General features: G+C 72.2%; 53 protein-coding genes (2 of these 53 running past the window's edge). 21 read left to right on the forward strand and 32 right to left on the reverse strand.

Annotated elements, in window-relative coordinates; genetic code table 11:
- The 4 genes from J4709_RS18725 to J4709_RS18740 all read right to left on the reverse strand — a co-directional run.
- Positions 1-184: the beginning of a TerD family protein gene (locus tag J4709_RS18725; RefSeq protein ID WP_208242450.1), read on the reverse strand. Its footprint begins 395 nt before the window's first position; 184 of the gene's 579 nt are visible here — the first part of the coding sequence; its start codon is at positions 182-184; the stop codon falls past the left edge of the window.
- A gap of 79 nt (positions 185-263) precedes the next feature.
- Positions 264-1376, reverse strand: a complete 1113-nt coding sequence (locus tag J4709_RS18730) for a DUF475 domain-containing protein (protein WP_208242451.1) — start codon at positions 1374-1376, stop codon at positions 264-266.
- Positions 1377-1440: 64 nt separating this feature from the next.
- Positions 1441-2019 carry a TerD family protein gene (locus J4709_RS18735; protein WP_173099780.1) on the reverse strand — a complete coding sequence of 193 codons (579 nt, stop codon included), beginning with the start codon at positions 2017-2019 and terminating at the stop codon, positions 1441-1443.
- Positions 2020-2053: 34 nt separating this feature from the next.
- Positions 2054-2629, reverse strand: a complete 576-nt coding sequence (locus tag J4709_RS18740; protein ID WP_173099779.1) for a TerD family protein — start codon at positions 2627-2629, stop codon at positions 2054-2056.
- A gap of 155 nt (positions 2630-2784) precedes the next feature.
- Between J4709_RS18740 and J4709_RS18745 the strand changes: the two genes are divergently transcribed.
- Entirely contained in the window at positions 2785-4035 is a 1251-nt protein-coding gene (locus J4709_RS18745) for a molecular chaperone DnaJ (protein ID WP_208242452.1), read from the forward strand.
- A 54-nt stretch (positions 4036-4089) separates the two neighbouring features.
- Here J4709_RS18745 and efeB read toward each other — a convergent pair whose 3' ends face one another.
- The 5 genes from efeB to dnaG all read right to left on the reverse strand — a co-directional run bounded on the left by efeB (position 4090) and on the right by dnaG (position 10370).
- The gene (gene efeB / locus J4709_RS18750; RefSeq protein WP_208242453.1) at positions 4090-5325 is read right to left on the reverse strand and encodes an iron uptake transporter deferrochelatase/peroxidase subunit; all 1236 of its coding nucleotides are present in this window, start codon (positions 5323-5325) and stop codon (positions 4090-4092) included.
- Positions 5322-6449, reverse strand: coding sequence for an iron uptake system protein EfeO (gene efeO, locus J4709_RS18755; RefSeq protein ID WP_208242454.1), 1128 nt, complete (start codon positions 6447-6449; stop codon positions 5322-5324). Before efeO ends, efeB begins: the two co-directional genes overlap by 4 nt.
- A gap of 139 nt (positions 6450-6588) precedes the next feature.
- On the reverse strand, positions 6589-7059 hold the full coding sequence (locus J4709_RS18760) for a YbjQ family protein (protein ID WP_208242456.1): 471 nt from the start codon (positions 7057-7059) through the stop codon (positions 6589-6591).
- 162 nt (positions 7060-7221) lie between these two features.
- Positions 7222-8367, reverse strand: coding sequence for an RNA polymerase sigma factor RpoD (gene rpoD, locus J4709_RS18765; protein ID WP_208242765.1), 1146 nt, complete (start codon positions 8365-8367; stop codon positions 7222-7224).
- Positions 8368-8438: 71 nt separating this feature from the next.
- Entirely contained in the window at positions 8439-10370 is a 1932-nt protein-coding gene (gene dnaG, locus J4709_RS18770; RefSeq protein ID WP_208242458.1) for a DNA primase, read from the reverse strand.
- A 334-nt stretch (positions 10371-10704) separates the two neighbouring features.
- On the opposite strand from dnaG, the gene J4709_RS18775 reads away from it, so the two are divergent.
- Complete coding sequence (locus tag J4709_RS18775) at positions 10705-11979, forward strand: ABC transporter ATP-binding protein (RefSeq protein ID WP_208242460.1); 1275 nt, start codon at positions 10705-10707, stop codon at positions 11977-11979.
- Between the two features lie 23 nt (positions 11980-12002).
- Here the strand turns inward: J4709_RS18775 and pdxR are convergent, their stop codons facing one another.
- On the reverse strand, positions 12003-13412 hold the full coding sequence (gene pdxR, locus J4709_RS18780) for a MocR-like pyridoxine biosynthesis transcription factor PdxR (RefSeq protein ID WP_208242462.1): 1410 nt from the start codon (positions 13410-13412) through the stop codon (positions 12003-12005).
- A gap of 82 nt (positions 13413-13494) precedes the next feature.
- Between pdxR and J4709_RS18785 the strand changes: the two genes are divergently transcribed.
- On the forward strand, positions 13495-14109 hold the full coding sequence (locus J4709_RS18785; protein WP_208242464.1) for a TIGR03086 family metal-binding protein: 615 nt from the start codon (positions 13495-13497) through the stop codon (positions 14107-14109).
- Complete coding sequence (locus tag J4709_RS18790; RefSeq protein WP_208242466.1) at positions 14097-14507, forward strand: hypothetical protein; 411 nt, start codon at positions 14097-14099, stop codon at positions 14505-14507. Before J4709_RS18785 ends, J4709_RS18790 begins: the two co-directional genes overlap by 13 nt.
- Here the strand turns inward: J4709_RS18790 and J4709_RS18795 are convergent.
- The 3 genes from J4709_RS18795 to J4709_RS18805 all read right to left on the reverse strand — a co-directional run bounded on the left by J4709_RS18795 (position 14471) and on the right by J4709_RS18805 (position 17936).
- Positions 14471-14848 (reverse strand): MerR family transcriptional regulator, encoded by a 378-nt coding sequence (locus J4709_RS18795; protein WP_173099768.1) that lies wholly within the window; start codon positions 14846-14848, stop codon positions 14471-14473. The two genes, J4709_RS18790 and J4709_RS18795, sit on opposite strands and share 37 nt — an antisense overlap.
- A gap of 34 nt (positions 14849-14882) precedes the next feature.
- The gene (locus tag J4709_RS18800) at positions 14883-15785 is read right to left on the reverse strand and encodes an alpha/beta fold hydrolase (RefSeq protein WP_208242468.1); all 903 of its coding nucleotides are present in this window, start codon (positions 15783-15785) and stop codon (positions 14883-14885) included.
- A gap of 936 nt (positions 15786-16721) precedes the next feature.
- Positions 16722-17936: an HNH endonuclease signature motif containing protein gene (locus J4709_RS18805; protein ID WP_208242471.1), complete on the reverse strand. Its 1215-nt coding sequence runs from the start codon at positions 17934-17936 to the stop codon at positions 16722-16724.
- A gap of 611 nt (positions 17937-18547) precedes the next feature.
- On the opposite strand from J4709_RS18805, the gene J4709_RS18810 reads away from it, so the two are divergent.
- On the forward strand, positions 18548-19147 hold the full coding sequence (locus tag J4709_RS18810; protein WP_208242473.1) for a histidine phosphatase family protein: 600 nt from the start codon (positions 18548-18550) through the stop codon (positions 19145-19147).
- A gap of 148 nt (positions 19148-19295) precedes the next feature.
- On the forward strand, positions 19296-20165 hold the full coding sequence (locus J4709_RS18815; RefSeq protein WP_208242475.1) for an LLM class F420-dependent oxidoreductase: 870 nt from the start codon (positions 19296-19298) through the stop codon (positions 20163-20165).
- A 55-nt stretch (positions 20166-20220) separates the two neighbouring features.
- Here the strand turns inward: J4709_RS18815 and J4709_RS18820 are convergent, their stop codons facing one another.
- Entirely contained in the window at positions 20221-20661 is a 441-nt protein-coding gene (locus J4709_RS18820) for a carboxymuconolactone decarboxylase family protein (RefSeq protein WP_208242477.1), read from the reverse strand.
- A gap of 128 nt (positions 20662-20789) precedes the next feature.
- On the opposite strand from J4709_RS18820, the gene J4709_RS18825 reads away from it, so the two are divergent.
- On the forward strand, positions 20790-21647 hold the full coding sequence (locus tag J4709_RS18825) for an isocitrate lyase/PEP mutase family protein (protein ID WP_232383710.1): 858 nt from the start codon (positions 20790-20792) through the stop codon (positions 21645-21647).
- A 20-nt stretch (positions 21648-21667) separates the two neighbouring features.
- On the opposite strand, the gene sigJ is transcribed toward J4709_RS18825, so the two are convergent.
- The 7 genes from sigJ to ppdK all read right to left on the reverse strand — a co-directional run bounded on the left by sigJ (position 21668) and on the right by ppdK (position 30747).
- A complete protein-coding gene (gene sigJ / locus J4709_RS18830) occupies positions 21668-22537 on the reverse strand; it encodes an RNA polymerase sigma factor SigJ (protein ID WP_208242479.1) in 870 nt (289 codons plus the stop codon).
- 1 nt (position 22538) lies between these two features.
- Complete coding sequence (locus tag J4709_RS18835) at positions 22539-22991, reverse strand: GtrA family protein (RefSeq protein WP_232383744.1); 453 nt, start codon at positions 22989-22991, stop codon at positions 22539-22541.
- A 101-nt stretch (positions 22992-23092) separates the two neighbouring features.
- Positions 23093-24292 carry an MFS transporter gene (locus J4709_RS18840; protein ID WP_208242482.1) on the reverse strand — a complete coding sequence of 400 codons (1200 nt, stop codon included), beginning with the start codon at positions 24290-24292 and terminating at the stop codon, positions 23093-23095.
- A 71-nt stretch (positions 24293-24363) separates the two neighbouring features.
- The gene (locus tag J4709_RS18845; protein WP_208242484.1) at positions 24364-25593 is read right to left on the reverse strand and encodes an NAD(P)/FAD-dependent oxidoreductase; all 1230 of its coding nucleotides are present in this window, start codon (positions 25591-25593) and stop codon (positions 24364-24366) included.
- A gap of 120 nt (positions 25594-25713) precedes the next feature.
- Positions 25714-27009, reverse strand: a complete 1296-nt coding sequence (locus J4709_RS18850) for a deoxyguanosinetriphosphate triphosphohydrolase (RefSeq protein ID WP_208242486.1) — start codon at positions 27007-27009, stop codon at positions 25714-25716.
- A 75-nt stretch (positions 27010-27084) separates the two neighbouring features.
- Entirely contained in the window at positions 27085-27900 is an 816-nt protein-coding gene (locus J4709_RS18855) for a YdcF family protein (RefSeq protein ID WP_208242488.1), read from the reverse strand.
- A gap of 150 nt (positions 27901-28050) precedes the next feature.
- Complete coding sequence (gene ppdK / locus J4709_RS18860; RefSeq protein ID WP_208242489.1) at positions 28051-30747, reverse strand: pyruvate, phosphate dikinase; 2697 nt, start codon at positions 30745-30747, stop codon at positions 28051-28053.
- A 340-nt stretch (positions 30748-31087) separates the two neighbouring features.
- Here ppdK and J4709_RS18865 point away from each other — a divergent pair, with 340 nt between their 5' ends.
- Positions 31088-32974, forward strand: a complete 1887-nt coding sequence (locus J4709_RS18865; protein ID WP_307801355.1) for a glycoside hydrolase family 15 protein — start codon at positions 31088-31090, stop codon at positions 32972-32974.
- 57 nt (positions 32975-33031) lie between these two features.
- On the opposite strand, the gene J4709_RS18870 is transcribed toward J4709_RS18865, so the two are convergent.
- Positions 33032-34789, reverse strand: coding sequence for a bifunctional metallophosphatase/5'-nucleotidase (locus tag J4709_RS18870; RefSeq protein ID WP_208242491.1), 1758 nt, complete (start codon positions 34787-34789; stop codon positions 33032-33034).
- A 170-nt stretch (positions 34790-34959) separates the two neighbouring features.
- On the opposite strand from J4709_RS18870, the gene J4709_RS18875 reads away from it, so the two are divergent.
- The 3 genes from J4709_RS18875 to J4709_RS18885 are packed head-to-tail and all read left to right on the forward strand — an operon-like array spanning position 34960 to position 37603.
- On the forward strand, positions 34960-36081 hold the full coding sequence (locus J4709_RS18875) for a septum formation family protein (RefSeq protein ID WP_208242493.1): 1122 nt from the start codon (positions 34960-34962) through the stop codon (positions 36079-36081).
- Positions 36078-36386, forward strand: coding sequence for a hypothetical protein (locus tag J4709_RS18880; RefSeq protein ID WP_208242495.1), 309 nt, complete (start codon positions 36078-36080; stop codon positions 36384-36386). The genes J4709_RS18875 and J4709_RS18880 overlap by 4 nt, the downstream gene beginning before the upstream one ends.
- A 29-nt stretch (positions 36387-36415) precedes the next feature.
- Positions 36416-37603, forward strand: coding sequence for a septum formation family protein (locus J4709_RS18885; protein WP_208242497.1), 1188 nt, complete (start codon positions 36416-36418; stop codon positions 37601-37603).
- Positions 37604-37647: 44 nt separating this feature from the next.
- Here J4709_RS18885 and secD read toward each other — a convergent pair whose 3' ends face one another.
- Both secD and J4709_RS18895 read right to left on the reverse strand, forming a co-directional pair.
- Positions 37648-39915 carry a protein translocase subunit SecD gene (secD, locus tag J4709_RS18890; protein WP_208242499.1) on the reverse strand — a complete coding sequence of 756 codons (2268 nt, stop codon included), beginning with the start codon at positions 39913-39915 and terminating at the stop codon, positions 37648-37650.
- A gap of 66 nt (positions 39916-39981) precedes the next feature.
- Entirely contained in the window at positions 39982-40365 is a 384-nt protein-coding gene (locus J4709_RS18895) for a hypothetical protein (protein WP_208242501.1), read from the reverse strand.
- Between the two features lie 294 nt (positions 40366-40659).
- Between J4709_RS18895 and J4709_RS18900 the strand changes: the two genes are divergently transcribed.
- Positions 40660-41322 carry a hypothetical protein gene (locus J4709_RS18900; RefSeq protein ID WP_208242503.1) on the forward strand — a complete coding sequence of 221 codons (663 nt, stop codon included), beginning with the start codon at positions 40660-40662 and terminating at the stop codon, positions 41320-41322.
- A gap of 126 nt (positions 41323-41448) precedes the next feature.
- Here the strand turns inward: J4709_RS18900 and J4709_RS18905 are convergent, their stop codons facing one another.
- The 3 genes from J4709_RS18905 to J4709_RS18915 form a co-directional block, all read right to left on the reverse strand.
- Positions 41449-42837: a glycine--tRNA ligase gene (locus J4709_RS18905; RefSeq protein WP_208242505.1), complete on the reverse strand. Its 1389-nt coding sequence runs from the start codon at positions 42835-42837 to the stop codon at positions 41449-41451.
- A 230-nt stretch (positions 42838-43067) separates the two neighbouring features.
- Positions 43068-44453: a glycoside hydrolase domain-containing protein gene (locus J4709_RS18910; protein WP_208242507.1), complete on the reverse strand. Its 1386-nt coding sequence runs from the start codon at positions 44451-44453 to the stop codon at positions 43068-43070.
- Between the two features lie 211 nt (positions 44454-44664).
- Positions 44665-44949, reverse strand: a complete 285-nt coding sequence (locus J4709_RS18915; RefSeq protein WP_208242509.1) for an antibiotic biosynthesis monooxygenase family protein — start codon at positions 44947-44949, stop codon at positions 44665-44667.
- Between the two features lie 28 nt (positions 44950-44977).
- Here J4709_RS18915 and J4709_RS18920 point away from each other — a divergent pair, with 28 nt between their 5' ends.
- The 7 genes from J4709_RS18920 to J4709_RS18950 all read left to right on the forward strand — a co-directional run bounded on the left by J4709_RS18920 (position 44978) and on the right by J4709_RS18950 (position 50702).
- The gene (locus tag J4709_RS18920; RefSeq protein ID WP_208242511.1) at positions 44978-45295 is read left to right on the forward strand and encodes a DUF6703 family protein; all 318 of its coding nucleotides are present in this window, start codon (positions 44978-44980) and stop codon (positions 45293-45295) included.
- A gap of 32 nt (positions 45296-45327) precedes the next feature.
- Positions 45328-46284: a metal ABC transporter solute-binding protein, Zn/Mn family gene (locus tag J4709_RS18925; RefSeq protein WP_208242513.1), complete on the forward strand. Its 957-nt coding sequence runs from the start codon at positions 45328-45330 to the stop codon at positions 46282-46284.
- Positions 46281-47045: a metal ABC transporter ATP-binding protein gene (locus J4709_RS18930; RefSeq protein ID WP_372442112.1), complete on the forward strand. Its 765-nt coding sequence runs from the start codon at positions 46281-46283 to the stop codon at positions 47043-47045. The genes J4709_RS18925 and J4709_RS18930 overlap by 4 nt, the downstream gene beginning before the upstream one ends.
- Positions 47042-47938 (forward strand): metal ABC transporter permease, encoded by an 897-nt coding sequence (locus J4709_RS18935; RefSeq protein ID WP_208242516.1) that lies wholly within the window; start codon positions 47042-47044, stop codon positions 47936-47938. Before J4709_RS18930 ends, J4709_RS18935 begins: the two co-directional genes overlap by 4 nt.
- The gene (locus J4709_RS18940; RefSeq protein ID WP_208242518.1) at positions 47935-48321 is read left to right on the forward strand and encodes a Fur family transcriptional regulator; all 387 of its coding nucleotides are present in this window, start codon (positions 47935-47937) and stop codon (positions 48319-48321) included. The genes J4709_RS18935 and J4709_RS18940 overlap by 4 nt, the downstream gene beginning before the upstream one ends.
- A gap of 252 nt (positions 48322-48573) precedes the next feature.
- Entirely contained in the window at positions 48574-50187 is a 1614-nt protein-coding gene (locus tag J4709_RS18945; protein WP_208242519.1) for a M4 family metallopeptidase, read from the forward strand.
- Between the two features lie 89 nt (positions 50188-50276).
- Positions 50277-50702 carry an OsmC family protein gene (locus J4709_RS18950; protein WP_208242521.1) on the forward strand — a complete coding sequence of 142 codons (426 nt, stop codon included), beginning with the start codon at positions 50277-50279 and terminating at the stop codon, positions 50700-50702.
- A gap of 12 nt (positions 50703-50714) precedes the next feature.
- Here J4709_RS18950 and J4709_RS18955 read toward each other — a convergent pair whose 3' ends face one another.
- Positions 50715-51515 carry an isoprenyl transferase gene (locus J4709_RS18955; protein ID WP_208242522.1) on the reverse strand — a complete coding sequence of 267 codons (801 nt, stop codon included), beginning with the start codon at positions 51513-51515 and terminating at the stop codon, positions 50715-50717.
- Entirely contained in the window at positions 51512-52303 is a 792-nt protein-coding gene (recO, locus tag J4709_RS18960; RefSeq protein WP_208242523.1) for a DNA repair protein RecO, read from the reverse strand. Before recO ends, J4709_RS18955 begins: the two co-directional genes overlap by 4 nt.
- Before the next feature lie 185 nt (positions 52304-52488).
- On the opposite strand from recO, the gene J4709_RS18965 reads away from it, so the two are divergent.
- Positions 52489-53517 (forward strand): M4 family metallopeptidase, encoded by a 1029-nt coding sequence (locus J4709_RS18965; protein WP_208242524.1) that lies wholly within the window; start codon positions 52489-52491, stop codon positions 53515-53517.
- Positions 53518-53558: 41 nt separating this feature from the next.
- A complete protein-coding gene (locus J4709_RS18970) occupies positions 53559-53840 on the forward strand; it encodes a protealysin inhibitor emfourin (protein WP_232383711.1) in 282 nt (93 codons plus the stop codon).
- Between the two features lie 110 nt (positions 53841-53950).
- Here J4709_RS18970 and J4709_RS18975 read toward each other — a convergent pair whose 3' ends face one another.
- The 3 genes in view from J4709_RS18975 to J4709_RS18985 are tightly spaced (at most 44 nt apart) and all read right to left on the reverse strand, a layout consistent with a single transcriptional unit that may run on beyond the window.
- Positions 53951-55498, reverse strand: a complete 1548-nt coding sequence (locus J4709_RS18975; RefSeq protein WP_208242526.1) for a glycoside hydrolase family 13 protein — start codon at positions 55496-55498, stop codon at positions 53951-53953.
- A gap of 44 nt (positions 55499-55542) precedes the next feature.
- Positions 55543-56421 carry a carbohydrate ABC transporter permease gene (locus J4709_RS18980; protein WP_208242528.1) on the reverse strand — a complete coding sequence of 293 codons (879 nt, stop codon included), beginning with the start codon at positions 56419-56421 and terminating at the stop codon, positions 55543-55545.
- A 3-nt stretch (positions 56422-56424) separates the two neighbouring features.
- Positions 56425-56950 carry the 3' portion of a carbohydrate ABC transporter permease gene (locus J4709_RS18985; RefSeq protein WP_208242530.1) on the reverse strand. The gene runs 404 nt beyond the window's last position, so only the last 526 of its 930 coding nucleotides appear in the window; the start codon falls outside the window, past its right edge; the stop codon is at positions 56425-56427.

Consider the following 56950-nt stretch of genomic DNA (forward strand, 5'->3'; position numbering starts at 1 on the left):
GGTTGCCGGCCGCGTCGAACAGCAGGCAGGACGCGTCCAGGTCGATCGACTGGGCCTTGCCCTTGCCGAACAGCCCCTTCTTCGCGACGGCGTCCCAGCCGAGGCCCATCCTGACCCGGGTGAGGGTGCCGCCACCGGGCTTGGCCAGGGAGACCTTCTGCCCCTTCTGCAGCGAAATCGTCATCATCGGCTCCTTCGGTCGTGATGCTCGGTCGTCGCGGGGTGCGGTCGTCACAGGGGGGTGCGGACGGCGCGCCGCCGGGTCAGACCTTGCTGGAGTGCAGCGGCTGGTCGTCGCCCGCCGCGGCGGCCGGGCCGCCGCCGGCCCGGTTCCGCACCACGGAACTGATGAACGCGGCGATGATCAGGCCCGCGCCGACCCCGCCGGTGAGCCACTCGGGGACATGCCGGCCGATGCTGACCAGCATGCACACGGCGAGCGCGCCGATCGCCCAGTGGGCGCCGTGCTCCAGGTAGATGTACTCGTGCAGGGTGCCCTTGCGGACGAGGAACACCGTCAGCGACCGGATGTACATGGCGCCGATGCCGAGGCCCAGCGCGATGATGATCGGGTCGGTGCTGATCGCGAACGCGCCGATCACGCCGTCGAAGCTGAACGAGGCGTCCAGCACCTCCAGGTAGAGGAACAGGAAGAACCCGGCCTTGCCGGTGGCCAGCGCCAGCGAGCTCGGCCCGGACCGGGCCGGGGCCCGCTCCTCGCCGTCCTCCCCGTCCTCGTCCTCGTCGTCGTCCGTCGCCTCGGAGAACAGCTCGCCGAGCCCGTTCACCAGGATGTAGGTGACCATCCCGAGCACGCCCGCGATCATGACCTTGCCCGGGTCGTCGGCGAACAGCCCCGCGGTGAACGCCAGCGCCCCGCCCGCGACGACCACCGACAGCTGGTCGAGCTTGCCGATCCGCGCCAGCGGCGCCTCGAGCCACGGCAACCATTTGTCGGCCCGCTCCTCGAACACGAAGTCCAGGAACAGCATCAAAAGGAACATGCCGCCGAACGCCGCGATCATCGGGTACGCGTCGTTCATCAGGTGGTGGTACTTGTGCGGGTCGTTCAGCGCCAGGTCGAACGCCTCGACGGGGTTCAGCTTGGCGGTGATGCCGACGATCAGCAGCGGGAAGACCAGCCGCATGCCGAACACCGCGATCGCGATGCCGACGGTGAGGAAGATCTTCTGCCAGAACGGGCTCATCCGGTCCAGCACCTTGGCGTTGACCACGGCGTTGTCGAACGACAGCGAGATTTCCAGCACGGCGAGGACGGCCACCAGGGCGAGCCCGGTGCCCCCGTCGTACAGCGCGGCGACCAGAAGGCCGAGGACGGTGATGCCGAAGGCCCACCCGAAGGTGCGAAGAATCATGCGCGAGTTTCTCTGAGAGGGACGGCCGGCCCGGCCGGCCGTCCTGCGGGGCGGCGGTCGGCCGTCAGCCGACGTTGACGCCGAAGTCCATGGCGATGCCGGCCAGGCCCGAGGCGTAGCCCTGGCCGACCGCGCGGAACTTCCATTCGGCGCCGTGCCGGTACAGCTCACCGAAGACCATGGCGGTCTCGGTGGAGGCGTCCTCGGTCAGGTCGAAGCGGGCGAGCTCGCTGCCGTCGGTCCGGTTGACGATCCGGATGAAGGCGTTGCGGACCTGCCCGAAGTTCTGCTGGCGGTTGTCGGCGTCGTAGATCGACACCGGGAACACGACCCGGTCGCACTCCGGCGGCACGGCGGTCAGGTCGACGTTGATCGACTCGTCGTCGCCCTCGCCCTCGCCGGTCAGGTTGTCGCCGGTGTGCTCGACCGACCCGTCCGGGCTCCTCAGGTTGTTGAAGAACACGAAGTGGTGGTCGGAGATGACCTTGCCGGACGGGCCGAGCATCAGCGCGGAGGCGTCCAGGTCGAAGTCGGCGCCGGTGGTGGCGCGCACGTCCCAGCCGAGGCCGACGGTGACGGCCGTCAGATTGGGCGCGGCCTTCGTCAGCGAGACGTTGCCGCCCTTGGCGAGTGAGACTCCCATGATCGGGCCACTCCCTTCCCGGGGTAGAGGTGGTTCAGAGGTTGACGCCGAAGTCCATCGCGATGCCCGCCAGGCCGGACGCGTAGCCCTGCCCGACCGCGCGGAACTTCCAGTCCGTCCCGTTGCGGTACAGCTCGCCGAAGACCATCGCGGTCTCCATGGACGCGTCCTCGGTCAGGTCGTAGCGGGCCATCTCGGACCGGTCGCCCTGGTTGAGCACCCGGATGAAGGCGTTGCGGACCTGGCCGAAGTTCTGGCCGCGGCTGTCGGCGTCGTAGATCGACACCGCGAACGCGATGCGCTCGGCCTCCGCCGGCAGCGCGCCGAAGTTCACGTTGATCTGCTCGTCGTCGCCCTCGCCCGCGCCGGTGGTGTTGTCGCCGGTGTGCTCGACGCCGCCGTCCGGGGTGCGCAGGTTGTTGAAGAAGACGAAGTGCTGGTCGGTGAGGATCTTGCCGGAGGCGTCCAGCACCATGGCGGAGGCGTCGAGGTCGAAGTCGGTCCCGGTGGTGGTGCGCAGGTCCCAGCCCAGCCCGACCGTCACGGCCGACAGGCCCGGCGCCTGCTTGGTGAGCGAGACGTTGCCGCCCTTGCTGAGACTGACTCCCACGGCGTTCCTCCAAGATCGCATGACGTACCGGACGCCGGGCAGGCGTCTCGCTATATCGACGCAGCAGCGATGCTATCCGTTCCATCCGTTGTGGTCGCATTACGCGAGAACTCCGGGACTGCGCGAGACTGGGCAGAAGACGAAGGGAGGCGGCGTTGCGGGGACCGGGCGACCAGCGGCGGCGCGGCAGGGGCGGCCAGGCCGCCGACGCGGCGATCCAGGCGCGCGAGGCGGCCGCCACCGCCTTCTACGACATGGACCAGGCGCAGAAGTTCCTCGACGGGCGGGTGACCGTCTTCGAGGATCTGGACGCGGCCGCCGCCGCGCCCGTCCGGCGGGAGTTCGCCGGGCTCGCCGAGGCCGCCGACGCCGCGTCCGTGGCCTACATCTCGGTCCTGGACGCGCACGACCTCGATGACCGGGAGCGGTCACCCGCCGAGTACGACGCGGCGCGCCGCGCGTTCACGGCGTCCACCGAGCGGCTGCAGCAGATCACCCGGAACCTGAACGGGTTCGCCGAGCGGCTGGCGCCGCGGATGGCGCGGCTGGAGGCGGCCCTCGACCAGCTCCCGCCGCGCCTCACCGCCGCCCGCGACGCCGTCGCCGCCGCCGAGACCGCCGTGCAGGCGGCCCGGGCGTCCGGGATGGACGCCTCCGACCCCGAGGCGGAGCTGGCGCGGGCTAAGGAGGCCCTGGCGCTGCTGAGCTCCCAGGGGCTCGGCGGGCTCGGGCTGGACGGGGCGATGCGCAAGGCCGACGAGGTTCGGGTGATCGCCGAGAGCGCCCGCCTGGCGGCCGAGGAGCTGCCGAAGGCGGCGGAGAAGGTGCGCAACTCCCTCGCCTCCGTCCGCACCCGGGTGGACGTCGTGGCGAACCGCGTCGGGCCCGTCCGGGAGGCGATGAAGGTGCTGCTGCGGGCCTATTCGCAGGCGTGCTGGCAGGACCTGCGGGGCGCGCCGGAGGCGATCGAGGGCGGCGTGGAGCGGGCCCGCGAGCGGCTGAACGAGGCGATGGCGTTCTCCCGCCGCACCGAGTGGAAGCAGGCGCAGCAGGCGCTGACCGCGGCGCGCACCGAGCTGAACGCGGCCGACCGGCGCGCCGGGCAGGTCACCGGGCGGGTGACGGAGCTGGAGGCGGTGGCCGCCGATCCCGGCAAGCCGGTCGAGAGCGCCCGGTTCGCGGTGCGGGACGCGCAGCGGCTCGCCATGGCGCAGCCCGGCGGCGCCCCGCCGCACCACGCGCGCGCGCTGGACGCCCTGGTGGAGCGGCTGGACCACGCGCCGAAGCGGCTCAGCGGCGCGCACCCCGACTACTGGGCGTACCTCCAGGAACTGGAGTCCATCAAGACCGCGGCGGGCGACGTGGTGACCCGCATCCGCTCCGAACGCGCCGGAGGCGGCTCCTGAGAGCCGCCCACGGCCATCCCTGGGTCCCGCCCTACACCGGGCCCTAGCCGGGGCCTAGGCGAACAGGGTCTCGCCCCAGTAGCCGCCCTCCTTCACGCCGGGCGGGCACGCGAAGATCCCCGATCCGACGTGCTGGACGTACTCGTTCATCGCGTCCGACGCCAGCGACTCCTGGATCTTGATGAAGCCGGTGCGCGGGTCGCGCTGGAACGCGATGAAGAACAGGCCCGCCTCCAGGCGGCCCAGGCCGTCCGAGCCGTCGGTGAAGGAGTAGCCGCGGCGCAGGATACGCGCGCCCCCGTTGGCGTCCGGGTGCGCCAGCCGGACGTGCGCGTTCGGCTTCATCCGCGCCAGGACGGGCTTGTCGCGCTCCTTCTTCTCCCCCACCGGCGCGCCCTCGGACTTGGTGCGGCCGAACACGTCCTCCTGCTCGCGCAGGGACGTGCGGTCCCAGGTCTCGATGTGCATCCGGATCCGGCGCGCCACCAGGTAGGAGCCGCCCGCCATCCAGTCCGAGCCGTCGCCCCGGCCCGCCCACACGTGCCTGTCCAGCAGCGACGTGTCGTTCGTGCCGATGTTGTCCGTGCCGTCCTTGAACCCGAACAGGTTCCGCGGCGTCTGCGCGTCCCGGGTCGTCGAGGACGTCTTGCCGAACCCGAGCTGCGACCAGCGGACGCCGACGACGCCCATCCCGATCCGCGCCAGGTTCCGGATCGCGTGCACCGCCACCTGCGGGTCGTCCGCGCAGGCCTGCACGCAGATGTCGCCGCCGCTGCGGTCGGGATCGAGGTTCTCGCCGGAGAAGCGCGGCAGGTCCACCAGCGCCGCCGGGCGCCTGGCCTTGATCCCGAAGCGGTCCTTGCCGTCCTTCTCGAACAGGCCCGGGCCGAACCCGATCGTCAGCGTCAGCCGGGACGCGGGCAGCCCGAGGGCCTCGCCTGTGTCGTCCGGGGGCGCCACACCGACCTTCGGGATCGCGCCGCCGCCGATCGCCCGCCCGGCGGTCATGTCGGCGGCGGCCTGCGTCCAGTCCTTCAGCATCTGGACGAGCTTGCCCCGGTCGCCGGTGGTGACGTCGAACGCGGCGAAGTGCAGCCGGTCCTGCACCGCGGTGGCGATGCCCGCCTGGTGCGCGCCGTGGAACGGGACCGCCTCGGACGCGCCGCCCCCGCCGGTGTCGGCGGAGGCGACCCGGTCCAGGCCGGCCCCCGCGGCGGCGCCGACCACCAGGCTGGCGCCGGAGAACCCGAGCATCCGCCGCCGGGACATCCCGGCGCGCTCCTGCGTCATTTCGCCACGACCTCCGCGAGCTTGGACAGGGGCTCGCCCAGCGCGTTCACCGCGTCGGCGAGCTTCTTGCGGTCGTCCTTGCCGACCTTGTCGTAGGAGACATAGCCGTCGCCCTCCTCGTGCTTCTTCAGCAGGGCGTAGACGGCGTCGAAGTTCTCGTCCAGCTCCTTGGCGAGCTGCGCGTCCTTCTCCTGGACCACGGGCTTGAGCAGCTCGTAGGCCTTCTTCGCGCCGTCGACGTTGGCCTTGAAGTCGACGAGGTCGGTGTGGCTGTAGGTCTCCTCCTCACCGGTGACCTTGCCGGTGGCGACCTCGTCCAGCAGGCCCTTGGCGCCGGCGGCCATGTCGTTGACCGGGTCGAGGGTGAGGCCGGGCAGCCGGCCCTTCAGCGTGTCCAGGTCCGCGAGGAGCTGGTCGCCGTACTTCTCCTTGCCCTTGACGGAGCCGTCCTTGAACAGCGCCTTCTCCAGCAGGTGCCAGCCCGACCAGTCGTTCTTCTCGCCCGGCTTGAGGTCGGCCTCGCGGGTGTCGACCTTGCCGTCGATGTCGCTGAACTTCTCCGCGACGGACTCGATCGACTCCCAGCCGACGCGGGACGGCGCGTACAGCTTCTTCGCCTTCGCGACGTCGCCGGCCTTCACCGCCGCCACGAACGGCTTGGTCTGGGCGATGGTGTCGTCGAGCTGGGCGATGACGTAGGCCTTGTAGTCGGCGGCGGCCTTGGTGAGCCGCGGGTCGGCGCCGCCGCCCTGGCCGGTGACCGTGACCTCCTGGGACGGGCCCTTGCCGGTCTGCCCGGCGCTGCACAGCAGCTTGTACTTGCCCTCCGGCAGGTTCACCACGAAGTTCACGCTGGTGCCGGGGCCGATGTTCTCCCGCTCGGCGAGGATGCTGCCGTCCGGCTTGAGCACCTCGAACTCGTTGACCTCCGAGCCCTTGTTGGTCACCTTGAACGAGTTCTTGCCGGCCGTCAGCTCGGTCTTGCCGACCTCGCACTTGTCCTTGGCCGCCGTCACGGGGACGGCGCCGGCGGCGTCCGCCTTCCCGTCACCGCCGCACGCCGAGAGCAGGGACATCGACACGGCGGCCACGCCGCTGAGGGCGAGGACGGAGGCAGGACGCATGGGGGACTCCAGGACGCAATGGTTAGGCTCACCTAAATTAGCCAAGGCTGCCCTCATTACGTCAAGTCGCCCCCGCGACAGTGAGGCATCCCACGCACCGCGCCGCGCACCGTCCCGCGCGCCCCGGCCGCCGCGGACGTCAGCGCGGACGGTCGTTGATGCCCATCGTCAGGTTCCGCGCGGCCATCGGCGGGCCCGCCTGCGGGTCCCCGTACGGCGGCAGGTGCCCCTGCTGGGAGTGCTGCATGTGCTGCGGCGCCTGGTGATGGGGCGCCTGCTCGCGCGCCGCCGGCTCCGCCCACACGGCCGTCCCGTAGGCGCACACCTCCTGCCCGCCGCCCGGCAGCCCCGCGGTGTCGAACCGCATCCCGACCACCGTGTTCGCGCCCTTGCGGCGCGCCTCCTCGCCGAGCCGGTCCACCGCCTCGCGGCGCGCGGCGGCGAGCCCGAAGCCGGGCCGGTCGCCCGTCACCCGGAACGTCGCGCTGCTCCCCGCGTGCCCGGGCTGCTGCGCCCCGGCCTGATCGGTCTGGACGGCCGTCCCCAGGACCTCGCCGAGCACGCTGCGGATCTCGTACCCGGCCACGCCATCAGTCGTCACGATCAGCATGGCCATACGGTAATCCACCGTCCGCCCGAAATGCGACGTCAAGCGCGGAATCGGTGCGGCGCGGCCCGCACGGCGAGCGACCGCCCTCCGGGCCGCGCGGCCCGGAGGGCGGTCGCCCCCTGTCGCTCTCCCCCGCCCGGTCCCGGCCCGGGCGGGCCGTTCCTACTCGAGGTACTCGCGCAGCATCTGGGCGCGGGACGGGTGCCGCAGCTTGGCCAGGGTCTTGGACTCGATCTGCCGGATCCGCTCCCTGGTCACGCCGAACTCCCGGCCGACCTCCTCCAGCGTGCGCGGATGCCCGTCGGTCAGGCCGAAGCGCAGCTGGATGATGCGCTGCTCCCGTTCCGACAGCGTGCCGAGGATGTCCTCGAGCTGGTCCTGCAGCAGGATGAACGCGGCGGCCTCGATCGGCACCACCGCGTCCGCGTCCTCGATGAAGTCGCCGAGATCGGAGTCCTCCTCGCCGATCGGCGACTGCAGCGACACCGGCTCCTGCGCGATCCGCTGGATCTCCACGACCCGGACGGGCGGCAGCCCCATCTCCAGGCCGATCTCCTCGGGGGTGGGTTCGCGGCCGAAGTCCTGGTGCATCTGCCGCTGCACGCGGACCAGTTTGTTGATCGTCTCCACCATGTGCACCGGGATCCGGATGGTCCTGGCCTGGTCGGCGATCGCGCGGGTGATCGCCTGCCGGATCCACCAGGTCGCGTAGGTGGAGAACTTGAACCCCTTCGTGTAGTCGAACTTCTCGACCGCACGGATGAGTCCGAGATTTCCCTCCTGGATCAGGTCGAGGAACAGCATTCCCCGGCCCACGTACCGTTTCGCGATCGAGACCACCAGCCGCAGATTGGCCTCGATCAGCCGTTGCTTCGCCCGGACGCCGTCGCGGGAGAGCAGTTCGAGGTCGATCCGCTCGACGTGGGAGAGGACGGCCGTGTGCGCCATCTTCTCCTCGGCGAACAGCCCCGCCTCGATCGATTTCGCCAGTTCTACTTCATCTTCTGCCGTGAGAAGCGGTACGCGACCGATCTCTCTCAGATAGATCCGGACCAGGTCGCTCGTCGGCGCCCGCTTGCCGAGGTCTCCCTCATCCGCTCGCGCGACGTCCTCGGTCTCCTGCTGAGATTCGAGGACCTCTACCCCCTGCTCTGCGAGCATTCGGACGACCCGTTCGAGGGAGTCGTCCGGCAAGTCCGAGCGATCGAGCGCGGCAGCGACGTCGTCGACGGTCACACCGCCGCGCTCTCTGCCGCGTGCGACGAGGTCCGCCACCTGATCAACCGATGGCGCCTCGCTTGGCAGCACCGAAGGGCCCACGGGGACAGTCTGCGACAGATGCGGCCTAGATCACAGGACCCATTTCGCGGTAATACCGGCTACTGGGATCCAAGCCCTCGCTCCCGCATCACCCGTCTCTGCTGCTCAAGCGCGACAAGATCGCCGAAGAGCCGGTTGTACTGCTCGGGGTCCTCGACCGGATTCAGCCGCTGGAGTTTAGATTTCGCATCGGCGATCATGCGGGTGAGCTGGCGTTCCTGTATTCGGGCCAGCAATTCCACGGCATAGCGGTCGTCCGATTCCTGTGCGGACCGTACCGGCTCGACTCCGAGCATCGTGATCAGATCCCTGACCTGGTCGTTCGGCGCCCTCTCCAGCAGCATCACGGCCCATTCCGAGGCGCTGCCCGCCGCGGTCACGCCGCCCGCCTCCGCGATCACCGCGCGCACCGCGGCGTGCGGCGGCGCGATGAACGCACCCGCCGGGACCTCGTCGAACACCGGCCCGAGCATCGCCGGGCGCTGCACCGCCAGCTTCAGCAGCTCCCGCTCCCGCTGCACCTCCGGGTCGTTCGGGTCGTAGGCCGGCCGCTGCGGCGCCGCCCCGTTCCCGTTGCCGCCGTTCCCGTTGCCGCCGCTGCCGTTCGGCATCGCGCCGTTGCGGCCGTTGCCGCGCCCGCTGCGCGCCTGCGCGTGCCGCCGGTTCGCCAGCTCGCGGACCCGCCGCAGCACGAACTGCTCGTCCATGATCCCGAGCCACCGATCGAGGCTGACCGCGTACATCTGCCGCAGCGCCCGGTCCTTGATGGACGCGACGACGGGCGCCGCCGCGTCCAGCGCCGCCAGCCGCCCCTCGGCCGTGTCGAGGTCGTGCTGCTGGATCGCGCTGCGCACCGCGAACTCGAACAGCGGCAGCCGCGAGGCGACCAGGTCGCGCACCGCCGCGTCGCCGTGCCGGATCCGCAGGTCGCACGGGTCGAGGCCGTCCGGCTGGACGGCCACGAACGTCTGCGTCACGAACTTCTGCTCGTCGGCGAACGCGCGCAGCGCCGCCTTCTGGCCGGCCGAGTCGCCGTCGAAAGTGAAGATCACCTCGCCGCGGAACTCGTCCTGGTCCATCAGCAGCCGGCGAAGGATCTTGATGTGGTCGTCGCCGAACGCCGTCCCGCAGGTGGCGATCGCGGTCTGCACGCCGGACAGGTGGCAGGCCATCACGTCGGTGTAGCCCTCGACCACCACGGCCTGCCGCCGCCGCGCGATCTCCTTCTTCGCCAGGTCGGCCCCGTAGAGCACCGAGCTCTTGTGGAACAGCGGCGACTCGGGGGTGTTCAGGTACTTCGGCCCGTCGTCGTCCTCGTAGAGGCGGCGCGCGCCGAACCCGATGACGTCGCCGGACAGGTCGCGGATCGGCCACATCAGCCGGCCGCGGAACCGGTCCATGGGGCCGCGGCGCCCCTCCTTGGCCAGGCCGCCGGCGATGATGTCGCGGTCGGCGAAGCCGCGGCCGCGCAGGTGCCGGACGAGGCCCTCCCACTCGCGCGGCGCGAACCCGACGCCGAAGTGCGCCGCGTCGGCCGCCTCGAAGCCGCGCTCGGACAGGAACGTGCGGCCGATCGCGGCCTCCGGCGAGGCGAGCTGCTCGACGTAGAACTCGGCCGCCGCCTTGTGCGCCTCCAGCAGGCGCGCGCGCTGCCCGGTGTCCTGCCGGGGGCCGCGCCCGCCGCCGTCCTCGTAGCGCAGCTGGATGCCCACCTGCGCCGCGAGCCGCTCCACCGACTCGGAGAACGTCAGGTGCTCGATCTCCTGGACGAACTTGATGACGTCGCCGCCGGCCTCGCAGCCGAAGCAGAAGTACAGCCCGCGCGACGGGGTCACGTTGAACGACGGCGACTTCTCGTCGTGGAAGGGGCACAGGCCCTTGAGGTTGCCGCCGCCCGCGCTGCGCAGCTGCAGGTACTCGCCGATGACGTCGGCGATGGACGACCGCTCGCGTACGAGCGCGATGTCCTCATTGCGAATACGGCCTGCCACAGCGAAGGAGTCTACGGCGCCCCACCGACACCCAAGCCACCCCGCCGCAACCCGCCCACCCCGGCCACCGCGCGCCGCCGCGCGGGCACCGATCACGCGCCGGAGCGAGCCGAGCCCGGAACGGCGCGCACCGCGGCGCGGGCACCGATCAACGCGCGCCGGAGCCGGCCCACCCGCCGGGTCCGGTCGTGCGTGACAGGTGGGACGAGCGCGGCTCGGGTGGCCGGACCCGGCCCTTGTTAACGGTGGGTAACCCTGTGCTGGCTCTGGACAAACGGATTGCGGCGCGATGAGATGACGCACCGAGTTCCTGCCCACCCCCCAGGCGGCCCCGATGACGGATGTTGTGTTGGACGGCGTCGAGAAGGTCTATCCCGGCGGGCAGGTCGCCGTCCGCAAGGTCCGGCTGCGGATCGACGACGGCGAGCTGTTCGTGCTGCTCGGGCCGTCCGGGTGCGGCAAGTCCACCATCCTGCGGATGATCGCCGGGCTGGAGGAGATCACCTCCGGCGACCTGTGGCTGAACGGGTCGGTGGCCAACGACCTGCCGCCGCGCGACCGGAACGTGGCGATGGTGTTCCAGGAGGGCGCGCTCTACCCGCACCGCACCGTCAAGGGCAACATGATGTTCCCGCTGGAGGTGTCGGGCGACGACCGCGCGGAGGCGTCCGCGAAGGTCGTGGAGCTGGCGCGCGCGCTCGGGCTCAACACGATGATCGACCGGCTGCCGGGCACGCTGTCGGGCGGCCAGCGGCAGCGCGCCGCGATCGGCCGGGCGCTGGTCCGCGAGCCGTCGCTGTTCCTGATGGACGAGCCGCTGTCCAGCCTGGACGCGGGGCTGCGCACCGAGCTGCGGGTGGAGATCGCCGCGCTGGTGCGCTCCAGCCGCACCACCACCGTCTACGTCACGCACGACCAGATCGAGGCCATGACGATGGCCGACCGGATGGCGGTGCTGCGCGACGGCGTCCTGGAGGACGTCGGCACGCCCGAGCAGATCTACGAGGACCCGGCGACGGTGTTCGTCGCGGCGTTCCTCAGCTCGCCGCCGATCAACCTGCTGCAGGCGACGCTGTGGGCGGTCGAGGGCGAGGGGCTGCTGCTCGACCTCGGCCCGCAGCGGCTGACGATCCCGTGGGACGACCCGCGCGCGTCGTCGCTGATCAGCCAGCACGGGCAGATGGTGATCGTCGGGATCCGGCCGGACACGCTGGTCCCGATCGCGCCGGGCGTGCCCGCCCGGCAGGGGACGGTGCTGTCCGGGCAGGTCCACTCGCTGGAGTTCCACGGGCACGAGTGGCTCGCCTACGCGCAGGCCGGGATCCCGACCGTGGACGCGAACGAGTTCGGGCGGCCGCGTCCGGCGCCGGCGCCCGCGGCCGCGCAGCCGGGGCTGCGCGACCGGCTGCGGGGGATGCTCGGCCGTCCGGCGGGCCAGGCCGGGCAGGCCGAGGAGCACGAGGGCCACCACCGCCGCTCCGACCTGATCTTCCGCGCGAACCCGGGGCAGCGGCCGAACCGCGGCGACCACGTCGCGCTGACGGTGAACCTCGACCGGATCCTGCTGTTCGGCGCGGACGGCCGCCGCGTCACCCCCGTCCAGCGCTGACCCGCCGCCGGGCCCTGCGCCCGCTAGCCGAGGACGCGCCGCAACCGGTGCAGGCCCTCGCCGATCTCCGGCAGCGTGACGGCGCCGTAGCCGAACACCAGCCCCGGCGCCGCCGGCCCGTCGACCGCGAACTCCGACAGCGCGAACAGCCCGACGCCCTCCGCCAGCGCCGCGCGGACGATGGCCGCGTCGTCCGCCCCGTCCGGCAGCGTCGCGCTCAGATGCAGGCCCGCCGCCGACGGCACCACCTCCAGCCGTCCCGCGAACAGGGTGCCGAGCAGCCCCGCGACCCGCTCGTGCCGGGCCTGGTACTCGCGCCGCGACCGGCGGATGTGCCGCGCCAGCAGCCCCTCGTCGATGAACCGGGCGAGCGCCGCCTGCGTCGGCAACTCCGCGTGCCACGACGACACGTACCGCGCCAGCCGGAACGCGCGGTGCAGCGACGGCGGCGCCACCAGGAACCCGATCCGCAGCACCGGACGCATGATCTTGGAGAAGGTGCCCATGTAGAGCACGCGGCCCCCGTCGTCCAGGCTCTGCAGCGGCTCGATCGGCCGGCCCCCGTACCGGTACTCGGTGTCGTAGTCGTCCTCGACGATCACCACGTCCCGGCGCCGCGCCCACTCCAGCAGCGCGCGGCGGCGCGGCAGCGACATCGGCATCCCCAGCGGGAACTGGTGCGACGGCGTCACGTAGACGGCCCGCGCGTCCTCGGGAAGCGCGTCCACCCGCAGGCCCTCGGCGTCCACCGGCACGCCCCGCACCCGCATCCCCGCCGCGCGCAGCAGCATCCGCACCGGCGGGTAGCCGGGATCCTCGACCGCCACCACGTCGCCCGGCTCCAGCAGCACCCGGACGACCAGGTCGAGCGCCTGCTGGATCCCCGACGTCACCACCACGTCCGCCGCCGCCGCGCGCACCGACCGCGACACCCCGACGTGCCGGGCGATCGCCTCCCGCAGCTCCTTCAGCCCCGCCGGGTCCCCGGCCGCCGCCGGATCGCCGAGCGCGGACGGGCGCAGCCGCCCCGCCATGATGCGCCGCCACGACTCGTACGGGAACAGCCGCACGTCCGGCAGGCCGGCCCGGAAGTCCCAGGTGATCCCGGGCATCCTGGCCGGCCACACGCCGACCTCGTCCCACACCTTCCGCGGCCGCAGCGGCGACGCACCCGGGCGCTCCCGCTCCAGGAAACCCGCGTCCCGGACGAACGTCCCCGCCCCCACCCGGCTCTCCAGGAACCCCTCCGCCGCGAGCCGGTCGTAGGCCACCGCCACCGTGTTCCGCGAGATCGCCAGCCGCCGCGCCAGCTCCCGCGTCGGCGGCGCCGCCTCCCCCGCGCGCAGCCGCCCGTCCAGGATCGCGGCCCGCAACTGCCGGTAGATCTGGCCCGCCAGATCCTTCCGCCCGACGAGGCTCACATGCAGGTCCACGCGTCCGACCCTAGACCGGCTCAGTTGTTTTCCGCGTTTTTGGCCCTGTACCTGAGCCACTCGCCGTTCCTACGGTGGCCGTATGGACCTGCTGACCGAACTGCTCACCACCGACTTCCGGACCCTCGACCGCAACGCCGCCGACCTCTACCTCGCGGCCGTCGCCCAGGTGAAACCGGACGCGCTCGCCCTGCCGACGCCGTGCCCCGACTGGACCCTGCACGGGCTGCTCCGCCACCAGGTCAGCCAGGACCAGGGCTTCGCGGCCGCCGCCCGCGGCGACGGCGCCCGCCTGGCCAACTGGCACGGCGGCGACCTCGGCGACGACCCCCACGCCGCCGCCGCGGCGTCCCTCGACCTCGTCACCGAGGCGTTCGCCGTGACGCCCCTCGACGCCGGGTTCGTCCTCCCCGAGGTCCGCGACGGCGGCCCGTTCCCCGCCGCGCTCGCGATCAGCTTCCACTTCGTCGACCTCGTCGTCCACGCCTGGGACGTCGCCGCGACGATCGGCGCGCCCTGGGAGCCCGGCGAGGAGCTGCTCACCGCCGCCCTCAAGGTCGCCGCGATCGTCCCCACCGGGGCCGACGACCGCGGGCCCGGAACGTCGTTCGCGCCCGTCGTCCCGTCCTCTGACGGCGCGTCGGATCAGGACCGCCTCCTCACCCTCCTCGGGCGCTCCCCGTCGTGGAACCGCTGAAGAGCTGGCGGCCCGGCCCAGCCGGAGGCGGCGGACCGGTGCTGGTGAGCGTCACCGACTTCACCTGCGCCCACCCGTCCGACCTCCCGAAGGTCTACCGGGCCGGCCTGTCGCTGCGGCGGGCCTGGCCCGGCCTCCAGGGCGCCGTCGGCCTCTGGCTGTGGACGAAGCCGCTGCAACTGCGCAGCGGCTCCGTCTCCATCTGGGAGACCCCCGACGACCTGCACCGCTTCGTCGCCTGGCCCCCGCACGTCGCCATCATGCGCCGCTTCCGGAACCGCGGCGCCATCCGCGCGCACACCTGGACCGCGGACGCCTTCGACCCCGCCGAGACCTGGACGCGCGCCGTCCGCCTGCTGGCTCAGGCCGGCGAGCCCTCGCAGACCGCGCCCCGGTAGAAGCCGATCTTGAACTTGATGTGCTCCTGCTGCTCGCGCAGCCGGGCGATCTGCTCCTCCACCCGGCGGTCGTGGTCCTGCAGCAGCTCCAGGCGCTCCCGGACGGTCTCCGCCCCGCCCCGCGCGAGCTCGGAGTAGCGCAGCATCTCCGCGATCGGCATCCCCGTCTCGCGCAGGCAGCGCAGCATCCCGAGCCACTGCAGATCGTCGTCGCTGAACACGCGCCGCCCCGACGCGTTCCGCGCGATCCCGCCGAGCAGCCCGATCTTCTCGTAGTAACGCAGCGTGTCGATGCTGAAACCGCTTTTCTCGGCGGTCTCGCCCGGAGAATAGGAGCTCACGCTCCCCAGGATCCCACCTGGAGCCCACTCCAGGTCAATTCTCCGCGTCCCCCGCCTCCAGGAACCCCGCCACGGCCCCGGCGAACCACCGGGGATCGTCGAGCCACGGAAAATGCCCGGCCCCCGGCTGGACCAGCACCGTCGCGTCACGGAACAACCCCGCGATCTCCGCGGCCACCCGAGGCAACGGCCCGCCGTCCAGTTCCCCGGCCAGCACCAGGACCCGCGCCTCCAGCCGCGCGACGACGTCCCGCGCCGCCTCCGGATCGAACGCCTCCGGCGCCGCGTACAGCTCCGCCGCCTCCTCGTTCGTCTCCGCGACCTCCCGCGCCGCATGCGCCCGGGCCGCCGCGTCCCAACGCCCGTAGAAGAACGGCATGACCGCCTCCCAGTCGGCCTCGGTCGCGGTCCCCGCCCGAACCGCCTCGAACGCCTTGCGTCCCGCCTCGAACCACGGCTCGCCCTTCCGGAGCTCCGCCGCCTCCCGGCGATGCTCCACCGTGAAGTCGACCCCCAGCGCACGCCCCCGGCCCGTGACCAGAGTCAACGTGCGCACCCGCTCGGGATAGGCGACCGCATACAGAATCGCGAGATCCCCACCCGCCGAATGCGCAAGCAGATCGAGCCGCTCCAGATCGAGATGCTCCCGCAGGGCTTCCACGTCCGAGACCTGCCGATCACACCGATACGTCCCCGGATCGACCGGTCTCCCCGACCCGCCCGTCCCGCGCAGATCCAGCATGACGAGCGGACGCCGCCCGGACAGCCCGCCGAGATCCCCGAGATACGCGGAAGCACGCATCGGCCCACCCGGAATGCACACCAACGGATCCGCGGCGCCGCACGTGTTCTCGTCGTTGTCGTCCTGGACGACGCGGTAGGCGAGTTCCGTCCCGTCTTGCCCAACGATCACCGGCATCCTCACATCCAACGCCATCAGCGATCCATCCGCCCTCTTTCCAGCCATCGAGTGGTGGGGCGCTTTCCGGGGAGCTCGGGTGCTCCTCCGAGGAGGATCGGGTGTGCGGGTCTTGGGGCGAGATGGTGTTCGGGTGGTGGGGTGGCGCTGGCGTACGGGGCCGCCCCTCCAAAGTCAAGGGCGCCTTCGGCGTCGCTGCGCGATGGACTTCGTCCACCCTTGACTTTGGAGCCTCTGCGGCCCCTGAGGCAGCGTTAGGGGCAGGCTCCGCCTGCCCCGCCCCGGGTCGCGCCACCCCACCACCCCCTTCCGTAAGGAACGAGAGGTGACCAACACACCCGAACGGACGCACCGAACACGGGTGTCGGCCAGTGACAAGGCCGAGCTGAGAGGCAAGGCGGCTGACCGCCTCCGTCACCGGAGTGCGGCGGAGAGACGACTGCCGCAACGTGCGTACGCATGGCGGTCGGGTGCCGAGCTTCCTTACGTGGGTGCCGGCAGGCTGCCGCGTGATGAGGCCGTTGTGCGTGAGGTGTCGTCGGCTGCTGGCGCCGAAGGCGGATCCCAGGGGGACTGCAGCAGCGTTCATGAGTCTGCGAAGGCTCTTGAGGGCAGGCCAAGTTGCCGATGTCGGCGTTCACCGGGCGCGGCGGGGTGGGGGCTCTTGGGTGCTAGTTGCTCGCATGGGAATCGGTAAGTTGCCGCACGGTGAGGGCACATGCGCGAGGCGGGCCGGTTGGTCGCTGGCCGTCGCTGGAGATGTCGGGGTGCCGTCGCCCTTGGTGCTGGTCACGTCCATGGTGTTGGCGGGTGCGGCAGTTCCGAAGGCGTCGTGACCATCCTCGATGTGCCCGTTTAGTGCAGGCGCATCAGTGGATTGTGGGCCTGGTGGTGTGAGGGCATGCCAGCCGCCCGGCGGTCTTGCTGCCGGGCGGCTGCGCAATGGGTGGGTGGTTATGCGGCCCAGTTGAAGGTGGTGCCGGGTGGCCCGTTGCTGGTTCGGGGTCGGGCGTCGGGCGGTGGCAGCAATCGGTAGACGTAGCGCCCGTCTGGGTCTTTGGTGATGTGGATCTGGTCGGGGCTGGTGTGTTTGAACCGGTTGTGCCATCCGCAGGTGAGTGCGAGTTGATCGATGTCGGTCGGTGACCTACCGAGTGCCCATCCTCCGACATGATCCACTTCGCACAGCGTCCCCGGCGTCTCGCATTCGCGTACCGCGCAGGTCGGGTACAGCGTCTCCAGGACCTGGCGTTGGGCTGCGGAGGCGAACCGTTCCCGGTAGCCCAGGTAGAGCGGGGTGTTCCCGCGTCCCAGCAGGAGGGGTGACACTCCGGCCGCGAGAGCGATGCGGCGGGCCTGGGCGGCGGGGATCGGTGTCCCGTCGGTGAGGCGGGCCGGAGCGTTCCCGCCGGTGAGGGTCTCAAGGTCGCAGATGACGGTGACCTTGGTGGCCTTGTGCCCGCCCGACAGCACGCTCGACAGCGCCGCTGCGGTGCGCTCGCTCACGTCCCGGCGGTCGTCGGGCCCGGCCGGCTTGGCGAGCGGCGCGAGGGTGCCGTCCCAGATCGCGGCGTCCTCGGGGTTCAGCCACCCCTTGATGTACCGGCCGCCGTCCAGCGAACGCGTCGTCGTGATCCACGACTTGTCGTACCCGTGCTTGGAATCCTCGTCCGGTGCGTCCTCAGTACCGTCGCGTTCGGCGATGACGTCACGGATCCGCTGCCCGAACGCCGCGACCTTCCCAGCCGAGAACCCCTGATCGGCCATGTCCAGCAGTGTGGCCTCCGCCTGCGCGCAATCGGTGTCGTCCAGGCGAGCCACCGACTCGGCGACGGTGGTGGCGTAGCCGTAGGACAGGTCTCCGGCCGCCAGCCGCTTGGTCACCTGCGGGATCCGGTGCCGCTGGCGCGCGAGCGTCAAGCGCTCCTTGGCGCGGCTTTCTCGCATGCCCAGCTTGGAACGCAGCCATGCCCGGGTGGAGGGGTATCCCCATCTCTGCTGTTCCCCTGCCACGTCCACTCGGCCGATGAACGATGCCATGGCGCTTTCCTGCATATCGGTGGCCGTGGCAAGTATTTCGGTGAGTTCGAGGCAGGCGGCTGCTGATTCGGGGGCTTCTCTGGTGGCGAGTTCAGCGGCGATGGTTGAGAGCGCGTTCACCAGTTCCATGGTGGACGCGGCCCCCAACTCGACCGTCACTGATTGCATACGTAAAGAATACCATGCGTGACCGGGAATCGAACCTCTGAGCGGGCATTTTTCAGGGTTGGATTTCCCAACCGACTCCGCCCCAATTTGCCCGCCTCTGACTCTTTGCCCATTTCGTCCCTTGCTTGGCGGCTCCCTTAGTTCCTTACGGAAGGGGGTGGTGGGGTGGCGCGACCCGGGGCGGGGCAGGCGGAGCCTGCCCCTAACGCTGCCTCAGGGGCCGCAGAGGCTCCAAAGTCAAGGGTGGACGAAGTCCATCGCGCAGCGACGCCGAAGGCGCCCTTGACTTTGGAGGGGCGGCCCCGTACGCCAGCGCCACCCCACCACCCGAACACCATCTCGCCGGCAACGCCATCGCACGAGCGCCCCTCTCGCCCCACCCCCGAACACCATTCCGCCCCACGACCCGAACACCCAACACCGGAACACATAGCCACCACCGAACGGCGACCCCCTAGGAATCCCATCCCGAACAGACTCCCCCACTCCAAGGCCAACACCAAATCCCCCGCGACCCTCACCCCACCGCACGCATAATTCACGAAGCATCCCCAACCAAGTACCATTCACCGATGGACGGCGTCCTGGAAGTGATGTGTCTTCGGCATGCAGAGTCCGAGAACGTTGTCGGCGGCTTGTCCGGGGCATTGCCGGATGCCGCCTTGACGGCACATGGGCACAGGCAGGCGGTCGCGGCGGCGCGGGCGCTTATGCCGGTCGAGCACGTTTATGCGAGCACGGCCAAGCGCGCACTGCAGACGGCGGACGCGATCGGCCAGGTCCAAGGCGTTGAGGTCACCGCGATGGCCGGGCTGGTCGAGGTGGGGATCGGCGCCTTGGAGGGCGCGGCGGACACGGCGACCCGCTCGAGGACGGCCGAGGTGCTGCACTCATGGGTGGTGGACGGACGGCTGGACGAGCGGGTCGCCGACGGCGAGACGGGGCACACCGTCGTCCGGCGGGTCCTGGAGGCGTTCCGGACGATCGAAGCCGAGCACCCTGGCGGCGGGGCGGTCGCCGTGGTGGGGCATGTGGCGAGCCTCACGGCGGAGCTGAGCGTCATGTGCGGGCTGGGCTCGGCGGTGTGGGGCGCGCCGCTGCCGCATGCCGTTCCCTTCCGGATTCTGCTGGACGTCCAGGGCTGGCATTGCACTGCGTGGCCGGGGGCCTGACCTCGGGCTCCGGGGAGACTGGCCGGCGGCGGGGCGGGTATGCAGCGGTGGCCGGGCTTGACCTGGAGTGCACTCCAGGTCGGAGAGTCATTGGCAGGCAGCACGAACGGAACGAGAACCGACGGACGCGAAGAAGAGGAAGACCGCCATGCGCATCGGACTCCAGGTGCCCAGTTTCACCTTTCCCGGCGGGCCGGACCAGATCGGCCCGACGTTCGCCCGCATCGCCAAGGACGCCGACCAGGGCGGCCTGCACTCGCTGTGGGTGATGGACCACTTCTTCCAGATCAACATGGTGGGCCCGGCGGACGAGCCGATGCTGGAGGGCTACACCGCGCTCTCCTACGCGGCGGCGCTGACGGAGCGGATCACGCTCGGCACGCTGGTCACCGGCGTGACGTACCGCCATCCCGGCATCCTGGTGAAGACGGTGACGACGCTGGACGTCCTGTCCGGCGGGCGTGCCTGGCTCGGCATCGGCGCGGCGTGGAACGAGGAGGAGTCGCGCGGCCTCGGCGTGCGGTTCCCGCCGACGGCGGAGCGGTTCGAGCGGCTGGAGGAGACACTGCGGATCGCGCATCAGATGTGGGAGGGCGACGAGTCGCCGTTCGAGGGCGAGCACTACCGGCTGGAGCGTCCGCTGAACTCGCCGCCGTCGGTTCGCCGCCCGCATCCGCGGATCCTGATCGGCGGCACGGGCGAGAAGAAGACGCTGCGGTTCGTCGCCAAGTACGCCGACGCCTGCAACATCTTCGACGGCGAGGAGCTGCCGCGGAAGCTGGAGGTGCTGCGGGAGCACTGCGAGCGGGAGGGGCGCGACTACGACGAGATCGAGAAGACGTCGCTGACCTTCTTCACCGACACGCCGTCGGTGGGCGCGGCCGTCGACGCGGTCGGGCGGCTCGCGGAGCAGGGCGTGGACGAGGTGATCTTCTCGCAGGGCACCGGCCAGGACCTGACGGGCATCCTGGCCGAGGCGCTGGCGCAGACGGGGAAGATCGTCCCGGCGGGGCGCTGAACCACCCGTCCCGGGCCCGCCGGCCACGGCCGGCGGGCCCGGGATGTCCGGCGCGTCAGTCCCGGACCGGCGGCCTGAGGTGCAGCGGGACGCCGAAGAGGTTGAGCGCGTTGATCAGCGACACCAGGGCGGCGAGGTCGCCGAGTTCGCGGTCGTCCGGGTAGTGCTTGCGCAGTGTCTCCCACAGTTCGTCGCTCACGGGCTCGCGGCGGGTGACGGCCTCGGTGTAGGCGAGGGCGGCGCGCTCCGCCTCGCTGTAGAGCGGCGATTCGTGCCACACCGTCAGGTGGTGGACGCGCTCCTCGGGTTCGCCGAGCGCGCGGAAGTCCCGGATGTGGTGGTCGACGCAGAAGGCGCACCCGTTGAGCTGCGAGGCGCGGATCTTGATCAGTTCCTCGGTCGGCCGGGGCAGCGGCCCGCGGCGGATGAGCCCGGCGATCTTCATGAACCCCTGGTAGACCTCGGGGGTCGCCTCCTGCAGAAGCATGCGCGGCATGGTCTGTCTCCCTTCGTCACCAGGGAGACGACGCACCCCCGGTGCGTGTGACAGGACGGATCGGCTCAGTCGGAAGACCGCGGATTGGCTCTACCACCGGGCCGATTCGCCGCCCTAGGTTCGGCGGCATGATGGCGACCCGAGAAACGACGGTCAATGAGAAGGCGCGGCTGTTCCGCTCGTACCACGAGGGGCTGCTGGTGCTGCCGAACGCCTGGGACTCGTGCAGCGCGGCGATGATCGAGCGGGCGGGGGCGTCCGCGATCGGGACGTCCAGCGCGGCGGTCTCGTGGGCGCTCGGCAGGCCGGACGGCGAGCAGCTCGACCGGGAGGCGATGGCGGCGGCGGTCCACCGCATCGCCCATGCGGTGGACGTTCCGGTCACCGCGGACGTCGAGGGCGGGTACGGCGCCGCCCCGCGGGACGTGGCGGCGACGGTCGAGGCGGTGGTGGCCGCGGGGGCGGCCGGGATCAACCTGGAGGATTCGCCGGGCCCGGCGGGCAGCCCGCTGCACTCCCCCGACGCGCAGGCGGAGCGGATCGCGGCGGCACGCGCCGCCGCGGCACGTGCGGGCGCGCCCGATCTGGTGGTGAACGCGCGCACCGATGTGTTCTTCCACCAGGTCGGCGATCCGGCGGGGCGGCTGGACGAGGTGGTCGCGCGGGCGGGCCGGTACGCGGAGGCGGGCGCGGACTGCCTGTTCGTGCCGGGCCTGCTGGATCTGGACCTGCTGCGGACGCTGACGGCCGCGGTCCCGATCCCGGTCAACGCGGGGTCGTTCTTCGCGGGCGGCCCGACGGTGGCGATGCTGGCGGAGGCGGGCGTCCGGCGCGTCAGCGTGGGGACGGCGCTGGCCGGCGCGGCTTACACGGCGGCGCTGCGGGCGGCCGAAGCGTTCCTGAAGAACGGCGATCTGGACGCGACCGCCGGCAGCCTCTCGCCCCTGGATCTGGACGGCGCGATGCGCCGCCCCGCCGCCGGCTGACCCCGGAAGACCGGAGACGGCTACCAGCCGAGGGCCGAACGGGCGGCGGCGAGCTTCTCCGGGTTCAGGACGCGGCGGACCGCGACGATCCGCCCGTTCCGGACCTCGACCGTGTCGACGGCGGCGAGCCGCCCCGCCCGGTTCCGGACGAGCAGCGCGGACTCCCCGTTGACCTCGGCGGGGACGAGGGCGAACCGCTGCCGGACGGCGACCCGCAGCAGCGCGGTGACGACCCGTCCCGGGCCCGCGATGATCTTGCGGGCGGCGAAGACGTGGCCGCCGCCGTCGGTGGTGTAGGTGGCGTCCGGGTCGAGCAGCGCCAGCAGGGCGGCCTCGTCGCGGCGCTCGTAGGCGGCCCGGAACGCGCGCAGCACCCGATCCCGCTCCCCCGCGTCCGCGGGGCGGGGCGGGGTCGCGGCGGCGACCTTGCGGCGGGCCCGGGACGCGAGCTGCCGGCACGCGGCGGGCGTTTTGCCGAGCACCTCCGCGATCGCGTCGTAGGGCACCTCGAACGCCTGGTGCAGCACGAACGCGACCCGCTCGGGCGGCGACAGCTCCTCCAGGACGAGCAGCATCGCGGTGCCGGCGGTCTCGTCGACGAGCACGGGTTCGGCGGCGTCGGGGCCGGTCAGCAGCGGTTCGGGCAGCCAGGGCCCGACGTAGTCGACGCGGCGGGCGTGCGCGGAGCCGAGCAGGTCGTAGGCGCGCCGGGCGGCGACGGTGATCAGCCAGGCGCGCAGGTCGCGGACGTCGTCGAGGGGTTTGGCGGCGGCGCGCAGCCACACGTCCTGCGTGATGTCCTCGGCGTCGGTGACACTGCCGGTGATCCGGTAGGCGGCGCCGAACACGGCGGGCCGGTGCCGCGCCCACTCGTCGTCGAGCCGCCCCATCTCACGCGGCTGCCGGGGTGAAGACCCACTTCTTGTACGACCAGTAGCGGAACGCGGAGCTGAACACGACGCCCGCGAGGAGCCCGAGGTTGTAGGCGATGCCGCCGTGCAGGCCGAGCGTGTAGTAGGTGAATCCGGTGCACAGCACCTGGATGCCGAGCCCGATGCCGTTCAGCGCGAAGAAGATCGCGAACTCGCGGCCGGAGCCCTCGCTGTCGCGGTGCCGGAACGTCCAGTAGCGGTTGAGCAGGTAGGAGCTCAGCGTGGACAGGACGGTGGGGACGGCGACGCTGGTCACCGGGCTGCCGCCGAGCCAGGCGCGCATCAGGTTGGCGCCGAAGATCATGATGAGGGTGCCGACGAAGCCGACGGCTCCGAAGCTGAGCAGCTCGCGGAGGAACGCCCGGTACGCCGGTGCGGACGAGACCGTTTTCGCCGGTCTCGACCGCTGCATGGTGCTCACTCGCCCAGACCTTACCTGAACGGTACATATAACGACGTCACAACCCCGTTAAAACGGCCAGGCCCCATCCCCGGTTCCCGGGCGCGCGGCGCTCAGCGCTCGGCGGTGGCCGTGGCCGGCGCGAGCAGGACGATCAGGCCGGCGAGCGCGGCCGGGACGGCGAGCGCCCAGGCGAGCCCGACGCCCTGCGCGACGAATCCGATGACGGGCGGGCCGCCGAGCAGGCCGAGGTAGCCGACCCCGGTGACCCGGGAGATCCCGGCGGCGGGCGGGACGCCGGGGACGTTCCCGGCGGCGCTGAACGTGACGGGCGCCACGACGGCGACGCCGAGCCCGAAAAGGGTGAATCCGCACACGGCGGCGACCGGGTTCCCGAGCAGCAGCCCGAGGGCGAGCCCGGCCGCCGCGACCAGCGACCCGGTCCGCAGCACGGTGACGGGCCCGAAGCGGGCGACGACGCGGTCGCCGGCGAGCCGTCCGGCGGTCATCGCGATCGCGCAGCCGGCGTAGCCGAGCCCGGCCGCGCCGGGGCCGGTGCCGAGGCTCTCGCGCAGGTAGATGGCGCTCCAGTCGGCCATCGCGCCCTCGCCGACGAACGAGCAGAGCCCGATGACGCCGAGCATGATCAGCGGCCAGCGGGCGGCGCGGACGGCCGCCCCCCGCCGCCCCGGCGGTGCGGCCTCGGCGGCGTCGTCGGCGTCGCTCTCCGGAAGCACGTCGATGGAACGATCCAGCAGGTCGCGGCAGCCGACCGCCAGCAGCACCACCAGCACCGCCGCCGCGACCGACAGGTGCACCGCGACCGGGACGCCCGCATGCGCCGCCCCGGACCCGATCAGCGCCGCCACCAGCGTCCCGATGCTGTACGAGCCGTGCAGGCCGGACATCAGCGGGCGCCCGTACCCGCGCTCGACGGCGACGCCCTGGGCGTTCATCGCCACGTCCATCAGGCCGAGCGACCCGCCCATCAGCACCAGGGAGCAGATCAGCGACGCGAGGTTCCACGACAGCCCCAGCGGGACGAGCGACAGCGCGCCCACGGTCCCGGCGGCGACGGTGGTCGCGCGGGAGCCCCACCGGTGCACGATCCAGCCGGCGAACCGGACCGCGGCGACCACGCCCACCGGGGCGCCGAGCAGCGCGACGCCCATCGTGCCCGCGCTCAGCCCGAGATGCTCCTTGATCTGCGGGATGCGCGCCACCCACGCCGCGCCGAGCAGGCCGTGCGCCGCGAACGCCACCGTCACCGCGAGGCGCGCGCGGGCCGGCGCCGCGATCTCGTCCGTCACCACCCGGCCGACTGTACGTGCCTTACGGCCCGGCCCGGTACGGCCGGGCGGTGACAAAGATCGGGAGCGGGGTCTCAGCCGGCGAGGTCGGCGAGCGGCACCGCCGGGTCGGCGAGCCGGGCCTCCTCGACCGGGCGCCCGGACCGGATCAGCGCCTGGACGTCGCCGGTCACGTCCCACACGTTGACGTTCATCCCGCCGACGACCCGGCCCTCGTTCAGCCAGAACGCGATGAACTCGCGGGCCGCGACGTCCCCGCGGTAGACGACCCGGTCGTACTCCCCCGGCGCGGCGACGCCGGACATCTCCATCCCGAGGTCGTACTGGTCGCTGAAGAAGTACGGGACGCGGTCGTACACGACGTCCCGGCCGAGCATGGCGCGCGCGGCGGCGGGCCCGCCGTTCAGCGCGTTCGCCCAGTGCTCGACGCGGATCCGGCGGCCGAGCAGCGGGTTGTAGGCGTTGGCGACGTCGCCGGCGGCGAAGACATCGGGGTCGGAGGTGCGCAGCGACTGGTCGACGAGGATCCCGTCGGAGACCTCGAGGCCCGCCTTCTCGGCGAGCGCCGTGTTCGGCCGGACGCCGATGCCGACGACGACCACGTCGGCGGGCACCTCGGCGCCGCCGGAGGTGACGACGGCCGACACCTGCCCGGCGCCCCAGAACCCGGCGACGCCCTGGTCGAGGCGGACGTCGACGCCGTGCTCGTGGTGCAGGTCGGCGAACAGGCGGCCGAGCTCGGGGCCGAGCGCGGCGTGCAGCGGCGCGGGCTCCGGCTCGATGATCGTGACGTCGTTGCCGTACTCGCGGGCGGCGGCGGCCGCCTCCAGCCCGATCCAGCCGGCCCCGGCGACGACGACGCGCCGGCCGCCGTGCGCGAACGCCTGCTTCAGCGCGGCAGAGTCGGCCATGGTGCGCAGGTAGTGGATGCCCTGGAGCTTGGAGCCGGGGACCTCCAGGCGGCGCGGCGAAGCGCCGGTCGCAAGGAGCAGCCTGGTGTAGCCGATCGGCTCCTTGGTCGACAGCCGCACCTGGTGGGCGGTCCGGTCGATCGCCGTGACGGAGACGCCGGCGCGCAGTTCCACGTCATGCTTGTCGTACCAGTCGGCCTCGTGCACGTGCGCCTTCTCGCGCGGTTCCTTGTCGAGCAGGAACCCCTTGGACAGCGGCGGACGCTCGTACGGCCGCTCGATCTCCTCGCCGATCAGCAGCACGCGGCCCGCGAAGCCCTCCTCGCGAAGCGTCTCCGCCGCCTTGGCTCCGGCAAGTCCGGCACCGACGATGACGAACGTCTCCTCGGGCATGGCGCGACCTCCTGTAGATGACTTGTAGCTATCCCTACAGCGGCCTCCGTAACGAGACAAGGGTCATTGTTCGGCGCGTCGGGGCGGAATGCACGCACCTAGGCCCGGCCCCGGCGCGGGCTACTGCGGGCGGCCGCCGAGGAGGCGGTGGCGCGCGATCGCCGACAGGTCGGTGAGGGAGGCGATCTGGTCGACGACGGCGCGCAGCCGGGCCGCGTCGTCGCCGGCGTCGACGAACGCCTCGCGGAACCCGGGGTCCAGGGAGGCGGGCGCGCCGGCGAGCATCATCTCGGCCAGCTCGGTGATCAGGGTGCGCTGGCGTGCCCTGACCTCCTCGTGGCTGATCCACACGTAGTGCGCGGTGATGCCCTTGAGCAGCGCGTTCTCCAGCCGCTGCGGGCGCGGGACGATCAGCTCGGCGGCGTAGCGGGTGAGCGGCCGGTCGCCGTGGGCGACGCGGGTGGCGGTCTCGGCGGCCAGGCAGAACCGGCCGATCAGCGTGCTGGTGAGGTTCTTGAGCGCGGCGAGGCTGCGCGGCGTGCCGTCGTAGCGGTCGGGCCAGTACGGCTCGGCGAGCAGCGCGGCGAACCGCTCCTCCAGCTCGTCGAGGCCGGCGTCGGCGCAGTACAGCTTGGCGGCGGTGGCGGCGACGAGCCGGCGCTCGGACGGGTCGGCGAGCCGCGCGAAGTCGACGTGCCCGGCGACGAGCGCGTCCTCCAGGTCGTGGACGGAGTAGGCGACGTCGTCGCTCCAGTCCATGACCTGGGCCTCGAAGCAGGTCCGGCCGGCCGGGGCGCCCTCGCGGACCCAGCGGGCGACGTCGACGTCGTCGGCGTACACGCCGAACTTGCCGTTGACGGCGTCCTGCTGCGTCCACGGGTACTTCATCGCCGCGTCGAGGGCCGCGCGGGTGAGGTTGAGGCCGACGCTGCGGCCGTGCAGGGGCGGGCCGTCCGGCGCGAACGACTTGGGCTCCAGCCGGGTCAGGACGCGCAGGCTCTGCGCGTTGCCCTCGAAACCGCCGCAGTCGCGGGCGACGACGGCCAGGGCGGACTCGCCGTTGTGGCCGAACGGCGGGTGCCCGATGTCGTGCGACAGGCACGCCGCCTCGACCAGGTCGGGGTCGCAGCCGAGGGACTTGCCGAGCTCCCGGCCGACCTGCGCGCACTCCAGCGAGTGGGTGAGCCGGGTGCGCAGGCTCTGCACGGTGTCGGCGGCGGCGTCCGCGCCGGGCGAGGCGACCTGGGTCTTGGCGGCGAGCCGGCGGAGCGCGGCGCTGTGCAGCACGCGGGCCCGGTCGCGTTCGAACGCCGTGCGGTCGCGGCGCTTGGGGGGCTCGGGCGCCCAGCGCAGCTTGTCCCTGCCGGAGTATCCGGACCCTTCCGAGCGTCCGGTGCGTGACGGGTTGTGGGTCATGTCCTTCCAGAGTAAGCGGGCAAAGGGAGAGTAAGCAGGCCGAGCCGCCGCTGATTCGGCGGCGCCGGGCAGGGCTCAGCGGGTGGGCGCGCCGCCCGGGGTGGCGCCCGGCGTGGCACCGGGCGCGCCGGGCGACACGGTCGCGGTCGGGTCACCGTGGATGATCTTGATGGTCTCGCTCGGCGTCTTCACGCTCTTGCCGAGCAGCACGTACGACAGGTACCCGCCGGTCTCCCGGACGATGTAGTGGAACTGGGTGTCGCGGGTCTGCACGCTCGGGCCGCTGCGGGTCGGCGACGCGGCCGCCTTGATGCCGCTGTCCTCGGCCATCCGCTTGGAGCGCAGCGCGTGCGGCGGGTCGGTGACGATCACGCCGGACGTCCAGTGCCGCGCCTTGTAGACCTTCCCGACCGCCTTCATGCTCTGCAGCGTGTCGCGGCCGTCCGGCACCGCGACGACCTGGGACGCGGGCACGCCGCCCTTCTCGATCAACCACCGGCGCCCGGACTCGGCCTCGGTGTAGTGGTCGCCGGGCGCCCGGCCGCCGACGGTGACGATCGCGGGCGCGACCTTGTCGCGGTACAGGTCCAGGGCGTGCTGGAGCCGCCAGCGCAGCGTCGGGGACGGCACCCCGTTGTACTGCGCGGCGCCGAGCACGATGATCGCGTCCGAGCGGGGCCGCTCGTCCTGCCGGGCCTGGTACCAGACGCGGGCGCCGACGGTCAGCGGGGTCAGCACGACGACGGCGAGGACGCAGCACAGCACGGTGACCGGGATCGTGAACCAGAGCGGCCGCGGGCGCCGTCCGCGCCTCTTGCGGCCGCGCGGGCGCTCACCGGTCTCCTCGGGCTCGTCCGGGTCGTGGTCCGGCAACTCGACTTCCAACGTCATCGCTCTGGACACGTTAGTGAGATGGTCCGGCGGGCGCCGGAGGTTCGCAGGTCCGGCGTGTTGCGCGCCCCACATTTCCACCCGCCGGGGATCCCGCGTTGCGCGGTCCCGGGCGGTCGGCCGCGCGCCGGCCGGCCGCCCGGGCCGCGGTCAGCGGCTGTCGCTGCCTCCCGCGGCGCCCGCCTCGATCGCGGCGCGGCCGGCCTCCAGCCGCGCCACGGGTACCCGGAAGGGCGAGCAGGACACGTAGTCCAGGCCGACCTCGTGGCAGAAGTGCACCGAGTCGGGGTCACCGCCGTGCTCGCCGCAGATCCCGAGCTTGATCCCCGGACGCGCCCTGCGGCCCTCCTCGGCGGCGATCCGGACGAGCCGCCCGACGCCCTCCCGGTCCAGGGTCTCGAACGGCGACACCCCGAAGATCCCGAGTTCGAGGTAGCGGGAGAAGAACGCCGCCTCGACGTCGTCGCGGGAGAAGCCCCACGTCGTCTGGGTGAGGTCGTTGGTGCCGAAGGAGAAGAACTCGGCGGCCTCGGCGATCTGCCCGGCGGTCAGCGCCGCCCGCGGCAGCTCGATCATGGTGCCGACCAGCGCCGGGACGTCCACGCCGGTGGACTCCCGGACCGCGTCGAGGATGCCGCGCGCCTCGTCGCGGACCGCCTCCAGCTCCTGCACCGCGCCGACGAGCGGGATCATGATCTCGGGGCGCGGGTCGCCGCCCGCGGCCTTGCGGGCCGCGGCGGCCTCGGCGATCGCGCGCACCTGCATGGCGAACAGCCCCGGAATCACCAAACCCAGCCGCACGCCGCGCAGCCCCAACATAGGGTTCTGCTCGTGCAGTCGGGTGACTGCCTCGAGCAGTCTCCGGTCCTTGGGGTCGGCGCCGTCGCCGGCGAGGGCCACCCTGACCGACAGCTCGGTGATGTCGGGGAGGAACTCGTGCAGCGGCGGGTCGATGAGCCGGATCGTGACCGGCAGCCCGTCCATGGCCTCGAAGATGCCCTCGAAGTCCTGCTTCTGCAGGGGCTCCAGGGCGTCCAGCGCGGCCTGCCGCTCGTCGTCGCCCTCGGCCAGGATCAGCTGCTCGACGAGCTGCCGGCGGTCGCCGAGGAACATGTGCTCGGTGCGGCACAGGCCGATGCCGCGGGCGCCGAACCGGCGGGCCCGCGCCGCGTCCTCGGCGTTGTCGGCGTTGGCGCGGACCGCCATCGCCGCCCTGGCGTCGGCGTGCTCCATGACGCGGTTCACCGCGGTGACCAGCTCGTCGCCGTCCGCGGCGGACAGCTCGCCCTCGAAGTACCGGACGACCGGGGAGTCCTCGACCGGGACCTCGCCGAGGTAGACGTCGCCGGACGACCCGTCGATCGAGATGACGTCGCCCTCGCTCACGGTGACGCCGCCGGGCGCGGTGAACGACCCGGCCTTGACGTCGACGTCCAGCTCCTCGGCGCCGCACACGCACGTCTTGCCCATGCCGCGGGCGACGACGGCGGCGTGCGAGGTCTTGCCGCCGCGGGAGGTCAGCACGCCCTTGGCGGCGACCATGCCGGACAGGTCGTCGGGGTTGGTCTCGCGGCGGACGAGGATCACGTCCTCGCCCCGCTCGGCCAGCTCGACGGCCCGCTCGGAGGTGAACACGGCCTTGCCGACGGCGGCGCCGGGCGAGGCGTTCATCCCCTTGGTGATCTTCTTGACGCCGTCGACCCTGCTGGCGAACCGGGGGAACATCAGCTGCGCGAGCTGGCCGCCGGTGACGCGCCGGGCCGCCTCGTCGGCGTCGATGAGCCCCTGGTCGAGCAGCTGGCAGGCGATCCGGAACGCGGCGGCGGCGGTCCGCTTCCCGACCCGGGTCTGCAGCATCCACAGCTTGCCGCGCTCGATCGTGAACTCGATGTCGCACATGTCGAGGTAGTGGTTCTCGAGCGTCTCCATGATCTCGAGAAGCCGGTCGTAGGACGCCTTGTCGATCCGCTCCAGCTCCGTCAGCGGGACGGTGTTGCGGATCCCGGCGACGACGTCCTCGCCCTGCGCGTTCTGCAGGTAGTCGCCGTAGATGCCCTGGTGCCCGGACGCGGGGTCGCGGGTGAACGCCACGCCCGTCCCCGAGTCCATCCCCATGTTGCCGAAGACCATCGAGCAGATGTTGACGGCGGTGCCGAGATCGACGGGGATGCGCTCCTGGCGGCGGTACAGGATCGCGCGGTCGGCGTTCCAGGACTCGAACACCGCCTCGGTGGCCAGGTCCATCTGCTCGCGCGGGTCGGTCGGGAACTCCCGGCCGGCCTGCTCGCGGACGATCGCCTTGAACCGGTCGACGAGGTCCTTGAAGTCGTCGGCGGTGAGGTCGGCGTCGTCGTCGGTGCCGCGGGCCCGCTTGACGTCCTCGACGGCGTCCTCGAACAGGTCGCCGTCCACGTCCAGCACGGTCTTGCCGAACATCTGGATCAGCCGGCGGTAGGAGTCCCAGGCGAACCGCTCGTCGCCGGCCTGGGCGGCGAGGCCGTGCACCGACTCGTCGTTGAGACCGACGTTCAGGACGGTCTCCATCATCCCGGGCATGCTGAACTTGGCCCCCGAGCGGACGCTGACCAGCAGCGGGTCGCCGGGCTCGCCGAGCTTCTTGCCCATCGCGCCCTCCAGGGCGGCGAGGTGGGCGTTCACCTCCTCCGCCAGCCCCTCGGGCAGGGTCCCGTGCTCAAGGTAATGCCGGCAGGCCTCCGCAGTGATCGTGAACCCGGGAGGCACGGGCAGGCCGAGGTTGGTCATCTCGGCCAGGTTGGCGCCCTTGCCGCCCAGCAGATCCTTGAGGTCCTTGTTTCCCTCGGTGAAGTCGTACACGAACTTCGGCACGGGGAGCTCCTTCTCGCTCCGGTTCCACCCAGTGACAGTTCCGGACCCCCGCGCCGGAGAGCGCGCACCGTTGCGTCCCCCCAGGCGCCAGCGGGTCCGCTGCCCTGTTTGCCGGGACTGTACCCGCGGATGACCCGGTCTCCCGGCACCCCTTTGCCCGAACGGCGTTATCGCAGCTCAGAGGCCGTTTAGTGGTCTATTCCAAGTGGTCTGAACCACTGCCCGGGGGCCGCCGCCGCCCTGAGGCCGCACACCGCGCGCCCGGCGCCGGGGAAACATCCCGCGCTCCTGGCGCACCCATTGCTCTGGAGAGGTAATGATGGATCAAGGAGGTGACGCTGTGAGGCCGAAGGTCGCCGGCGGCCGGGCGGGAGACCCGTTCGCCCCGATCGCCGATTTCGGGTTCCTGTCCGACTGCGAGACGACCGCGCTGGTCGCGCCCAGCGGGAACATCGAGTGGATGTGCCTGCCGAAGATGGACTCGCCCAGCGTGTTCGGGTCGATCCTGGACCGGGACGCCGGGTACTTCCGGGTCGGCCCGGCGGGCGTGGAGGTGCCCGCCGCGCAGCGCTACATCCCCGGCACCATGGTGATGGAGACCACCTGGTGGGTGCACGGCGGCTGGCTCGTGGTCACCGACGCCCTGCTGATGGGGCCCTGGCACCACGAGACGGAGCGGTCCCACACGCACCGCCGGGCCCCCACCGACTACGACGCCGACCACGTCCTGCTGCGGATGGTGCGGTGCGTGAACGGCCAGGTCCAGGTCCGGCTCGACTGCATGCCGGTGTTCGACTACGGGCAGACGCCGGCCCGCTGGGAGCACACCGGCGCCGGCTACCACGAGGCCGTCGCGCGCGGGAACGGCGTCGGGCTGCGGCTGACCACCGACATGAACGTCGGGTTCGAGGGGTCGCTCGCCACGTCCCGGACGCTGCTGAAGCAGGGCGAGTCCCGGTTCGTCGCGCTGTCGTGGAGCGAGCACGCGGCGCCCTCGTCGTGGGAGGAGGCGCAGGAGCGGCTCGTCTGGACCGTCCACCACTGGCAGCACTGGCTGGACCGCGGCCGCTTCCCCGACCACCCGTGGCGCAGCCACCTGCAGCGCAGCGCGCTCACCCTGAAGGGGCTGACGTTCGCGCCGTCGGGCGCGGTCGCGGCCGCGGCGACGACGTCGCTGCCGGAGACGCCGGGCGGCGACCGGAACTGGGACTACCGCTACACCTGGATCCGCGACTCCACCATGGCGCTGTGGGCCTTCTACACCCTCGGGTACGACTGGGAGGCCAACGACTTCTTCTACTTCATCACCGACGTCGCCGAGGCCGCCGAGGGCAAGCTGCAGATCATGTACGGGCTGGACGGCCGGGAGGAGCTGCCCGAGTCCACCCTCGAGCACCTGACCGGCTACGACAACGCCCGCCCGGTGCGCATCGGCAACGAGGCGTACATGCAGGCCCAGCACGACGTGTGGGGCGCGATCATCGGGTCGATCTACCTGTTCGTGCGCAAGCGCGACCGGCTCGACGACCGGCTCTGGAAGATCGTCGTGAAGCAGGTGGAGGACGCGCTCGCCAACTGGCGCACCCCCGACTGCGGGATGTGGGAGGTGCGCGGCGAGCCGCAGCACTTCACCTCCTCGAAGGTGTTCTGCTGGGTCGCGGCCGAGCGCGGCGCGCGGCTGGCCCGCGTCCGCGGCGACCAGGAGCGGGCGCGCCGCTGGCAGGCCGCCGCCGACGAGATCCACGCGGACGTGCTGGCGAACGCGCTGGACGAGCGGGGCGTGTTCACCGCGCACTACGGCGCGGACGCGCTGGACGCGTCGGCGCTGCTGATCCCGCTGCTGGGGTTCCTGCCCGCCGACGACAAGCGCGTCCGGGAGACGGTCCTCGCCATCGCCGACGAGCTGTCGGAGGACGACCTCGTCCTGCGGTACCGGGCGACCGAGACCGACGACGGGTTCGAGTCGGAGGAGGGCACCTTCACGATCTGCTCGTTCTGGCTGGTCAGCACGCTGGTGATGATCGGTGAGCTGGACCGGGCGCGGGCGCTGTGCGAGAAGCTGCTGTCGTACGCGAGCCCGCTGCAGCTGTACGCCGAGGAGATCGACCCGCACACCGGGCGGCACCTCGGCAACTTCCCGCAGGCGTTCACCCACCTCGCGCTGATCAACGCGGTGATGCAGGTGATCAACGCGGAGGGCGAGCAGGAGCAGCCGCCGCTGGCCTGAGCCGGCGGGGCGCCGTGGCCGGGATCGTCCCCGGCCACGGCGCTTCTTCATGGCGGTTCAGCCCGCCGCCGGGGCGACCCGGTCGAGCGGCGCGGGCGCGATCACCGGATGCGCCCTCAGGTACGCGGCGAACGCCTCGTGGTCGGGCAGGTCGTTGCGGTAGGCGCCGGTGAACCCGTTGAACGCGGTGTGGCCGTCCGCGCCGATCAGCGTGTAGGCGAGCGCGGCCAGCCGGTACCTCCTGGACGGGTCGAGCGGCCTGCCGTCGATCGTGACCTTCGCCGGGTCGACGCGGTCGCCGGCGGGGCGGGACGCGTCGTAGCCGTAGCGGACGTTCTTCGACACCGCGAACGGCGCGAACTTCGTGCCCTGCCACTGCTGCTCCAGCGCCTGGTGGATCTGCTCGCCGGTCACCGTGACGGTGAGGACCGGGTTGCCGTACCCGTAGGCGCTCCACGCCTCGCCGAACGTCACGCGCCCGTCGGCGTCGCCGGCGGCCGTCCCCCTCGCGTACGGCAGGTCCCGCGCGACCGCGGTCGAGCCGGTCACGGGCTTGGTCGCGACGAGCGCGAGATCGGCGCGGCCCTTGCGGGACGTCCCCGCCGCCCAGTACTGGACGTCGGCGGCGAGGTCGCCCATGGTGCTCTCGCCGGCGCCGTTCTGTGCCCGGGTGAAGTCGCCGGTCTGCCGCGCGAGCGGCTGCGCGGCCAGCGCGTTCCCGCGGGCCGTCCAGTAGTCGGCGATCTTCTGGACGGCCGGGTCGGGCGCGATGTCGCGGGTCACCGGATGGTTGACGGCCCTGGTGGCGCCGCGGATCACCTCGCCGCGGGCGTCCAGCCGCAGGTCGATCTCGCTGATCAGCCGGCCGTGGTTCAGGCCCTCGACCACCGGGCGCGGGTTCCCCGCCGGGTCGGCGATCGTGCAGTTGAACCCGGCGTGCCAGTGCCCGGTGAAGATCGCGTCGATGTCCGGCGACGCCTGCTTCGCGAAGTCGACGACGGGGCCGTGCGGGTCGTGGCAGCCGTCGAAGCCCGCGCCGTCCGCCGTCCCGCCGTCGTGGACGTTCGCCACGATCGCCTTCACGCCGCGCCGCTTCAGCTCCGCGGCGTACCGGTTCGCCGTCTCCAGCAGCGGCAGCGACCGCAGGTCCGGCTGGTAGGACGTGGACCCGGCCGGGGTGTCCGGGACGGTCAGGTCGATGAACCCGACCGGGATCCTCCGGCCGCCGTCCCCGCGCACCCACTCGATGTTGTACGGCTTGAGGATCGGCTTCCCGGTCTTCGCGGCGACGATGTTGCCGGTGTAGAAGGGGAAGTCGGCGCCGCGGAACCGCTTGCCGGTGGAGTCGGTGAAGCAGCTGTCGACGTTCACCGTGCCGAAGCAGCGGCCCTTCATCATGTGGTCCTTGAGGAACCCGGCCGACACGTCCAGCTCGTGGTTGCCGACCGCGGAGAACCGGACGCCGAGCTTGTTGAGCACCTCGATCGTCGGCTCGTCGCGGAACGCGTCCACCTCGAACGGCCAGCCGCTGAAGTTGTCGCCGACCGAGAACAGGATCGAGTTCCGCTTCCCCTGCCGCAGCCGCTCCAGGTGCGCGGCATTGTAGGCGGCGCCGCCGACCTTCAGGACGGTCCCGTCCGGCAGCTTCACCTGCCCGTTCGCGGCGTCGTCGTAGGGCTGCAGGTAGCCGTGGAAGTCGGTGATGGACAGCAGCTGCACGTCGACCGGGCGGGGCTGCCCGGCGTGCGCGGCGGGCACCGTCCCCGCCGTGGCGGCGGCCAGGGCGAGCGCGCCCCCGGCCAGCCGTCGGGACATTCGAGACACCGGACACCTTCCGCCGATCGGACCGATCGGCAGAAGATCACCAGTGCCGGGTGACCGGCGGGCGAGGAGAAGATCATCGGCAGGTGAACGGCCATGATCACAACTTGGCGACGACCGCCGGAAATGCGCTTTTTGTGACCTTGATCCCGTACCTTCCCGCTGTGACAACGCCACCGGACGCTGACGACGTCCAGGACACCCCCGAAGAACCGTCCGCCGCGGCCGCCTGGACCCCGCCGGACGCGGGCACCACCGCCGCTCCCCCGCCGCCGGAGCACGCCGCCGCGCCCGCACCACCGCCCCCGCCCGGCCCGCCGCCCGCACCCGGCCCGCGCCGGACCAACCGGTTCGCGATCGTCGCCCTGCTCGCCGGGATCTTCGGCCTCGTCGTGTTCGCGATCGGCTTCGCGATCGCCACCTTCGTCCAGACGAGCCGCCGCAACGAAAAGGGCAAGGGCCTCGCCGCCGCCGGCCTCGCCGCCTCCGCCGTCTGGATCGCCGCCGCCACCCTCGTCCTCGCCATGGGGGTCCTGCACACCACCACCGGCGGCGTCGACGCCCCGGCGAGCAAGGGCGGCAAGCCGCGCGTCACGACCTTGCTCGCCGGCGACTGCTTCACCGGCCTCGAGGACGGCCTCACCAGCGTCTACGTGACCAAGACGCCGTGCACCCAGCCGCACGAGGGCGAGATCGGCGCCGTGGTCACCCTGGCCGACCTCCCGTACCCCGGCGACGGGTCACTCGTCACCGAGGCGACGAAGGAGTGCAAGGACAGGACCCGGTTCCTGATGAACAACCGCTACTCCGACGACCTTGAACTGCACATCGACCGTCCCCGCCGCGAAGCCTGGAGCAAGGGCCGCCACGACGTCACCTGTGTCCTGCGCTACACCGGCTCCGAAAAGCTCACCGCGCCCCTGACCAGCGCGGAATGGGGAGCGCGGACCTACCTCGACCTGGTCGCCGGCGACTGCGTCGACAAATGGCGGGAACGCGCGCTCCTCACCACCGTCGACTGCAAGAAGAAGCACGAACTGCAGGTCATCGCGAAATACGATATGCGCGGCCACGAGTACCCGACCAAGGACACGATCGAGGCGAAGGCGATGCTGGAGTGCGCCAAGCGCACGGTCAAAGTCTTCGCCAAGCGGCCTCTGCCCCGGCATGTCGTGCCGTGGTACCTCTACCCGTCGAAAGAGGGCTGGCAGGAGGGCGACCGCAGGATCGTCTGCATGTTCAAGGCCGACGGAGCGCCCCTGACGAGTTCGGTGCTGCCGAAGTGAGCCCGGGTGACTGCGTCAAGCCATGGGACGGCGGGGGGAACGAGGAAATCGTCAACTGCGACGAGGAACACCAGGTTCAAATTTATGCGGTCATCAAATATCACAACGCGGCCTATCCGACGGGGAAGGAAATGATGTACGGCTGCAGCGAACGCGCGGTTCATGCCTTCGGAACGCACCCGCCGGACGTCCTGGTGAGATGGACGCGCCCCCGCGACGACTTTTGGATGATGGGGCAGCGCTTCGTGTTCTGCTTTGCCGAGGCTCGGCACGGCTCACTCACGCATTCGGTGATGCCTCAATGAGCGCGCACGATGAGGGAGTTCCGTCCCCGTTGAACGAAGAATCCGCCCCCGCGCACGACAGCTTGAACCCGGTCGGCGTCGGCGAGACTCCGGCGGCGCCGCCCGAACCGGGACCGGGCTGGGCTCCGCCCGATGCGCCCGTCGCAGAGGCACCGGTCGGCGGCCCGCCAGCACCGGTGCCGCCGGCACAGGGGTTCCAGCCCGTCTACGGGATGCCCCCTGCGCCGGTTCAACGGCGGACGAACCCGTACGCGAAGGTCGCGCTCGCCGCCGGGATCATCGGCATGATCCTGTTCTCGGTCGGGTTCGCCATCGCGGCGTTCGTGCAGATCAGGCGGCGCGGCGAGAGGGGCAGGGGGCTGGCGGTCGGCGGACTGGCCGCGTCGCTGGTGTGGATCGTCGTCGGCGGGCTGATCGCCGCGACGGTGCTGCTCTCGCCGGAACGCGACGGCTCGGGGCAGATCACGGCGAGCGGCAAGACCGTCCTCTCGCGTCTCAAGACCGGCGACTGCTTCACCGGGTTCGGGGAGGAAGCGAGCCAGGTGATCGTCACCGCGCTGCCGTGCACGCGTCCGCATGACGGGGAGATCGTCGCGGACGCCGCACTGCCGGACGACAACGACTTTCCCGGCGACAAGGGCCTGGAGGCCGAGGCGAACAAGGTGTGCACGGACCGGCTGGAGTTCCTCACGAAGAGCCGCTACTACAAGGACCTCGAGATCTACGTCGCGAAGCCGGGCGAGCCCGCCTGGCGGAGCGGTGACCGGCAGGTGGTCTGCGCGATGCGGTACACGGGCGCCGGCACGCTGAGCGCGCCGCTGGCCACGAGCATCGACCCGGACATGAAGACCCTGAGAGAGGTCGAGGTCGGCGACTGCTTCACCGAATGGGAGCTCACCGCCACGGCGTCGCGCGGCGTCCCGTGCACCGAACGGCACAGGGTGCAGGTGTACGCCGCGTTCGAGTTGCCCTGGCAGGGCCTGGACCCATCAAGGAACTGGTGGGAATACCCGGGAGATAAGCTTATTGACAAGCACGCCAAGGATGGGTGCAACCGGAGAGCGGACAAGGTCTTCGCGAAGAATCCGCCGCCGGTCGAGATGGAGACCTACTACCTCGCGCCGACGAAACGGGACTGGGATTTCAGCGTGCGCAATGTGATCTGCCTTGCCTCGGTGAAGCACGGGACGCTGAAGAGGTCCGTCCTCGGGAAGTGATCGGGACGGCGTGCCGCCGGGGGTCGGCGGCACGCCGTACGGGGTCAGACGACGGCGCCGGAGTCGTCGCGGGTGCGGGTGGTGCGGGGTGCCGCGGCGCGGGGGCGCGGCGGCGGGCCCGCGAAGCGCTCCAGGACGACCGCGAGCGGCGTGGCGGTGAAGACGCTGGAGTACGTGCCGACGAGGATGCCCGCGAGGAGCGCGATCGCGAAGTCGGTCAGCGTGTCGCCGCCGAGGACGGCGAGGGCGGCCAGGATGAACAGGGCGCCCATGCCGGTGTTGACGGTGCGGGGGACGGTCTGCAGCACGCCCCGGTTCGCGACCTCCGCGAACCGGGTGCGGGGCTCGGCCGTCCACAGTTCGCGGACGCGGTCGAACACCACGACGGAGTCGTTCACCGAGTAGCCGATGACGGTGAGGAGCGCGGCGAGGAAGACGCCGTCGATCGGCTTGCCGAGCCAGGCGAACAGGCCGGTGACGATCACGACGTCGTGCAGCATCGCCAGCACGGACCCGGCCGCGAACGTCCAGCGGAACCGGAACGTCAGGTAGGCGAGCTGCACCAGCAGGGCCACGCCGAGCGCGATCAGGGCCTTGGTGCGCATCTCGCCGCCGAGGCTCGGGCCGATCAGCTCGTCGCGCTGCTTGGCCGCGCCGCCGCCCTGCTGCGCGAGCGCGTCCCGGATGCGCTTCTCCTGCGCGTCGGTGAGCTTCGCCGTGCGGACGGCGATGCCGTCCTTGCCGGACGTCTGGACGGTGGCCTGCGGGAATCCGGCGCGGGCGACGGCGGAGCGGGCGTCGCCGATGTCGACGGGGCGGCCGGTGGTGTACTCGACGGCGCGTCCGCCGGTGAACTCGACGCCGTAGTTCAGGCCCCGGGCGAAGATCCCGGTGACGGCGAGGGCGACGGCGAGGCCGGACAGCGCGAGCCAGAGCGTCCGGCGCTTCATCAGGTCGGGTGCGCGGTGTTCCAGCCATCGGCGGATCCGGCCGCCGGGGCTGAGCCCGCCGGCCTTCGAGCGGCCGGTCTTCGGCATGCGGGCGAGGGCGGCGTCGGTGAGGACGCGGCTGAGCAGCATCGCCGAGACGAGCGAGGCGAGGACGCCGATGCACAGGGTGACGCCGAAGCCCTTGACCGGCCCGGACGCGAGGAAGAACAGCAGCCCGCCGGCGAGCAGGGTGGTGGCGGCGGAGTCCGCGATCGCCGACCACGCCTTGGTGAACCCGATGGCGAGCGCGTTGCGCGGGGTCCGGCCGGGTGCGGCGGCACGTTCCTCTCGGGCGCGTTCGAACGCCAGCACGTTCGCATCGATCGCCATCCCGATCGCCAGGACGAACCCTGCGAGGCCGGGCAGGGTGAGGGTGGCGCCCGCGGCGACGAGCGCGGCGTAGGAGATCAGGGCGTAGCCGGCCAGCGCGACGGTGGCGAGCAGGCCGACGAGCCGGTAGACGGCGGCGATGAACAAGCCGGTCAGCGCGACGCCGATGACGGCGGCCCAGGCGCTGGCCTTGATCGCCTCCTCGCCGAGGGTGGGGCCGACGACCCGCTGCTCGACGATCTTCACGGGGACGGGCAGCGCGCCGCCCTGCACCAGCGCGGCGAGGTCCTTGGCCTCGTCGGCGCCGAAGTTCCCGGTGATCCGGGTGGACCCGCCGGTGATCCCGGTGCCGCAGGCGACGTCGGCGCTGACCTGCGGCGACGAGATGACCTTGCCGTCCAGGACGAACGCGACGCGGCGCTCGTCGCCGGTGGCGCAGGCGGCCTTGGCGGTGGCCTTCTCCCAGGCGGCGCCGCCGCCTCCGCGGAACTTGATGCCGACGTCCCAGCCACCGAGGCCCTCGGGGTCGAAGGACGCGGAGGCCGAGCCGATGCCGTCGCCGGTGAGCAGGGCGGGCCCGACGAGGACCGGGCGGCCGCTCTCGTCCGGGAGTTCCCGCTCGCCGGTGCCGGCCGGGCCGTCGGCGGCGCGGACGGGGTGGGCGGTGAGCTGCGCGGTCCGGCCGAGCAGCGCCGCGGCGTGCGACGGGTCCTGCACGTCGGGGAGCTCGACGATCAGCCTGCGGTCGCCGGAGCGGGTGATGGACGCCTCGGCGACGCCGAGCGCGTCGACGCGGCGGTGCAGGACCTGGCGGGCGCGGTCGGTGGCCTCGCGGCCCGCCTTGACCGACGGCGAGTCGCGGGTCTCCAGGACGATCTGGGTCCCGCCGCGCAGGTCGAGGCCCAGCCGGGCGGGTTCGGACAGGGCGAAGTACAGCGATGCGGCGAGCACGGCGAATGCCAGGACCGCCCGCACCGCGTTGGCGCGAGTCAAGGGGAAACCTCCACACGGAGCTGTGGCGCCGCCGCTTCGCAAGGGGGCGGCGCCGCTGGACGAACGTCAGATCCGTGTGGCGAGGGGCGGGGCGCGTCCCCGCGGTGCGCCCGTCGCCGCGACGACGGGTTCGGTGTGGCCGGCGGCGGGCCGGACGGTCCGGACGAGCGCCGGGCGGACGTCCGGGCCGGCGGACGCGAACGCGCCGGGCGCGGCCGGTGCGGCCGGCCCGGCGTGGTGACGCGCGGTCGCGGCGGCGGCGTGCGCCGGCCGCGGCGAGGACGCGTGTCCCGCCGCGTACTGGACGGCGGCGGCGCGGACGGAGGCGCCCGGGCCGCCGGATGCCGCGTCGAGAGCGCCCGGCGCGGGCGCGCCGGCGAGGCCGAGGAGCCCGAGCGCGAGGGCGAGCAGCCAGCGGACGGCGGCGGGCGAGCGGCGCGGGTCGCGCATGGCCCTCCTCCCCGTCCGCCACCGGCCCGGCGGCGGGTGGTCCGGCCCAATCTAGGCCACTTCGCGACCGGACGCATTGGACCGCAACAAAGCGAGAAAGCACGGAGTCGGGACTCCGTCAACCGGGGCTCGCGCCACAGGACCCTACCCGCGTCCCGCCGGTACGGCCTTACCAGCAGACACTGGCTGGTGTCCCGATCCGGCCAGGCCGGGTTCGGCCCGGAGCCATTGCCGGGCCGGGAAAGGCGAATTACTTTCGCGTTGCCCACCCCGAACCGGACAGAGGAGTTTCCGGTGGCACGAATCAGACAGACCGCGATCGTCGGGACCGCCGCGCTGGCCGTCCTCGCCGCGGGGATCGCCCCCGCCTCGGCCGCGGGCACGACCATCCGCAAGGGCTCGGCCACCGCCGCCCCCTACGCGGGCAACGTGCAGGCCTCGCTGCTCGGCAACGCGACCGTCTCCACGTCGATCGGCAGCGGCTCCTGCAGCCAGTCGACGATGACGGGCTCGATCAACTCCGACGGCAGCGGCCTCAGCATCGGCAGCGCGAACTTCAGCAGCTGCACCGGCACCGCCTCCGTCACCATCACCGCACAGGCCCTGCCGTGGACCGGCGGCACCGTCGTCTACGACTCCGGCCACAGCGGCAACCGCGACGCGGCGGTCACGATCGCCCACTTCAGCGTCAAGGCCGTCGTCGACCTGTTCGGCGGCATCACCTGCGTGTTCGGCGGCAACCTCACGGCCAACGGCTACAACCCCGACAACGCGAACCGTCCCGTCACCAGCAACAACCAGGCGCAGGTCGGCGTCAACGGCGCGACGGTGAACAAGCAGTCCGGCAGCAACTTCCTCTGCCCGTCCACCGCCACCGTCACCGCGACGTACCAGCTGCGCGGCGAGACCACCGCCGGCTCCGGCACCTACAACCAGACCCTGTACGTCACGAGCTGATCCTCCCGAGGGGTGCGCTCCCGAGCGACGTGCTCCCGCCGATTCGAATGATCGCTCCCAACGGAAGCGGGCCGCCCCCACATGAGGGGCGGCCCGCGACCGCTTCGGAGTCCGTCGTCCGGCGGGTCAGCAGCCGACGAGCTGCGCGGCCAGGAACGACTCGACCTGGCCGATCGCGATCCGCTCCTGGCTCATCGTGTCGCGCTCCCGCACGGTCACCGCGTCGTCCTCGAGGGTGTCGAAGTCGACGGTGACGCAGAACGGCGTGCCGATCTCGTCCTGCCGGCGGTAGCGGCGGCCGATCGCGCCGGCGTCGTCGAAGTCGACGTTCCAGTTGCGGCGCAGCCGCGCAGCGAGGTCACGGGCCTTCGGCGACAGGTCGGCGTTGCGCGACAGCGGCAGCACCGCGACCTTGACCGGGGCGAGCCGCCGGTCGAGCCGCATCACGGTCCGCTTCTCCAGCTTGCCCTTGGCGTTGGGCGCCTCGTCCTCGGCGTAGGCGTCCATCATGAAGGTGAGCGTGCAGCGGTCCACGCCCGCCGCCGGCTCGATCACGTACGGGGTGAACCGCTCGCCGGACTCCTGGTCGAAGAACGACAGGTCCGTGCCGGACGCCTTGGAGTGCGTCGTCAGGTCGTAGTCGGTGCGGTTGGCGATGCCCTCCAGCTCGCCCCACTCGCTGCCGACGAAGTCGAACTTGTACTCCACGTCCACGGTGCGCTTGGAGTAGTGCGACAGCTTCTCCGCCGGGTGCTCGAACAGCCGCAGGTTCTCCTTGCGGATGCCGAGGTCGACGTACCACTGCAGGCGCTCGTCGATCCAGTACTGGTGCCATTCCTCGTCGCTGCCGGGCTTGACGAAGAACTCCATCTCCATCTGCTCGAACTCGCGCGTCCGGAAGATGAAGTTGCCCGGCGTGATCTCGTTGCGGAACGACTTGCCGATCTGCCCGATGCCGAACGGCACCTTGCGGCGCGCGGACTGCTGGACGTTCAGGTAGTTGATGAAGATGCCCTGCGCCGTCTCCGGCCGCAGGTAGGCCAGGCCCGACTCGTCCTCGACGGGGCCGAGGTAGGTCTTGAGCAGGCCGTTGAACATCTTCGGCTCGGTGAACGAGCCCTTCACCCCGCAGTTGGGGCAGGTGATGTCGGCGAGCCCGTTCGCGGGCGGCCTGCCGTGCTTCTCCTCGTAGGCCTCCTCCAGGTGGTCGGCCCGGAAGCGCTTGTGGCAGGACTGGCACTCGGTGAGCGGGTCGACGAACGCCTGGACGTGGCCGCTGGCCTCCCAGACCTCGCGCGCCAGGATGACGCACGAGTCCAGGCCGACGACGTCGTCGCGGCCCTGCACCATGGACTTCCACCACTGGCGCTTGACGTTGTTCTTCAGCTCGACCCCGAGCGGCCCGTAGTCCCAGGAGGCGCGGAGCCCGCCGTAGATCTCGCTCGACGGGTAGACCAGGCCCCGCCGCTTGGCGAGGTTGACGATCGTGTCCAGCACATCGGAACGGCGTGCCATGAGTGTTCTCTCCATCCGGCTGGCGGTCGGCGGGTCAGTGCGAACGCCCCGGTCCCGCGCGGACGGCGGGACGGCGGCGATGGTGATCCCCGGTGATGGTGCGCTGTGAGCGCGGTGAGGCGCGGTCCCCCGGCGCCTCAGAGCATTTCCCAGCTTAGGGCACCGGAGAGGGTCCCCGGACGGCGCCGCGATGGGGCGTGTCGGGCCTTCCGGTCATGCGCACGCGGAGGTCAGTAGGCGCGGCCGTCGGCGAGGCTGGTGTCGATATTGAGGGTGACGCCGCCGTGCCGCTCCTTGTGGGCGCCCCTGTACTGCTTGATGCGGCGGTGCGGCGGCCACCAGCTGTCCTTCAGGAACTTGTCGCCGTACACGCGCGCCTTGCCGTTCCAGTTGGCGAACCAGATGCCTACGGGCTTGGCGATGCCCCTGGCGGCGCCCACGTCGTGGACGCCGGAGCTGGCGCTCCCGTAGAGGCACGGCTTGTAGTGCTTCTTCGACACCGTCTTGACCCAGGCGTTCACGAAGCGCAGTACGGCCGCCTTGCAGGTGGAGTTCCTGCTCTTGTACGCCTCCAGGTCGAGGTAGATGGGCTGGTCGGACGGGATGCCGAGCGCCTTGGCCCTGGCCACCGCGTCCTTCCCGGTCCGCTTGCCCTGGGACGCGGCGTTCCGCGCGGTGAACTTCTGCGGGCGCGTCCCGCACGGCGGCTGGAGGCCGACGTACGTGGGCAGGATCCGGTAGCCCATCTTGTGGACCTTCTTCACCCACGAGGCGGTGAGGTTCGGTTGCGCGCAGCCGCGCGCGGCGCCGCCGATGTAGATGTTGGTGACGCGGTACGAGGAACGCCACGCCTTCATCGTGGACAGCGACGGGGCGGTGCAGGTGTCGAACCCCTTGCCGGACGCGTAATCCAGCCGGTCCGGCGGGTCCGGCGGGTCGGCCGGGGCGCTGCGGTGGGTGGCCGGCCCCGACGGCGGCGCGGCGGGCTCCGCCGGCGGAGCCGCGGGCGCGGGCCTGGCCGGCGGCTTCTCGTGCGCGTGCGGCTTGGCGGTCACGCGGGTGCCGCGCAGGACGCGCTGGAGCGCGGCCGGGTCCGTCCCGTACACGCCGGTGATGCCGATACCGGCCTCGGGCAGCGCCAGGCTCGTCTCGTGCCCGACGTTCGGCCGGACGGTGAACGAGCCGAGCTTGTCGCCGTGCACGACCGTGCGGGACGCCGCGACGTCGTGCAGCGGCTGGACGTGGACGGCCTCGGTGCGGCCGACCACCCGGGCCGGGCAGTCCGGCTGCGGGCCGGGCCGTCCCAGGTAGACGGCGTGCCGGTCGTAGCGGACGCAGGCGGACGGGTCGTCGTCGAGGCGGACGACCGTCCAGCCGGCGGGGACGGGGACGCGCACGCCGTGGTAGCCGACCGAGCGCGGCTTCGCGGCGGCGAGCACCCCGCGCTGGGCGGCGCGGTGCGCGTCCTTGGGCGCGCCGAGGATCAGCGTGGTGGCCTGGTGGGCCGCGGACCCGGCGGGGGACGCCGCGTCGAGGGCGCCGAGGCCCGCGATGGCGGCCGTCCCGGTGGCCGTGCTGAGCAGGACGACAGCGGTCTGCGAGACGACACGGCGCATCACTTCTCCCCCGAAGTACGCCGGGCCCGTCGGCGGCGGCCGTCTCCCCCGCGGGCCGTCGGCATGATCATGACCAGGCGAAGATGACCTTGAAGGGCGGGGCCGAAACCGGGTCGGGACGCTTCTTGCCCCGGTATTGCCCGCTTCGTTGATCGCCGATCAGGAAGCCGGGGGCGCGCGGGCCGTATCGAGCGGAGCGGCAGCGGCCGTGTCAGGCGGAGCTGACGACCTCGTAGGCGCCGGGTTCGTCCACCGCGTACACGGCCAGCGGCATGAACTCCAGCCGGACCTCGTAGGCGCCGAGGGCGCGGCGGTAGTGGCCGGCGCCGTCCCATTCGGTGACCAGCGCCCACAGGCCGGGCTCGTCGACGGTCCTGGCGAGCCGCCCGGACACGAATCCGGTGCTGCGCGACAGCGCGGCGAGCACCGCGGTCATGCGCTCGGCGAAGCCGTCGCCGTCCGCGTCGGGCACGCGGTACCGGGTTATCGCGATCATCCGCCCATCCTCGCAGTACGTTGGCCCCGTGGAGACACGGAGCGGACGGGACCGGCCGGCGGGCGGCGTGCGGGCGGCGGTCGAGCGGTGGAGCGCGGCGCCGGTGGTGTTCCTGCACCGGCTGCCGCGCGGGGTGCTGCTCGTCGCGGTGTTCGCGCTGCTGGTGGTCGGTATGGCGGGGACGGGCTGGGTCGCGGCGGCCGGGCTGCTGGTGCTGGCGGCGGCGCTGGCCTGGTTCGCGTTCCTGAACTGGCCGGAGCTGGAGGCGCAGGGCCGGGTGCTGCGGATCGCCGCGCTGGCGGTGCTGGTCGGATTCGCCCTGGGGCGGGGCATTGGACGGTTTTGACAACCGTTTTCATCTTCGTCCATAATCGGGGGATGCCCCGACCCCGCACAGCGCTCCGCACCGTCCCCGCCGCGGCCCTCGCCGCCGCAGGGCTCGGCGCGGCGCTGGCGGGCTGCGGCAGCGCCGTCGCGGACGTCCCGCCGGGGAAGACGGCCGTGGTCGCGTCCTTCTACCCCGCCGCCTGGCTCGCCGAGCAGGTCGGCGGCGATGACGTGTACGTGCGGACGCTCACCAGGCCCGGCGCCGAGCCGCACGACCTGGAACTGACCGCCAAGCAGGTCGCCCAGGTCGAGAAGGCCGGCCTCGCCGTCTACGTCAAGGGCGTCCAGCCGGCCGTGGACGACGCCGTCCGCGAGCACGCCAAGGGCCGGTCGCTCGACGCGGCCGGCCTGGTGAAGACGCTGCCGCCGCCGTCCGGCGACGAGAGCGACGTCGAGGAGCACGACGGCGACCGGGGGCACGCCGACGTCGGCTACGACCCGCACGTCTGGCTGGACCCCGTCCGGATGGCCACCGTCGCGACCGCCCTCGGCGACCGGCTCGCCAGGGCCGACACCGCGCACGCCGCCGCCTACCGGCAGCGCGCCCAGGCCCTCGCCGTGCGGTTCGCCGGCCTCGACCGGCGCTTCCGCGACGGGCTGAAGGACTGCGCCCGCCGCGACATCGTCACCGCGCACGCCGCGTTCGGCTACCTCGCCGAGCGGTACGGGCTGCGGCAGGTGTCGGTCGCGGGCATCGACCCCTCGATGGAGCCGTCGCCGAAGCGGCTCGCCGCGCTGACCCGCGAGGTGCGCTCGACCGGCGCCACGACGATCTTCACCGAGAAGCTCGTCAGTTCGAAGGTCGCCGAGTCCCTCGCCCGGGAGGCGGGCGTGCGGACCGCGGTGCTCGACCCGGTGGAGGGCGTCGAGAAGGGCTCCTCCGACGACTACATGTCCATCATGGACCGGAACCTGCGGACGCTGCGTCCCGCCCTGGAGTGCTCATGACCGACCGCGAGCCCGCGGCGGACCGCGGCGAGGCCGCGCCGCCCTTCGCGATGACCGGCGGCGTCGTCCGCCGGGACGGCCGCGAGGTGCTGTCCGGCGTCGACCTGCGGGTCGCCGCGGGCGACGTGCTGGCGATCCTCGGACCGAACGGCGCGGGCAAGTCCACGCTGGTCAAGGCGCTGCTCGGGCTCGTCCCGCTGGCCGCCGGCCGGACCGAGATCTACGGCGAGCCGCCCGCCCGGTTCCGCGGCTGGCGGCGGGTCGGGTACGTCCCGCAGCGGCTGCCGATGGGCGGCGGCGTCCCGTCGACGGTCCGGGAGGTCGTGGCGTCCGGGCGGATCGCGCGGCGGTCGCGCTGGCTGCCCGCGCTGGTCACCGACCGGGCCGCCGACCGCGCCGCCGTGGACCGCGCACTGGAGGCCGTCGGCCTGACCGGCCGGGCCCGCGACTCGGCGCACCTGCTGTCCGGCGGACAGCAGCAGCGGGTGCTGATCGCCCGCGCGCTGGCCGGCGAGCCCGAGACGTTCGTGATGGACGAGCCGACCGCGGGCGTGGACGCGGCGAGCCAGGCGGCGCTCGCGGCGACGCTGCGCGGCCTGGCGGAGGCGGGCCGGACGGTGGTGCTCGTCGCGCACGAGCTCGGCCCGATGGAGCCGCTCATCACCCGCACGGTAGAGCTGGAGCACGGCCGCGTGGCGCGCGAGAGCGGGCCGCGCGTGACGGGGAGCAGGACGGGGAGCACGGCGGGGAGCGCGGCGTGACGGAGATGCTGCAGTTCGACTTCATGCGGATCGCGCTGGTGATGGCCGTGCTGATCGGCCTGACGGCCCCCGCGGTGGGGACGTTCATCGTGCAGCGGCGGCTGTCGCTGCTCGGCGACGGTGTCGGGCACATCGCGCTGACCGGCATCGGGCTCGGCCTGCTGACCGGGTCGTCGCCCGTGCTGGGCGCGCTGGTGGTGGCGGTGCTCGGCGCGGTGGCGATCGAGGTGCTGCGCGCGCGCAGCCGCAGCGGCGCGGACGTGGTGCTCGCGCTGCTGTTCTACGGCGGACTGGCGGGCGGCGTGATCCTCACCAACGTGGAGGGCGGCGGGTCGAGCCTGCAGTCGTACCTGTTCGGGTCGATCAGCAGCGTGACGGCGTCCGACCTGTACGTGGTCGCGGGCCTCGCGGTGATCGTGCTGCTGATCGTCGCGGTGTTCGGCCGGGAGCTGTTCCTGCTCTGCCAGGACGAGGACGTGGCGCGGGCGGCGGGGCTGCCCGTCCGGTTCCTCAGCGTGCTGATCGCGGTGACCGCCGCGGTGACCGTGGTGATCGCGATGCGCGCGATCGGGCTGCTGCTGGTCAGCGCGCTGATGATCGTGCCGGTCGCGGCGGCGCAGCAGCTCACCCGGGGCTTCCGGAGCACGATGCTGGTGGCGATGGGGGCCGGTGTACTGTCGGCGGTGTCGGGCCTCGCCGGCTCCTTCGAGTACGATCTTCCCCCTGGCCCCTCGATCGTGCTGCTGGCGCTGGCGCTGTTCCTGGCGGCGGCCGCCGGGGGGACCGTGGTGCGCCGCCGGCGCGCCCGCCGCGCCGGGGACGCCGTTCCCGCGCCGGCCGGGCCGGGCGGGCGGCCGCGGGTGGACGCCGAGGCGGAGGTGATCAGAGGATGACGACGGCCCGCCGCGACGCGGTGCGGCAGGTGCTGGCCGGCTGCGAGGGCTTCCGCAGCGCCCAGGACATCTACGCCGACCTCCGCGCCGACGGCTCCAAGATCGGCCTGACGACGGTGTACCGGGCGCTGCAGGCGCTCAGTGACTCCGGCGAGGTCGACGTGCTGCGCACCGACGAGGGCGAGGCGGTGTACCGCGCCTGCCGGACCGAGGAGCACCACCACCACCTGGTCTGCCGCGCGTGCGGCCGGACGGTCGAGGTCGAGGGCCCGGCCGTGGAGCGCTGGGCGGACGCGATCGCCGCCGAGCACGGCTTCGCCGAGATCACCCACACCGTCGAGGTGTTCGGGACCTGCGCGGACTGCCGGTCCGCGGCCGGCTGACCCGTCCCGGCCCGCCGCGGCGCGCGCCCGCGTTCCAGTGCGGCGCGCGCCCGCGTTCCAGTGCGGCGCGCGCTCGCGTTCCAGTGCGGCGGGCGCGGCGCAAGGCGCGTAGTTCACACGCTCCGTATCGGTCTTTCGGCTGTTTGTAACAAGTACAACTAAATCCTCGTATGTCATAAATGTCCCATTGCCAGGGCGGGCCCGACGGCGGGCCCCTCGGGGGGCCATGGCGCTCCGCACGAGAGGGCGTTCATGACAAGACGGGCGATCACCAGCCGGCGGACCGCGCTCCTGGCGTCGGCGGCCCTGCTCGCGACGGCCGGCACCGCGCTGCCGGCGTCCGCGCGCGAGGCCCCGCGTCCCCCCGATCCGCGGACCGCCGCCGCGCACGCGCTGAAGGCGCTGCCCGCGCACGGCGCGCAGACCCGCGACGGCGGCGGCCAGGCGTTCAAGGCCGTCGGGGTCACCGTGGACCGGGACGGCACGTCCCACACCCGGATGACCCGCACCTACGACGGGCTCCCGGTCCTGGGCGGCGACATCGTCGTCCACCAGTCGGCGTCCGGGACGTGGCAGGGCAGCAGCCTCACCCTCGCCAAGGCACCGGCCGACGCGAGCCCCGAGCTCCCCGCCAAGTCGGCCACCAAGAAGGCGCTGACCAAGGGCCACAAGGCCAAGGGCGCCGCGCAGCTCGTCGTCGAGGCGCGCACCGCCGACCACCGGCCACGCCTCGCCTGGCGGATCCAGACCGCAGGCAAGCAGGCCGACGGCACGCCGAGCCGCCTGCTCACCACCGTCGACGCGGCGACCGGCAAGGTCCTGCTGCGCGAGGAGACGATCCGCACCGACGCCGGCGACGGCCGCTCCCTCTACACGGGGACGGTGCCGCTGCAGACGACGAAGTCCGGCAGCACGTACCAGCTGAAGGACCCGACGCGCGGCGGCACCTACACCGGCGACGCCCAGAACCAGACCGACTTCTGCTTCCTGTCGTTCTGCCTCTACCGGGCCCCGGCGACGATCTTCACCGACGCCGACAACCACTGGGGGAACGGGACGACGTCCGACCGGGCGACCGTCGCCGTGGACGCCCAGTTCGGCACCAACGAGACCTGGGACTTCTACAAGAACGTGTTCGGCCGCCTCGGCATCAACGGCGACGGCAAGGGCTCGTTCAACCGCGTCCACTACGACAACGGCTACGCCAACGCGTTCTGGGACGACTCCTGCTTCTGCATGACCTACGGCGACGGCGACGGGACGCAGCTCGGCCCGCTCACCGCGCTGGACGTCACCGCCCACGAGATGACCCACGGCGTGACGTCCGCGACCGCGAACCTCACCTACTCCGGGGAGTCCGGCGGGCTGAACGAGGCGACGTCCGACATCATGGCCGCCGCCGTCGAGTTCTACGCGAACAACTCCGCCGACCCCGGCGACTACCTGGTCGGCGAGAAGGTCGTGCTGCCCGGCTTCGGCAAGGCCGCGCTCCGCTTCATGGACAAGCCCAGCAAGGACGGCAAGTCCGCCGACGCCTGGTCGTCCACCACCAAGAACCTCGACGTGCACTACTCGTCGGGCGTCGCCAACCACTTCTACTACCTGCTGTCCGAGGGCAGCGGCGCCAAGACGATCAACGGCGTCTCCTACGACAGCCCGACGTCCAACGGCTCCACGGTCGCCGGCATCGGACGCGACGCCGCCACGAAGATCTGGTACCGCGCCCTCACCACGTACATGACGTCCTCCACCGACTACAAGGGCGCCCGCACGGCGACCCTGAACGCGGCCAAGGACCTGTACGGCGCGGGCAGCGCCCAGTACAACGCGGTCGCCGCCGCCTGGTCGGCCGTGAACGTGAGCTGACGACCGTCCCAGCGTGACGAAGGCCCCGCACCGCCCGGCGATGCGGGGCCTTCCGGTTCGCGCCCGGCCGCATGGGACACAATCGGATCATGGCTACGACACGCACCGCCAACGCGCACTGGGAAGGGCCGCTGCTCAGCGGCCAGGGCACCGTCTCGCTGGACTCCTCCAAGGTCGGCACGTTCGACGTGACGTGGGCGTCGCGCAGCGAGGAGCCGAACGGCCGGACGAGCCCGGAGGAGCTGATCGCCGCGGCCCACTCCACCTGCTACTCGATGGCGCTCTCGCACGGCCTCGCCGGCGCCGGGAACCCGCCGGAGAAGGTGGACACCAAGGCGGAGGTGACCTTCCAGCCCGGTGAGGGGATCACCGGCATCCACCTGACCGTCCGGGCGAGCGTCCCCGGCCTGTCCGCCGACGCCTTCGAGAAGGCGGCGCAGGACGCCAAGGCGAACTGCCCGGTCAGCCAGGCCCTCACCGGAACCAAGATCACCCTGGACGCCGCGCTCGTCTGAGCCGGACCCGCGTCAGCCGGTCGCGGCGGTGGGCTCCACCGGGTTGGGGAGCGCGCCGCCGTACCGGCGGTCGCGGCTCGCGTACACCTCGCACGCGTGCCAGAAGTGCCGGCGGTCGAAGTCGGGCCACAGCGTGTCGAGGAACACCATCTCCGCGTACGCCGACTCCCACAGCAGGAAGTTGGAGGTGCGCTGCTCCCCCGACGACCGCAGGAACAGGTCGACGTCCGGGATGCCCGGCTCGTACAGGTAGCGGGCGAACACCTTCTCGGTGATCTTGTCGGGGTTGAGCCGGCCGTCCCGCACGTCCCTCGCGATCGCCGCCGCCGCGTCCGCGATCTCCGCGCGGCCGCCGTAGTTCACGCAGAACTGCAGCGTGAGCACGTCGTTGTGGCGGGTCATCTCCTCCGCCGTCTCCAGCTCCTTGATGACGCTGCGCCACAGCCTCGGGCGGCGGCCCGCCCAGCGCACCCGCACGCCCATCGAGTTCAGCTGGTCGCGGCGGCGGCGGATCACGTCCCGGTTGAAGCCCATCAGGAAGCGGACCTCGTCCGGCGAGCGCCGCCAGTTCTCGGTCGAGAACGCGTACGCCGACAGGTACGGCACGCCCAGCTCGATCGCGCCCATGATCACGTCGAAGAGCGAGTCCTCGCCGCGCTTGTGCCCCTCGGTGCGCGGCAGCCCGCGCTCCTTGGCCCAGCGGCCGTTGCCGTCCATGACGATGGCGACGTGCTTCGGCACCAGCTCCGCGGGGATCGGCGGCGGCTTCGCGCCGTCCCGATGCGGTTCCGGGGGCAGAACGGCCCTTCTCACACTCTCTCCCTGTTGGTGTCGTCGCTGCGGCCCGCGCCGTCCGGCGGCCCGCCGGCGGCCTCGCGCTCGACGTGCCGCAGCGAGCGGATCCCGTGCTCCAGATGCCACTGCAGGTAGGCGGCGACCAGGCCGCTGCTCTCCACCCGGTGGCGGGGCTCGCTGGCGTCGGCGTACTCCCAGTCGCCGCGCAGCAGCGCCAGCATCAGCGCGAACGTCGGCGGCGCCGGCGTCGCGGCGCCGGGCTGCCGGCAGTTCGCGCAGACCGCGCCGCCCGCCGCGATCGCGAACCCGCGCAGCCCGCCGCGGGTGCCGCACCGGCAGCACTCGTCCAGCGCCGGGGCCCACCCGGCGACCGACAGCGAGCGCAGCAGGTAGGCGTCCAGCACGAGCCGCGGGTCGTGGCCGCGCTCGGCGAGCGTGCGCAGCCCCCCGACCAGCAGCAGGAACTGCCGCAGCGCGGGCTCGCCTTCCTCGCCGGCCAGCTTGTCGGCGGTCTCCAGCATCGCCGTCCCCGCCGTGTAGCGGGGGTAGTCGCTGACCAGCGCCTCCCCGTACGGGCGCAGCGTCTCGGCCTGGGTGATCAGGTCGAGCGAGCGGCGCTCGTACAGCTGCAGGTCGACGTGCGTGAAAGGCTCCAGCCGCGCGCCGAAACGGGACTTGGTCTTGCGGACCCCCTTCGCCGCGGCGCGGATCCGGCCGCTGCGCCGGGTCAGCACCGTCACGATGCGGTCGGCCTCGCCCAGCTTCTGGGTGCGCAGGACGATGCCTTCGTCGCGGTAGAGGGTCACCCGTTCATTCTCGCGCACGCGCCCGGGTGCCTCGTTGCACCGCCCCGGCATCTCCGCAGGATCTTCACAAGTCCCCCGCATTCACCGATCGCCGGGGATCCGGTCACGCTTCGTGACCGGTTTCGGCCGTGCGGTGACGGCGAAAGTTGTGGCCGCCGTCACGGCGAGGTGTCAGCGTTGAAGGCATGAGATGCCACATCGTGCCGCCGCACATGCTGGAGCGCATCGCGCGCAACGCCGACGACCCGGCCCTGCGCGCCCGGGCCCGACGTACCCTGGCCCTCACCACCGCCCACGCCACCGAACGCCGCCTGACCTCCCCCTCCGCCCCCGCCCCGTCCGGCGCCGCCGCGCCGAACCGGATGATCGCCGACGCCGGGCACAAGGAGCAGCTGCCCGGAAAGACCGTCCGCACCGAGGGCGCCGGGGCCACCGGCGACCGGTCCTGCGACCAGGCCTACGACTGGCTCGGCGCGACGTTCGGCTTCTACGAGACCGCCTACGGCCGCAACTCCATCGACGGCGCCGGCCTGAAGATGATCTCGACGATCCACTACGGCGAGCACTACGACAACGCCTTCTGGAACGGCGAGCAGATGGTGTACGGCGACGGCGACGGGACGATCTTCACCGACTTCACCGGTCCCCTCGACGTCACCGGCCACGAGCTCACCCACGGCGTCACGCAGTACACCGCCAACCTCGACTACTCCGGCCAGTCCGGCGCGCTGAACGAGTCGGTCTCCGACGTCTTCGGCTCGCTGATCAAGCAGTGGCACCTCGGCCAGACCGCCGACCAGGCCGACTGGCTGATCGGGCAGGGGCTGCTCGCGGCGAGCGTGCACGGCGTGGCGCTGCGCTCGATGAAGGCCCCCGGCACCGCCTACGACGACCCGCAGCTCGGCAAGGACCCGCAGCCCGCCGACATGAGCGGCTACGTCCACACCTACGAGGACAACGGCGGCGTCCACACCAACTCGGGCATCCCGAACCACGCGTTCTACCTCGCCGCCGCCGCGATCGGCGGGCACGCCTGGGAGAAGGCCGGGCGCGTCTGGTACGAGACCCTCACCGGCGGGTCGCTGGCGAGCGCCGTCGACTTCGCGGGCTTCGCCGCGGCGACCGTGCAGACCGCGACGCGGCTCTACGGCGCCGACGCCGCGGAGACCGGCGCGGTGAGCGACGCCTGGAAAGGGGTAGGCGTCACCAAGTGAGGCGTACCGGCCGCCGGACGAGCCGCGGCCGGAGGACGGCGTTGGGCGGTGATGGTGCGGTGAAGGTGACGGTCGTCCGCAGCGGCGGGTTCGCCGGGATCCGGCGGCGGGGCGAGGCCGACAGCGCGACCGATCCGATGCTGGCGCGGCTCGCCGGCCGGGTCGATCTGTCGTCGGTGCCGCCGCCCGGGCGGATCCCCGACCAGTTCGTGTACGACATCGACATCGACGGCCGGCACGCCACCGTCGGCGAGGCCCAGCTCAGCGGGCCGCTGCGCGAACTCGTCCACCACGTGCTGGGAACCGGGCGGCCGGGCGGCTGATCCCGGGTGCGGGAACGCAGGCGTCCCCGAACGCCCGCGTTCCCGACCCCGGCCGGGGGTTCCTGGCGATCATGAACCTGGTCGCCGTGCCGCGGACGTCCGGGAACCGGTCAGCGCGTCCAGACGGCCGTGTCGGGCGGCAGCAGGCCGTCCGGCAGGGGCCCGCTCGCCAGCAGGACCTCGCCGGACGGCAGCGGGACGGGACCCGGACCGAGGTTGACCGCGCAGGTCAGCCCCGAGTCGCGGGTGAAGGCGAGCACGTCCTCCTCCGACGGCAGCCACGTCATCCCGCCGTCGCCGAGGTGCTCGCGGCGGACCCCGAGCGCCACGCGGTACAGGTTGAGCATCGAGCCGGGGTCGGGCTCCTGCGCCTCGACGGTCAGGTCCTTCCAGTCGGCGGGCTGCGGCAGCCACGGGTCCCCGCCGAACCCGAACGGCGGCCGGTCCCCCGACCACGGCAGCGGCACGCGGCACCCGTCGCGGCCCGGGTCGGTGTGCCCGGACCGGTGCCAGATCGGGTCCTGGCGCAGCTCGTCCGGAAGGTCCTCGACCTCGGGGAGCCCGAGTTCCTCGCCCTGGTAGATGTAGACGGCGCCGGGCAGCGCCATCGCCAGCAGCGCCGCCGCGCGCGCCCGCCGCACCCCGAGTTCCCGGTCGGTGGGCGCGCCGTGCCGGCGGTCCTGCAGGTCGAACGAGGTGTCGGCGCGGCCGTAGCGGGTGACGGGACGCACGACGTCGTGGTTCGCCAGCACCCAGGTCGGGGACGCGCCGAGCGGCGTGTGCGTGGCGAGCGTCGTGTCGATCACCTTGCGGAGCGCGTGCGGCTCGAACGCGCAGTTCAGGAAGTCGAAGTTGAACGCGGTGTGCATCTCGTCGGGGCGCAGGTAGCGGGCGAAGCGCTCCTGGTCGGGCAGCCACACCTCGCCGACGAGCATCCGGCCCGGGTACTCGTCGGTGACCTTCCGCCAGCCCCGGTAGATGTCGTGGACGCCGTCGCGGTCGGTGTAGGGGTCGCCGCCGTCCGGTTCGGCGTCGGGGTCCTTGACCAGCAGGGCCGCCGAGTCGATCCGGATGCCGTCGACGCCGCGGTCGTACCAGAACCGCAGCACGTCGTGGAACTCGCGGACGACGTCGGGGCTGTTCCAGTTGAAGTCGGGCTGCTCGGGCGCGAACAGGTGCAGGTACCACTCGCCGTCCGGCACCCGGGTCCAGGCGGGGCCGCCGAAGATCGACCGCCAGTCGTTGGGCGGCCCGCCGCCGCGTCCCGGACGGAACCAGAACCGCTCCCGCTCCGGCGAGCCGGGCCCGGCGGCCAGCGCCTCCCGGAACCAGGCCGACCGGTCGGACGAATGGTTCGGCACCACGTCCAGGATGATCCGCAGGCCCGCGCCGTGCGCCTCGACGATGAACGCCTCCGCCTCGGCGAGCGTGCCGAACACCGCCTCGACGTCCCGGTAGTCGGCGACGTCGTAGCCGCCGTCCGCCATCGGCGACGGGTACCACGGGTTCAGCCACAGCGCGTCGACGCCGAGCCCGGCGAGGTAGGGCAGCCGGTCGCGCAGTCCGGCGAGGTCGCCGACGCCGTCGCCGTTCCCGTCGGCGAAGCTGCGCGGGTACACCTGGTAGATCACCGCGCCACGCCACCATGCTTCGGGCATGCGAGTACTCCTTGCTCGTGAGAAGAGGGACGGCCGGACGGGGGTCAGCCCTTGAGGCCGCCCGCCGTGAGGCCGGCCATGATGTGCCGCTGGAAGACGAAGAAGACGACGATGGTGGGCACGCTGGCGATCACCAGCGAGCCGATCAGCACGTTCTGCGGCACCTGCACCGCCAGCGACGAGATCGCGACGCTGATCGTCCTGCGCTGCGAGTCGGGCAGCACCAGCAGCGGCCAGACGAAGTCGCGCCACACGTTGACGATCGTGAAGATCGACACGACGCCGAGGATCGGCCGCGACACCGGCAGCACCACCGACCACAGGATCCGCGCGGGCGAGGCGCCCTCCACCTCCGCCGCCTGCAGCAGCTCCGTCGGGATCGAATCGAAGAACCGCTTGAGCAGGAAGATGTTGAAGGCGTTCGCCGCGGCCGGCAGCCAGATCGCCCACGGTGTGTTCAGCAGGTTCACGTGGAAGAGCGGCAGATCCTTCACGGTCAGGTAGGCGGGCAGCAGGATGACCATCGGCGGGATCATCAGCGTCGCCAGCATCAGCCCGAGGACGGCCCGGCCGAACATCGGCCGCAGCTTCGACAGCGCGTACGCGGCGGTGACGTCCACGCCCATCGTGAACAGCCAGGCGCCGAGCGCGTAGACGAGCGTGTTGCGCAGGTACAGGCCGAGGTCGAGCTGCCGCCACGCCTCCCGGTACCCGGACAGGTCGAAGTGGCGTGGGAACACGCCCGGCGGCACGTCGGCCAGCTCGTCCGGCGACTTCATCGCGCCCGTGACCATCCAGTACAGCGGGAACACGAACACGAACGTGAAGATCACGACGATCGAGACGAGGGTCGTCCAGTAGATCGCCTTGCCGCGCCGGGTGCCGAGCGTGTGCGGCGAGACCAGGGTGCGCGTCTCGTTCATCGGCTACCTCGCCTCCTCGCGCGAGACGCGCAGGTAGACGGCGGAGAACACCATCAGGACGAGCATCAGCATCAGGCCGAGCGCCCCGCCGCCGCCGAAGTTGGTGAAGTTGAACGCGTACTGGTACATCAGGTACGCCACGGTGACGGTGGAGCCCTCGGGGCCGCCGCCGGTCAGCAGGTACGGCTCGATGAACACCTGCATCGTCGCGATGATCTGCAGGAGCAGCATCACCAGCAGGATCAGCCGGGTCTGCGGGATCGTGATGTGCCGGATCCGGCGGAACAGCCCGGCGCCGTCCAGCTCCGCCGCCTCGTACAGCTCGCCGGGGATGGTCTGCAGCGCGGCAAGGTAGATCAGCGTGCCGCTGCCGAGGTTCATCCACGTCGACACGATCACCAGCGAGACCAGCGCGGTGCTCGTCGAGTCGAGCCAGCTCAACCCCGGCAGGTGCGCGGCGTGCAGGATCTGGTTGAACAGGCCGGGACCCGGGTCGTAGAACCACTTGAACAGCAGCACCGCGACCGCC

Source organism: Actinomadura violacea, from assembly GCF_017573465.1.
In the GTDB taxonomy this organism is placed as follows: domain Bacteria; phylum Actinomycetota; class Actinomycetes; order Streptosporangiales; family Streptosporangiaceae; genus Spirillospora; species Spirillospora violacea.

Coding starts and splice junctions, on each gene's coding strand:
- J4709_RS18730 (WP_208242451.1), bottom strand. CDS start 1,376: ATGATTCTTCGCACCTTCGGGTGGGCCTTCGGCATCACCGTCCTCGGC.
- J4709_RS18735 (WP_173099780.1), bottom strand. CDS start 2,019: ATGGGAGTCTCACTCGCCAAGGGCGGCAACGTCTCGCTGACGAAGGCC.
- efeB (WP_208242453.1), bottom strand. CDS start 5,325: ATGACGCAGGAGCGCGCCGGGATGTCCCGGCGGCGGATGCTCGGGTTC.
- efeO (WP_208242454.1), bottom strand. CDS start 6,449: ATGCGTCCTGCCTCCGTCCTCGCCCTCAGCGGCGTGGCCGCCGTGTCG.
- J4709_RS18760 (WP_208242456.1), bottom strand. CDS start 7,059: ATGCTGATCGTGACGACTGATGGCGTGGCCGGGTACGAGATCCGCAGC.
- J4709_RS18775 (WP_208242460.1), top strand. CDS start 10,705: ATGACGGATGTTGTGTTGGACGGCGTCGAGAAGGTCTATCCCGGCGGG.
- J4709_RS18785 (WP_208242464.1), top strand. CDS start 13,495: ATGGACCTGCTGACCGAACTGCTCACCACCGACTTCCGGACCCTCGAC.
- J4709_RS18800 (WP_208242468.1), bottom strand. CDS start 15,785: ATGGCGTTGGATGTGAGGATGCCGGTGATCGTTGGGCAAGACGGGACG.
- J4709_RS18805 (WP_208242471.1), bottom strand. CDS start 17,936: ATGGAACTGGTGAACGCGCTCTCAACCATCGCCGCTGAACTCGCCACC.
- J4709_RS18810 (WP_208242473.1), top strand. CDS start 18,548: ATGGACGGCGTCCTGGAAGTGATGTGTCTTCGGCATGCAGAGTCCGAG.
- J4709_RS18815 (WP_208242475.1), top strand. CDS start 19,296: ATGCGCATCGGACTCCAGGTGCCCAGTTTCACCTTTCCCGGCGGGCCG.
- J4709_RS18820 (WP_208242477.1), bottom strand. CDS start 20,661: ATGCCGCGCATGCTTCTGCAGGAGGCGACCCCCGAGGTCTACCAGGGG.
- J4709_RS18825 (WP_232383710.1), top strand. CDS start 20,790: ATGATGGCGACCCGAGAAACGACGGTCAATGAGAAGGCGCGGCTGTTC.
- sigJ (WP_208242479.1), bottom strand. CDS start 22,537: ATGGGGCGGCTCGACGACGAGTGGGCGCGGCACCGGCCCGCCGTGTTC.
- J4709_RS18835 (WP_232383744.1), bottom strand. CDS start 22,991: ATGCAGCGGTCGAGACCGGCGAAAACGGTCTCGTCCGCACCGGCGTAC.
- J4709_RS18845 (WP_208242484.1), bottom strand. CDS start 25,593: ATGCCCGAGGAGACGTTCGTCATCGTCGGTGCCGGACTTGCCGGAGCC.
- J4709_RS18850 (WP_208242486.1), bottom strand. CDS start 27,009: ATGACCCACAACCCGTCACGCACCGGACGCTCGGAAGGGTCCGGATAC.
- J4709_RS18855 (WP_208242488.1), bottom strand. CDS start 27,900: ATGACGTTGGAAGTCGAGTTGCCGGACCACGACCCGGACGAGCCCGAG.
- J4709_RS18870 (WP_208242491.1), bottom strand. CDS start 34,789: ATGTCCCGACGGCTGGCCGGGGGCGCGCTCGCCCTGGCCGCCGCCACG.
- J4709_RS18895 (WP_208242501.1), bottom strand. CDS start 40,365: ATGCGCGACCCGCGCCGCTCGCCCGCCGCCGTCCGCTGGCTGCTCGCC.
- J4709_RS18905 (WP_208242505.1), bottom strand. CDS start 42,837: ATGGCACGCCGTTCCGATGTGCTGGACACGATCGTCAACCTCGCCAAG.
- J4709_RS18910 (WP_208242507.1), bottom strand. CDS start 44,453: ATGCGCCGTGTCGTCTCGCAGACCGCTGTCGTCCTGCTCAGCACGGCC.
- J4709_RS18915 (WP_208242509.1), bottom strand. CDS start 44,949: ATGATCGCGATAACCCGGTACCGCGTGCCCGACGCGGACGGCGACGGC.
- J4709_RS18925 (WP_208242513.1), top strand. CDS start 45,328: ATGCCCCGACCCCGCACAGCGCTCCGCACCGTCCCCGCCGCGGCCCTC.
- J4709_RS18930 (WP_372442112.1), top strand. CDS start 46,281: ATGACCGACCGCGAGCCCGCGGCGGACCGCGGCGAGGCCGCGCCGCCC.
- J4709_RS18940 (WP_208242518.1), top strand. CDS start 47,935: ATGACGACGGCCCGCCGCGACGCGGTGCGGCAGGTGCTGGCCGGCTGC.
- J4709_RS18945 (WP_208242519.1), top strand. CDS start 48,574: ATGACAAGACGGGCGATCACCAGCCGGCGGACCGCGCTCCTGGCGTCG.
- J4709_RS18950 (WP_208242521.1), top strand. CDS start 50,277: ATGGCTACGACACGCACCGCCAACGCGCACTGGGAAGGGCCGCTGCTC.
- J4709_RS18965 (WP_208242524.1), top strand. CDS start 52,489: ATGAGATGCCACATCGTGCCGCCGCACATGCTGGAGCGCATCGCGCGC.
- J4709_RS18975 (WP_208242526.1), bottom strand. CDS start 55,498: ATGCCCGAAGCATGGTGGCGTGGCGCGGTGATCTACCAGGTGTACCCG.
- J4709_RS18980 (WP_208242528.1), bottom strand. CDS start 56,421: ATGAACGAGACGCGCACCCTGGTCTCGCCGCACACGCTCGGCACCCGG.